Raw genomic sequence first — 57,671 nt, 5'->3', positions numbered from 1 at the left:
GCCGCGAGTAGCGCACCCGTGATCGGACGCATGCAGCGTTATTTCAATGATCTCGAGGACCGCCAGCGCATCGCCATCGCGCTGGCCAAGGGCGCGCGCATGCCGGCGCGCCGTATCGATTTGCGCCAGCCCGCCACGTGGGAGTTCTCGGCCTTCAGCCAGAACGGCGAGGACGGTGTGCTCGAGGTGCTGCGCGGCCAGTTGACGCACAGCAACCGCAGCTTCATCGAGATCGGCGCCAGCGATGGCATCGACAACAACTCGGCGTGGCTGGCGATCGCCGAGAAATACTGCGGGCTGATGATCGAGGGCGATGCGCGCAAATCGGCGCGCGCGCGGCGCTTGTTGCCGGGTTACAGCATCGCCGTCGAATGCCTGTCGATGTTCGTCACGCGCGCCAGCGTGCCCGCACTCAGGGAGCGCGCGCTGTACGCCGACCCGGACGTGTGCTCGCTGGACATCGACGGCAACGATTACCACATCGCCGGCGCGCTGCTGGATGCCGGACTGCGGCCGAAGATTTTCGTGGTCGAATACAACTCGGCGTTCGGTCCCGAGCGCCGCGTGACCATCGCCTACGACGACGCCTTCGACTTCAGCGTCGCGCATCCGAGCCAGCTTTACTACGGCGTATCCATCGCAGGCTGGCGCGCGTTTTTCGCGCGGCACGGTTATCGCTTCGTCAGCGTCGAGCGCAACGGTGTCAACGCCTTCTTCGCCGATCCGGCCTGCTTCGCAGCGGGGTTTCTGGACGCAGTGCAGGGTCTCGATTACGCCGAGAACCGCTTCCAGTCGCACAAGTTCCGCCAGCCGTGGACGCAGCAGTTCCAGCATATCGCCGACATGCCGCTGGTGGAGATCTGAATCGGCGGCGCACGCACGGCAGGATGTCGAGCAAAATGCTTTCCCGTACTTTCTCAGCGCTTGCGCACCTTCTTGCTGCGCGCCTTGAGCCACGCCGTCAGTGCGGCCTCATCGAAGCGGCCGGCGGCGAGATCCTGGATGACCGCGACGGCTTCGACCTCGGGGGCGTCAAGGATCTGCCCGTTGAGACGCAGAAACACATACATCGCCATCAGCGCGACGCGCTTGTTGCCGTCCGAAAAACTGTGGTTGCGCGCCAGCCCGTAGCCATACGCAGCGGCCAGATCGGCCAGCGCTGGCGACGCGTCAGCGTAGGCAAAACGCTGTTGTGGACGCGCCAGCGCGGATTCGAGAAGGGCCTCGTTGCAACGCGCATCGAGGCCACCGTGCTCGGCCAACAGCTCGGCATGCAACGCGCGCGCCAGATCAGCGCCAAGCCACAGCGGCGGCTTCACTTGGCGAGTTCACGCAGCGCGTTGCGAAACTTGCGGCGGCCTTCCTCGAATGCCCGCATGCCCGCGCCAAACACCGGGTCGTGCGCGTTCAATTGCACGCCGCCGGGAATGCGCGTGAGGTATACGGTCTCGCCCTCGCGCACTTGCAGGCGTTCGAGTTCCTCGCGCGGCAGAATCACGCCGCAGGAGTTGCCGATCTTGCGGATCTTGAGTTCGCTCATGCTGGTTTCCTCGTGCCATGGGCTGCAGCGATCAACGCCGACGGTGGGCTGCGCGCGTCGCGCGATGTTATAACTTTCGTGACAACTCTAGCGCCCGGCCGGCGCGCGCGCCAGTGCCCACACGTCCACCCGCGCCACGCCGGCGCGCTTGAGCACGCGCGCGCATTCGGCCAGCGTGGCGCCGGTGGTCATCACGTCATCGAGCACGGCGACATGCGCGGGCAAGTTTTGTCCCGGCGTCAGCGCGAAGGCACCGCGCACGTTGCGCCGACGCGCGCTGCGGTCGAGATCGGTTTGCGCGGCGGTGGCGCGCGTGCGCCGCAGCGCCTGCGCGTGCACGGGAATCCCAAGCGCACGACCCAGCGCGCGCGCCAGCTCCAGCGCCTGGTTGTAACCGCGCCGGCGCAGACGCGCGACATGCAGCGGCACCGGCAGCAACGCTTGCGGCAGCGGCGGCAGCGGCGACTGCGCAGCCCACTGGGTCGCCAGCGTGCGCCCGGCGGCCAGGTTTTGGCCAAACTTGAAACGCGCCTCCAGCACATCCAGTGGCCATGCGTAGCGAAACGGCGCCCATGCGGTGTCCCACGGCGGCGCGTGGCGCAAGCAGCGACCGCACAACGCGGCCGGCCGCGCCAGCGGCTCGGCACAGCGCGCGCAGCAGCAGGTGTTGTGCGGCCACTCGGCGCGGCACGCAGCGCACAGCCCGTCGTCCGCCGCGCCGGCGCCGCACAACAGGCAGCGCGGTGGCAGCAGCAGGCCTTCCAGCCGCCGCAGTCCGTCAACTGCGCGTGTCACGATCAGGTTGACAGTCACAGGCTCCCCTCGCAGACTCGCCGCCACTTTATCGCGGAGCCGGACCATGGCCGAGTTGTGCCACGACTGGACGCGCGCGCAAGTCCTCGCGCTGTTCGACCTGCCCTTCAACGACTTGCTGGCGCAGGCGCACGCGGCGCATCGCGCGCATCACGACGCCAACGCCGTGCAGGTGTCCACGCTGCTGTCGATCAAGACCGGCGGCTGCCCCGAGGATTGCGCGTACTGCCCGCAGGCGGCGCGCTACGACACCGGCGTGCAGGCGCACAAATTGATGTCGGTCGAGGCGGTACTGGAGCGCGCGCGCGCGGCCAAGGCCGCCGGCGCCAGTCGCTTCTGCATGGGCGCGGCGTGGCGCGCGCCCAAGGATCGCGAGGTGGCGCAGGTGGCCGAAATTGTCTCTGCGGTGAAGGCGCTGGGCCTGGAAACCTGCGCCACGCTGGGCATGCTCAGCGGCACGCAGGCCGACACGCTCAAGTCGGCTGGCCTCGACTATTACAACCACAATCTCGACAGCGCGCCGGAGTTCTACGCCGAGATCATCCACACGCGCCAGTATCAGGACCGCCTCGATACGTTGGAACAGGTGCGCGCGGCAGGCATGAAAACCTGCTGCGGCGGCATCGTCGGCATGGGCGAGACGCGCGCGCAGCGCGCCGGCCTGCTACAGGTTCTGGCGACCCTGCCCGAGCATCCGCACTCGGTGCCGATCAATCGCCTGGTGCAGGTCGCCGGCACGCCGCTGGCGGGCAGCGCCGAGCTCGACCCATTCGAGTTCGTGCGCACCATCGCCGTGGCGCGCGTGCTGATGCCGGCCTCGATGGTGCGCCTGTCCGCCGGACGCGCCGGGATGAGCGACGAGCTGCAGGCGCTGTGTTTCTTCGCCGGCGCCAACTCGATCTTCCATGGCGAAAAATTGCTGACCACCGGCAACCCCGACGTGGCGCACGATCAGGCCTTGTTCGCGCGTCTCGGGCTGCACGCGCTGCACGGCGATACGGCCAGCGACGCGCACGCGCACATCGAACTCGACGCCACGGCGGACTGCTGCGTGGGCGGCTGCGGCTGCGACGCGGCGGCCTGAAGCGGTGGCTTGAGACGGCTGACATGCGCGCGGATCTGATCGAGCGCGCGGCCGCGCGCCAACGCGAACGCGCCGAGGCCGTGTTGCTGCGGCGCCTGCGCACCGTGCAGGACAGCGCCGCGCCGTGGGTCGTGCTCGATGATCGCCGCCTGTTGTCCTTCGCCAGCAACGATTACCTGGGCCTGGCCGCGCACCCGCAGGTGCGCGAGGCATTGTGCGCGGCCGCCGCACGCTGGGGCGTGGGCGCCGGCGCCGCGCACCTGCTGGGCGGGCATCGCGCGCCGCACGCCGAGCTGGAACTGGCGCTGGCCGAGTGGACCGGACGCGAGCGCGCGCTGCTGTTTGCCACCGGCTACATGGCCAATCTCGGCGTGCTCGATGCGCTGCTCGCGCCGGGCGATGTGTGCGTGCAGGACAAACTCAACCACGCCAGCCTGCTCGATGGCGCGCGCCTGTGCGGCGCCGAGCTGCGCCGCTATCCGCACGCCGATGCCGGTGCTGCATCGCGCCAGTTGGCGTTGCGCCCGCGCGGCGCCGCGCTGCTGGCCAGCGACGCCGTGTTCAGCATGGATGGCGACCTCGCGCCGCTGGCGGATCTGGCCGCGCTGGCGCAGCAGCAACACGCCACGCTGATGATCGACGATGCGCACGGCCTGGGCGTGCGCGGCGCGCGCGGCGCCGGCAGCCTGACGCAGGCTGGACTGAGCGCGCGCGACGCGCCCATCCTGATGGCCACGCTGGGCAAGGCGCTGGGCACGCTGGGCGCGTTCGTGGCCGGCGACGCGGCGCTTATCGAAGCATTGACGCAGTTCGCGCGCGCGCACGTTTATTCCACCGCGCTGCCGCCCGCGCTGGCCGCGGCGACGCTGGCCGCGCTGCGGCTGGCGCAGCAGGGTGATGAGCTGCGCGCGCATCTGCGCGCGCTGATCGCGCAACTGCGTGCCGGCGCCACCGCGCGCGGGCTGCGCCTGCTGCCCTCGACCACGCCGATCCAGCCGCTGTGGCTGGGCAATGCAACAACCGCGCAGGCATGGGCCGCTGCGCTGGAAGCACTGGGTTTCTACGTGCCCGCGATCCGCCCGCCGACCGTGCCGCGGGGTCAGGCACGGCTGCGCATCGCACTATCGGCGGCGCACACATCGGGCGATGTCGAACGCCTGCTGGATGCACTCGCCACACTGCGACAACAGCACGTAACACCCATAAACTGACGCGCGCGCCTGACGCACACATCCCCACCATGACCGAACTGTTCATCGAAACCAGCGGCCACGGCCCGACACCGCTGGTGCTGCTCCACGGCTGGGCCATGCACGGCGGCATTTTCGCGCCGCTGGCCGCAGCGCTGATGCAGGACTTCACCCTGTATCGCGTCGATCTGCCCGGCCACGGCTATTCGCGCGACTGCGACTTGCCCTTGCAGCCCAACGCCCTGTGCGCCGCGCTGCGCGCGCGCGTGCCGCGCGACGCGCTGTGGTTGGGCTGGTCGATGGGCGGCCTGTTCGCGCTCGCCGCGGCACGCGATGCCGCGCTGGCGCCGCGCGCGCTGGCGCTGCTGTCGTCCACGCCGTGCTTCGTGCAGGCGCGGGACTGGCCCCACGCCATGCCGCCAACGCAGTTCGCCGCGTTCGCGCAAGCGTTGCAGGCTGACTATCGCGCCACGGTCGAGCGCTTTCTCGCGCTCGAAGTGCTGGGCGACGTGCAGGCGCGCGCCGACTTGCGCGCGCTGCGCCAAGAAGTATTCGCGCGCGGCGAACCCGACCCGGCGCGCCTGCGCGAAGGCCTCGCGCTGCTGCAGCGCAGCGATCTGCGCGCGGATCTGTCGACACTGGGCCTGCCCGCGCTGTGGCTGGCCGGGCGCCGCGATCGCCTGGTACCGCCCGCGGCGCAACGCGCGGCGGCGGCGCTGATGCCGCACGCGCGCCATGTCGAATTGGAGCATGCCGCGCACGCCGGCTTCATCGGCCACGCCGCGCAAGTCGCGGCGGCGCTGATCACGCTGCGCGAGGCGCCACCATGAGCGACGGCTTTCGTCTGGATCGCGCGCAAGTGCGCCGCGCCTTCGCGCGCGCCGCGCGCATCTACGAGCAGCACGACGCGCTGCAGCGCGAAGTCGGGCAGCGTCTGCGCGAGCAGCTCGCGCTATGCGAAAACCCACCGCAGCGCATTCTCGATCTCGGTGCCGGCACCGGTCGCGGCGCCGCCGCGCTGGCGCGGCGCTATCCCGACGCACACGTCATCGCGCTGGATCTGGCCCTGCCCATGCTGCACGCCGCGCGCCGCCACGCCGGATGGCGCGGACGACGCTACGCGCGCGTGGCCGGCGATGTGCTGCAATTGCCGTTCGCCGATGGCGTGTTCGATCTGCTGCACTCGAACCTGTGCATCCAGTGGATCGCCGATCCGCGGCCGCTGTTCGTGGAGTTGCTGCGCGTGCTGCGTCCGGGCGGTTTCCTGCTGTTGTCCAGCTTCGGCCCCGACACCTTGCGCGAGCTGCGCGCGGCCTGGGCCGCCGCCGATGGCACGCATCCACACGTGTCGCGTTTTCTGGACATGCACGATCTGGGCGATGCCGCGCTGGCCACCGGTCTGCGCGACCCGGTGCTGGGCTGCGAGCGCCTGACGCTGACTTATGCCGACGTCGGCGGCTTGTTGCTCGAGCTGAAAGGCCTGGGCGCCACCAACGCCGATGCGGCACGCGTGCGCGGTCTCACCGGCAAGACGCGTCTGGCGCGCATGCAGGCAGCGTATCCGCGCCTGGCCGAGGGCCGCATCGCCTCGACCTGGGAAATCGTGTACCTACATGGCCACGCTCCGCGCGAGGGAGAACCAAGACGCACGCCGCAAGGCCAGGAAGCCACGTTCTCGCTGGCCGCGCTGCGCGCGCGGCGCGGCGCGCAAGTCGGCGCGACGCGTGCATGAGGCACCTGCAGTTCGGTCGGATGCGTGGCAAAAGCCGCCGCATCGACGCCAGTTCGCGCAAACTTGGGGCCAAGCGTGATCAAGTTCGCGATGGCCGCCGCAACTTGCCGCGCCGCGCGGGTGCCGGCTAGTCTCGGCACACTGCGGCAGGGGCCGCACCGGGGAACGCAATGGACGATCGCAGCGCACTGGTTCGCGACCTCAGCCTGCCGCTGGCCAGCGGCAAGGGTTGGGTCAAGTTCGTGGGCATCATCAACATCATCACCGGCGTGCTCACCGCGCTGAGCATCGTCGGCATCCTGTGGGCATGGATTCCGATCTGGATGGGCGTGCTGTTGCTGCAGTCCGGTGGCGCCATCGAGCGCGCGCAAATGGCCGGCGACGAATCCGCGCTGCGCATGGCGCTGGACAAACTGCGCGTGTATTTCATCATCCAGGGCGTGCTATTCATCATCGGCCTGGTGGTGATGGCGCTGTTCTTCATGCTGTTCTTCGGCGCGCTGATGGCGGCGATAGCCAACCACAACATCTACAACATGTGACAGCGCCGCATGCGCAGACGCCCACGCGCATCAGCCGCGGGGCGTCTGCGCATGGCGAATCACACCATGCGCTTGAGCGTATCGTCACCGCGGAACGCGTGATGCCACAGCGCCGCGGCGATGTGCAAGCCGATCACCCAGTAGAAAATATCGCCGAGATCCACATGGATCTCCTTGATGCTGCGCGCGAGCGCCGGATGATCGGGCCGGATCAATAACGGAATCGCCAAGCCGAACGGCAGATTCACCGCGTGCCCGCCCAACTCGACAGCCGCGAGACCCAGCAGCGGCTGCACGATCAGGAAGGCATACAGCAGCGCGTGCGTGATCTGCCCCGGCAGATGCAGCAAACGCGGGACTGGCGGCGTCACCGGCGGCGCGCCATGGCGCAGGCGCAGCATCAGCCGCGGCGCGATCAGCAGCAGCACCGCGAGCCCGGCCGCGAAATGCGCTTCCAGCATCTGCGCGCGATCACCGCGCGGCAGCCAACCCATGATGTTGATGAACGCATAGGCCAGCAGCACGCAGGCGAAGATCAGCCAATGCAGCGTGCGCTGCCCATGCGAATAGCGTGGGCGCAGCGGGTCCATCGAGGCCATGCGGGGTTGCCCCAGGTCGAAAGCGCGCCAGCCTAGCAGGCCGCACACGGTGCCCATGCGGCCGCAAGGCTACCCGCGTCTTACCGTTCGGTAAGGCGCTGAACCCCGCTACTGCTGCGCGTAGCGCTGCCACGCCGGCAACCGCGCATCAGCATCGGTGCTGCGCAGCGGATTGATATCCAGCCCGCCGCGGCGGGTAAAGCGCGCATGCACGGTCAACGCCGTGCACGCACCGTGCCGCATCAGATCCAGCCAGATGCGCTCGACGCACTGCTCGTGAAAAGCCGCATGCTCGCGATAGCTGACCAGATACGCCAGCAGCGCGGCATGATCGAGCGCCGGTCCAGCGTAGTCGATCACCACCGTGGCCCAATCCGGCTGTCCGGTGACCGGGCAATTGCAGCGAAACAGCGTGCTGTACACGGTTTCGTGCGCGCGCCCCGCGGGCGCGTGGCGCAGCAGCTCTGCCTGCGGCGGACCATGGCAGGCGGGCGCGACCTCAAGCTCATCCAGCGCGTCACCCGGCGGGGCATGCAGGCGCAGCCGCGCCCACACCGCGGAATCCAGCAGCGCCACCTGTACCGCGCTACCGGCCGCGGCGGAGAGATCCTGCGCGATGCGCGCGCGCGCAGCATCCGCGTCGGCCATGCGCGCGCCGGCATAGCCGTTGAGGTACAGCTTCAGCGATTTCGATTCGATCAGTTGCGGCGAATCCGCCGGCACACGCAACTCAGCCAGCGTCCGCACCGGTTTGCCACGATCATCCAGCCATGACAGCTCGTAACAGCCCCACAAATCCTCGCCGTGAAACGGCAGCGGCGCATGCGGCGCCAGGCCGAGATCGGCACGCGCCGCGGCGCGCGGGATCGGCACCAGCACACTGGCATCGATATGCCGCGGATACACGGCTGGCTTGCCCAGCGCGGTATGTTCGTAGGGATTCATGGTCAACGACGGGTGCGGCGCCGGATGGCGCCCGCGTATTGTAGGTGGCGCCGCCGCGACGCGGTGCTCAGTCTTCAGCTTGCGCATCCGCGAACGGAATGGGACGCGCGAAGTGATAACCCTGCATCTGCTCGCAGCCGCGCGCGGCCAGCCAGTGGCGTTGCGCCTCGTTCTCCACGCCCTCGGCCACCACGCTCAGGCCGAGACTGTGCGCGAGCTGGATGATCGAGGCGCAAATCAGCGCATCGTCGCGATCGCCGAGCACATCGCTGACGAACGAGCGGTCGATCTTGAGCTTGTCCACCGACAGCCGGTGCAGATAACCGAGGCTGGAATAGCCGGTGCCGAAGTCGTCGATGGCGATACCCAGACCGAGCCGCTTGAGCTGCTGCAGGATGTCCTCGGCCTTGCCAGGATCGGCCATCAGCGCGCTTTCGGTGATCTCCAGTTCCAGCAGCGCGGGATCGGCGCCACTGGCCGCCAGCGCCTCGCGCACATCGCCCACGAAATCACCCAGCATCAGTTGTTGCGTGGAGACATTCAGCGCCACCTTGCAACCGGCCGCTGCAAGTCCCTGCAACTGCTGCTGGCGCCGACAGGCTTCGTGCAGCACCCAGCGTCCCACCGGCAGGATCAAGCCGGACTCTTCCAGCAGCGGCACCAGCGCGCCGGGGCTGCGCAGATCTTCCGGTCCGTGTGGCCAGCGCAGCAGCAGCTCGACGCCGACGATGGCGCCGCTGACGCCGTCATGGATGGTCTGGTAATGCAGCGCCAATTCGCGCCCGAGATCGCTGCCGCGCAAACGCGAGATCACCGCCAGACGCTGACGCGCGACCTCGTGCAGGTGCGTGCTGTAGGTCACGCTGCGGTTGCGGCCCAGGCGCTTGGCCTCATGCATGGCCGCGTCGGCCGAGCGCATCAGCGCATCGGCGCTGTCGCCATGCTCGGGCGCCAGCGCCACGCCGATGCTGCAGTTGAGTTGCTGCAGTGTTCCCTGCAATTCGATCGGTCGGCGCACGTTGTCGCTGATGAGCTCCAGCACGCGCTGCAGTTGCGCGGTGATCCGCGGCACCAGCGCCACGAACTCATCGCCGCCGAAACGCGCCAGCAGCACCGTCCCGGGCAAGACGGCGCGCAGGCGCATGCCGAGCTTGCGCAGCAGCTCGTCACCGCTGGCGTGGCCCAGTGCATCGTTGATCAGCTTGAATTGATCGAGACCCAGATGCACCAGCGCCAGCGGCTCGCGCGGCAGCTGCGCGTTGACGTCGGCCAGCAACGCGCGGCGATTGGGCAGCCCGGTGAGCTCATCGCTCAGCGCCAGTTGCTGCAGGTGGTCCTCGGCGCGGCGTTCCTCGCTGATGTCCTGCTGGATGCCGACCCAGTGGCTGAGTCCATGCGCATCGCGTACCGGCGCGATGCGCAGGCGATTCCAGAACAGACTGCCGTCCTGCCGGTAATTGCGCACCACGACGCTGGCCGAATTGCCATCGGCCATGGCCTGATCCAGCTCGCGCAATCCGGGCTGGTCGGCGTCGTCCCGATACAGGAAGCGCGCGTTGCGCCCGATGACGGCGTCTGCCCGATAGCCGGTGATGTGCGTGAACGCGGGATTGACGTAAACTAGCGGCAGATCAGGATCGCGCGCATCGCTGATGACCACGCCGTTCTCGACCGCTTCGACCGCGCGCTGCAGCAACCGCGCCTCGGCCTCGGCGCGCATCTGACGGCTGATATCGCGCGCGACCATGTACCAGGTGTCGCTGCGCGCGCGCACGAAACCCAGCTCCACCCAGGTCGCCTCGGCGCGTCCGCGCAGGCGACATTCGACGGTTTCACTGGCCTCGCCCAATTGCAGATTCAGGCAGGCATCGCGCATGCGCGCGCGATGCTCGCTCTCCAGCAGATCCATGAGCGTGCTGCCGACATTATCCGCGCCGAGCCCGAACTGGCTGCGCAAGGACGCATTGGCTTCGATGATGCGCGAATCGCCATCGAGGATGCCAAAGCCATCGGCGGAGAGGCGAAAGAACGCCACGCGCTCCTGCTCGACCGCGGCCAGTCGGCGCTCGGCGCCCACGTCGCGCAGCAGCACCTGCACGCCACCGACCTCGCTGCCACGAAAATCGGCGATCTGCAGTTGTCCCTCGAATGCGCTGCCATCCAGGCGGCGCACGGTGCTTTCCGATGTTTGTGTTGGGGCGGCGCCTGGCGATCGACACAAGGCCGCCGCGGCCGGCTCGAACAGATCTTCGACGACAAGTCCATGCAGACGCTCGGGCGCATCGCCTTTGAGCAGCATCACCGCCGCGGTGTTGGCCATGCGCACGTGCCCATCCCGCAGCACCAGCAACGGCGCCGGCATCTGCTCGACCAGCACGCGATAGTTTTGCACGCGCTGTTGCAAATCGCGCTGCGCGTTCACCTCGCGGCTGCGGTCGTGCATGCCGCCGACCATGCGCACGGCATGCCCGGCCGCATCGCGCAGGATATAGCCGCGGTCACGGACGTCGATGTATTGACCGTCCTTGTGCCGATAGCGGTAATCCTCCTGCCACTGCTCCCGGTCGCCACGCAGCGCCGCCGCGAAGCTGGCCTCGACGCGGGCGCGATCATCGGCATGGATGCGCGCGCTCCAATCCGCGAGATGCGGCGTGCCACACGCCGCGTCATGGCCAAACAGCGCGGTGTAGCCCTCGTTCCACCACAGCGTGTCGGCGGCAATATCGAAGTCCCAGATGGCATCGTGCGAGGCGCGCGCGGCCAGGCGCAGGCGCGCCTCGCTGAACTCCAGCGCCCCGCGTGCCAACTCGGCCGCGGTCACATCCAGCAGCATGACCATGCGTGCGCCGTGGCCGTCGAACAGGATGTCCTGACCGAACACGCGGCAACGCAGCGGCGCACCACTCTTACGCCGCATGGCGTAGATGCCGGCGTCGGCGTGCTCCGGGCTGCTGCTGGTGATGTGACGCGCGAAGCGCGCGCGCTCTTCCACGGCCAGCATTTCCGAGGCATGCAACGCCAACATCTCGGCGCGCGTGTGGCCGAGCATGTCGATCGCGGCGTCATTCACCGCCAGCACGGTCAGCGTGCCGCGCTCATACACCGCCATGGGCGCCGGGTTGCGCTCAAACAGGTAGCGGTATTGCGCCGCCTGCCGTTGCTCGCGCTGGCCGGCTGCGACCAGCGCGCTGACATCGCGCACGGTGCCCAGCAGCACGCGCCGACCATCGCCGCGCGTGTGCAGCTCGCCGTGCTCATCGAGGGTGCGCACGCCGCCATCGCCGCGCACGATGCGATAGCGCACGTCCAGCGTCTCGCCAGTTTGCAGGCTGTGCTCGCGCAGCGCGGCGAGGCGTGGCTGGTCTTCGGGATGCACGCGACGAATGAAATCGGCATAACTGCCGTCGAACGCGTCGCGCTCGATGCCGAACAGCGCCATGGTGGCATCCGACCAGGCCAGCCAGCCCTGCGCGATGTCGTATTCCCAGTAGCCGATGCCGGCCATTTTTTGCGCGTCGAGCAGGCGCTGCTGCTCGCGCATCCGGGCTCGCAGTTGTGCGCGAGTGCGCAGCCACAGCCGCAACAGCCATAGGGCCACGAAGACGGCAACCACAAGCGCGATCACGAGGACGACGATGACGAGCGTGGCCAGACTCATGCGCGTTGCCGCTGGATTTCACTACGCAGGCGCACGCACATCGCGGCGTGCAGGCCACGGGCTGATCGCAACAAACGCCCCGGCAGGCCATGATCGTGCATGCCATCCCCTGATCGCAGCGGCGGCGCATGCCGTCCTCCGTGAATTTATACTCAATTAGTAGAAAATTGAACCCCGGATCGCGAAGCACGTTAGTGCATTAACCCGCGCACAAGCCACGCGCACGACGTACGCGACCTGTGTCGCATGCAATTGCAAGGTCTGTGGGCGTGCATTGCATGCGACACGCTGATCAACGGGGTGGGTCGCAGCGCCCGGCCAGATCATCCATGACGTTCATGTAATTGATGCAGGCGGCATAGGGCGATTCGTAGGGACTGAAATACTTGTGCACATCGCCATCACTCCAGTGCTTGGTGGCCATGTAGTAGAAGTGATCGCTGGTTTGCAGGCGGCGCCAATCTTCCAGCAGCGCCACCGCATCCGCCGTGGCGGGCGTATTGCGCAAGCTCTTGGCCAACCCGTAGCAACGCGCCAGCGCGGTGCGCTGGATGGCATTGCCATCCCAGGCCGAGGTATCGCGCTCCTGGTCGGCCCACGAGATCGCCTGCGGCAAATCCAGTCGCGCGGCATCAACCGGCACGCTGCGCGCGGCTTGCGTCGGGGTGACGAAGCGGAAACAGCCGCGCCGCAGCAACTCGCCCGGCAACGCGCGCATGAACGCGAAGATGCCGCTGTCGGCCCACTGGTGCTCGCCGAAGGTTTCGTAATCCATGTACAGGCCGATGAAACCGCCCTGCGCGGCGCGCGCTTCAGCCTCGGCCTGCAGCCAGTCGGCGTAGCGCGTCGCGGTCAGCGGCCACGCGCTCCAGTGCCGATCCGAAAAGCGAAACGCGAGGTCATCGCTGAGGCGGTAATGGCGCGGCAGCGCCGCCAATCCGGGCGCCGCGGAAAATCGATACGCATGTGACGCACTGCGCCCCTGCAGCAGACGCTCGGCGCCCTCGATGCACACGCCACCGAAGCCCATCGCCGCGACCTGCGTGAGCACGCGATCACTGGTGATCAACTCGGTGTTGCGAAAACTCCCGGCGCACGCGCCCAGCAGTTGCGCGCAGCTTGCCTGATGCAACCGCACCTGCGCGGCGAATTCCTGCGCATCATGCAGTGCGGCCAGGCTGTGGTGCGAAGTCTCGGTGAGCAGCTCGACTGCGCCGGTGGCCAGCAGTTCGCGAAACGACAGCAAGACCTGTGGCGCCCAGGCTGCCATCTGCTGCAGGGCCGTGGTGGTGATGGAAAAACTCACGCGAAAATGCGGCGCGTGCGCGCGGATCGCGCCCAGCAGCAGCGCATTCATCGGCAGATAGCAGTGCTGCGCCACGCGCCGCAGGATGGCGGCATTGACCGCATCGTCGAAGTAATCGTGCGCGCGGCCGATGTCCTTGTAGGTGTAGTGGCGCAGACGCCACGGTTGATGCACCTGGAAATAGAAGCAGATATCCAGACTCATGACGGCGCGCCGCTGCTGGCGCCGAGGATCTCCACATATTCCGCGAGAATGTGCTGCGCCGAGGTATCCCATGACAGGCGCGCAAGCTGCGCGCGGCCATCCGCGACCATCTGCTGCGCAAGCTCGGGCCAGCGCAATACGGCGAGCATCTGATCGGCGAGCTTTTCGTGATCCCAGAAGTCGGCTTGCAGACTGGGACTGAGCACCTCGCGCACGCCTGACTGCCGCGACAGGATCACCGGCGTGCCGGCGGCGAGCGCTTCCAACGCGACCAGACCGAACGGCTCCGACACGCTGGGCATGACCAGCAGGCGCGCTTGCGCCAGCACGTGCGCGACATCGCGCGCACCCAGAAAGCCGCGAAACTCGACGCGCTGGCGCACGCCCAGTTCGATCGCCAACTGCTGAAGCTGCGCCAGCATCGCGCCGTTGCCGCACACCACGAAGCGCGTGTCCGGCTGATGCCGCGCTACCTCGGCGGCCGCGCGCAGAAAATGATCGGGGCCTTTCTGCAACGCCAGGCGCCCCAGAAACACCACCCAGGGCAGCCGCGCCGCCATCGCCACGAGCGGACGCGCGGGCAACACCGGGGCGTCGGGCGCGTTGTAGATCACCTCGATCTTGTCGGCGGCAATACCGTAGCGCTCGATCAGCACGCCACGGGTGTACTCGCTGACCGCGAACACGCGCGCGGCGCGCGCGCAGGCCGCGCGTTCGATGGCCTCGATGCGCGCATCCGCGCCCGCGCCGCTGCGATCGTATTCGGTCGAATGCACATGCACGCACAGCGGCCAGTGGCGTGCGTCGGCCAGCGCCAGCGCGGCGGGAAAACTCATCCAGTCGTGGGCGTGGATCACATCGGCGTCGACGCGCGCGCCCAGATCGCGCACCAGACGCGCGTAACGCGCTACCTCGTGCGCCAGGTCGACGCCATACAGCGCGTCTCCCTCGGCATCGCCCTCGGCCAGTTCTGTCGACACAACGCGCCGATGTCGCGGCGCCGGCAACGGCAGATAGGGCCGCAAGCGCGCATCCAGCACCAGGCGCTGCAAGCGCCCCGGCATCGCAGCACTTGCGTTGCTGGTCGCGCGCGGGCGCCGCAGCCACGCGGCGACGCCGGCCACGCGCAGTCCACGCGCCTGCAGCACGCGGTCGTAGCGCGGCAGCACAAACAACACCTCGACGCCGGCCTGCGCCAGCGCGCGCGCGATGCCCTGGCTGGCCTTGCCCAGGCCGCCGGCGATGCGCGGCGGGTATTCCCAGCCCAGCATCAGCACGCGCAGCGGTATAGCGTGAACCATCCTGTTCTCCATCGATGACCCACCGGCAAGCACTGGCGCGGCCATCGCAGCGTGCAACCTGCTTGCTTGATCGCGGGTGCGGACGATTGATCGCGCCCCGCAGTCGCCGCCGACTCCGCCTGCGCCCGCCAGATCGGCAGCGCTGGCTCAGGCGGGCGCTGTCAGTTCGAGTTGCCAGTCGCGGCCTTCCCAGTCGCGGCCATCAAGAAAGCGGCGCGTGAATTCGAGCGAACGCGCTGTGGTCAGCGCCGCGCCATCCAGATGCACGCCATGCATGCCCAGCCCGGTGGGCGCGCTGGGCACATCACGCACGCCCTGCCAACCGTCGTGGCCAAGGTGCAGCACGAACGGCGCATCGCCCTCGATCAACACGGGCCGCGCGGCATCGAGCTGCGCGCCGGGTGCCTGCGGCCGCCACAGTTGCACGGCGGCCACACGCGGCGTGACGTAGCGCGCAACGACCTCCGCCAGTTGTTCGATCGGCGACTTGCGCTGCATCACCGTGGCCAGCTTGATGAATTCGGCGTGCGCCCAGACCAGCGGCATGGCGCTGCCGGTGGGGCGTCCCGGGTACAGGCCACGCGCGGGAATCGGTTCGCTGTCCCAGATCTGCTCGGGCAGCATGCCGCCCTCGCTGGCCGAGGCCAGCATGGCATCGAGGTAGGGCCGCGCGTCCGCGCCGGCCTGCACCGCGAACTGGCCGCGCTCACCGGTCAGCAGCGGCCAGGCGCGGCCGACGCCGGTGCCGTCGAAGGCACGACCGTCACGGTGCTCGCCGTAGCCATCCTCGTTGTAGCGCCGGTAGAAGGCGCCTGAGGGCGTTTGCACGCGCAGCAGCGCATCGACCAGACGCGTGGTGTCGACGATGCGCGCGTCCGCGGCATCGCGCAAACCCAGACGCACCAGATACAGATACTCCAGCCCCAGCAGATCGCGCGCAGCGACCACCACGCGGCCGCGATTCTTCAGCGCGATCTCGCTGTGCTGCGCGTCCTGCCCAGGCGGGGCGATGCGCACGTAATGACCGTGCGTGCCGTGCGCGCGGTCCAGCTCGGTGTCCTGCACGTACACCCACGATTCGATGCGCGCGTTCCAGTCATCGGCCAGCAGCAGCGCGTAGCGCGCATCCGCCGCATCCAGAAAACCGTGCGCGGCGCCGGCCACCAGCGCGGCGATGGCCGCGGCCAGGGTGAAGGGATTGATGCCGGGGTTCTCCTCCCAGCGATCCTGCGGACTCAACGGTCCGGTGCGCGCCACGAAACGCAACGCGCGCCGCACCATCGCGGTGGCCGCGGCGCGCTGACCATCGAGCAGGCCAAGTTCGTCGAGCTTGGCCGCCAGCAGCACCGGCAGCGCGGCTTCATCGAGCTGCACGCCGGTCCAGTACGGGCGCCCGTCGGTGTAGAAATTCTGCGCCCAGTGGCCGTCGTCCTGCTGCGTGGCGATCAGATACGAAAGCAACGCGCGGCTCTCCTCGTGGTGCGCGCAGGCGAGCATGGCGAAACCGGCTTCCACCGCGTCGCGCGACCACACCAGGTGATAGCCGCCCGGATCATCGCGGGTATTGCCCCATGGAATGCTGAGGCTGGCGATCAGCGCGCCCGGATAGCGGCGATCGTCGTGCACCTTCAGCACCATCGCCGAGCGGCGCACGGCCTGCTTCAGCACGGGATCCTTGAGCTCGCACCGCAGCCCGCGCGACCAGTGCCGCCAGCCCTCGACAAAGCCCGCGCGCGCGGATTCATAACCCTGCGCCAGGGATGCGCGCGCCAGGGTCTGCGCGCCTTCCAGCGTATCGGCGAAACTCAGCGCCAGCACGCCGTGGAGCGCATTCAACTCGCCCAGCAAGGCCACGTTGCCGTTGCTGGCGCTGGCGTACGTCCAGGTCATCGCGTCGTGCTGCTGGAAGTCCTGCCAACCATCGGAGACGCCGACATAGCCGGCGCTGCCGCGCGCGAAACCCTGATCGGCCACCAGCATCAGCGCGTTGTCCTGTTTCAGCGCGGCCAGGCCGTGCGCATGCACCAGCGCGCTGTTGTCGTGTCCCGATCCGCCCAGGTGTGGCGCCAGCAGCGCGTACAGCCTGAGTCCATTGCCGTGCAGGCGATAGCGGATCAACACCACGTCGCGCAGCGGGTCGGCCAGCACCTCGAACTCCAACTTGTAGCGCTCATGCTCATGCACCACTTTGGGCAGCGGCACTTCCGCATCGGGCGTGCTCAGTTGATAGCGGTGCTCGCGCTTGACCTCGCACCAGAAATCCTCGCCGGCGACGATGAAGCCCAGATCGCGGATTTGCGGCAGGCTGCACGAGGGCCAGTACACCTCGTCCAGAATGCCGTAGCCCAGCGTGAACCAGACGCGGCCGGAACCCAGCGCGGTGCCGACGATATCCTTGGCGCTGCTGCTCCATGCCGGCGCCATGCCCGGGCATCCGGGTGCGTTCATGCGACATCCCCTGAACCCGCAGCGATCGAACGCCAGCGCAAGCCGGCGTCCAGCACGCGCGCCTGCGTGGCCGGCCCTTCGCCGCCAGCGGGATAAAAATCGGGGCTGCCGTGCTGCCACGCGCGCAACACCGGATCGACGATGCGCCACGCCCACTCCACCTCGTCGAAGCGCAGAAAATGCGCGCGCTCGCCGGCCAGCGCGTCGATCAGCAACTGTTCGTAGGCGGAAAACCCGCTGTCGCCGGCGCTCTCATAGGGCGCGGTCAGGGTCACGCTGTGGCCTTCAAGCTGCAGCCCGGGGCGCTTGGCGGTGAGCTGCAAGTCCATGCGCTGCTCGGGCTTGATGCGCAGCACCAGCCAGTTGGGCTCGTCGGCCCGCACCAGGCCCGGCAGCGGCCCCGGCACGCGCCGAAACTGCACGGCGATTTCCGAGGTTTCCGCCGCCAGACGCTTGCCGCTGCGCAGATAAAACGGCACGCCCTGCCAGCGCCAGTTGTCGATCTCCAGACGCAGCGCGGCGAAGGTTTCGGTGTTGGAGCCGCGCGCGACGCCGGGCTCGCGGCGATACGCCGGCAGCGTCTTGCGCCCTTGCCGACCGGCGCGATACTGGCCGCGCACCGCGTGCGCATCGAGATTGCGCGAGTCGATGGCCTTGACCGCGCGCAGCACCTCGACCTTGTGATCGCGCAACACCTCGCCATCCCACGTGGACAAAGGCTCCATCGCGGCCAGACTGAACAACTGCATGAGATGGTTTTGCAGCATGTCGCGCAGCGCGCCGGCCTTGTCGTAATAGGCTGCGCGGTGTTCCACGCCCAGGGTTTCGGCGTAGGTGATCTGCACCTGGGCGATGTGCTGCGCATTCCACACCGGCTCCAGCAGGCGGTTGGCGAAGCGCATCACCATCAGATTTTGCGTGGCCTCCTTGCCGAGGAAATGATCGATGCGCAGTACTTGTGCTTCATCCCAGTGCTGGTGCATTTGCGTGCGCAGTACCTCGGCGCTGTGCAGATCGGTGCCAAAGGGTTTTTCCACCACCAGGCGCCGCCAGCCGCCGCGCGGCGGCTGGGCGAATCCGGCCGCGCCCAGCGCCTGCGCCGCGGTGCCGAACAGCGGCGGCGGCAGGGCCAGATAAAACAGTGTGCCGGGACTGAGGCGCTCGGCGATGGCCGAGACGTCCTGCGGCGTGAGCTGGCCGCTGGCGTAATCGAGCTGCTTGACGAAGCCTGCCGCCGCGCGCGCATCGAAGTCGTCGGCGAAAGCGCGCAAGGCCTTGTCGATATGGCTTTGAAAGCGCGCGCGCGACCACGGCTCCATGGCGTAACCGAGGATGCGCAGATCGCGCGTCAGGCCTTGTCGATGCAGGCGATACAGCGCCGGCATCAGCAGGCGCTGGGTGAGGTCACCGGTAGCGCCGAGAATGACCAGCGTGCGCGCGGCGGCCACGGTCACTTCCCCCCGGCCGTTTTCTCGGCATGGCCACCAAAGGCGTGGCGCATGGCCGACATCACCTGATTGGCGTACAGCGCGTTGCCGCGCGAGGAGAAACGCGCGAACAGCGCCGCCGCGAGTTGCGTGGCAGGCACGCCCTCGTCGATGGCGGCCTGCAGCGTCCAGCGACCTTCGCCGGAATCGGATACGCGGCCCGCGTAGGACTTCAGCTCGTCGTCCTGCAACAGCTCTTCGGCGGTCAGGTCCAGCAGCCAGGAGCCGATCACCGTGCCGCGCCGCCACAGTTCGGCGATCTCGGCCAGGCGCAGCTCGTAGCGATAGCGCTCGGGATTCTCCAGCGGCGTGGTCTCGGCATCGGCCTGCTGGGCGCTGCTGCCGGCATTGGCGTGGCGCAGCACGTTGAAGCCCTCGGCGTAGGCGGCCATCACCGCGTACTCGATGCCGTTGTGCACCATCTTGACGAAGTGCCCGGCGCCGTTGGACCCGCAGTGCAGATAACCCTGTTCGGCCATGTCGGGCTTGCCCTTGCGCCCGGCGCTACGCGGCGCGGAGTCCACCCCCGGCGCCAGCACCGCGAAGGCGGGTTCGAGGCGGACGAATGCGCGCTTGGGGCCGCCAATCATCAGGCAGTAGCCGCGCTCACGGCCCCACACGCCGCCGCTGACGCCGACGTCCATGTGGTCGATGCCAGCCTTGCGCAGACGCTCGGCGCGGCGCAGATCCTCGACGTAGTGCGAGTTGCCGCCGTCGATCACGCAGTCGCCCCTGGACAGCAGCGGCAGCAGCTCGTCGAGCACGGCATCGACCGCGCCGGCTGGCACCATCAGCCACACCGCGCGCGGTGCCGGCAATGCCGCGACCAGCGCGCGCAGCGAAGCGGCCGCCTTCGCGCCAGCCTCGCGCACTGCGGCACGCGCCTTGGCGTTGGCGTCGTAACCGACGCAGGCAATACCGCCGTGGTGCAGGCGCGCGGCCATGTTCAGGCCCATGCGGCCGAGGCCGATGAAGCCCAGTTGCAGTCCATTCTTCTTTGCCGAGACCTTGCTCATGCCACATCCTCCCAGAGTCGGACACCGCCCTTGAATGCGTTGGCGTTGTCGCCACGACGCACGTCTTTGGGCAGATCATCCAGATGTTTGACGTTGCCACCGCCGAGCACCACGTAATCGGGTCGCAGGGCCTCGCGCAGCAGCGTGATGATTTCGAACACGTTGTCGTGCCACTTCTTCTTGTGCTGCTCGCGGTAAGCGTCGCTGACGTAGTACTCGTAGCTGCGCTTGCGAAATGGCAGGTGCGCCAACTCCGTGGCCTCGACGCGACCCTCGACGATCATCGCCGAGCCCAGGCCAGTGCCCAGCCCCAGAAACAGCATGCGTCCACCGGCATAACTGCCCAGCGCCTGCATGGCGGCATCGTTGATCACCCGCACCGGGCAGGCGAAGGCTTTTTCAAAATCGAAGCCCACCCAGCCCGTGCCCAGATTGGCCGGCTCGTGCACGATGCGCCCGTGCACCACCGGCGCCGGAAAACCCATGCTCACGCGGTCGAAGTGCGCGCCGCGCAGTGCCTTGCGCAGGGCTGGCAGCATGCGCTGTGGCGTCATGTCCGGGCCGGAGACGATCTTGATTTCCTCGCGTCGTCCCTGCAGCAACGCCTTGACGTGGTTGCCGCCGACATCCAGCACCAGCGTGCGCGGCGCGGCGCGCGCGGCGGGCGCGGCGCGGCGTGCATGCCGGTACCACTGGATCGCGGCATTGGTCGAGGCGTCGTGCTGCAGGCGCTTGCGCGGCGCCTCGATCTCGCCTGCCACGCGCAGCGCCAACTGTTTGCCCAGCTCCACGCCCCACTGGTCGAAGGGATTGATGTCCCACACGCAGGCCTGGGTGAACACGCTGTGCTCGTACAACGCCACCAAGCTACCCAGCGTCGCCGGCGTGAGCCGATCGGCCAGCAACAGGCTGGACGGGCGATTGCCATCGAATACCTTGTGCGGCACCAGCGCCGCCGGCGTGCCCTCGGCCCTGACCTGCGCCGCGGACTTGCCGAAGGCCAGCGCCTCGGCTTGCGCGATGACGTTGGCCAGCAGCAGATCCTGATGCCGGCCCAGCGGCTGCAGCGCCTGACCGAAGGCGATGAAATCGCAGGGAATCAGGCGCGTGCCCTGGTGGATCAATTGGTAAAACGAGTGCTGGCCATTGGTGCCCGGCTCGCCCCAGAACACCGCGCCGGTGGCGTAATCGACGCGCTTGCCATCGCGCCGCACCGACTTGCCGTTGGACTCCATGGTCAGTTGCTGCAGGTAGGCCGGGAAGCGCTTGAGGTATTGCGCATACGGCAATACCGCCACGGTCTCGCTGCCGAAAAAGTTGCCGTACCAGACGTTGAGCAGGCCCATGATCACCGGCAGGTTGTGCTGCAGCGGTGCCTGGCGGAAGTGCGTGTCCATGGCGTGGAAGCCGGCCAGCATTTCCATGAACGCCGGCGCGCCGATGGCGAGCATGGTCGAGAGCCCGATCGCCGAGTCCATCGAATAGCGACCGCCTACCCAGTCCCAGAACGCGAAGGCGTTCTCACGCGCGATGCCGAAGGCCTCGACCGCGTCGAGGTTGGTCGACAGCGCCACGAAGTGTTTGGCCACGGCGCGCTTGTCGCCGCCGCAAGAGGCCAGCAGCCAGTCGCGCGCGCTGTGCGCGTTGGTCATCGTCTCGAGCGTGGTGAAGGTCTTGGAGGCGACGATGAACAGGGTTTCATCGGGGCGCAGCCCGCGCACGGCCTCCTGGAAATCGGTGCCATCGACGTTGGATACGAAGCGCAGCGTCAGGCTGCGATCGCTGTAATGGCGCAGTGCCTCATGGGCCATCACCGGGCCGAGATCGGAACCGCCGATGCCGATGTTGATGATGTTGCGGATCGGTCGCCCGCTGTGGCCCTTCCACTGCCCAGAGCGCACCGCTTCGGTGAAGGCGCGCATCTGCGCCAGCACCGCTTGCACCTCGGGCACGACATTGACGCCATCGACCACAATCACCGCGCTGGCCGGCGCGCGCAGCGCGGTGTGCAGCGCCGCGCGGTGTTCGGTGAAGTTGACTTTCTCGCCGTTGAACATGGCTTCGCGGCGTGCCTCCAGACCCGATGCGCGGGCCAGATCCAACAGCGTGCGCAGGCTGGCGTCGTCGATGCGGTGCTTGGCGTAATCCAGGCGCCAGCCGGCGGCTTCTTGCGTGTAGCGCTGCGCGCGCTTGGCGTCCTGCGCGAACAGATCGCGCAAATGCAGTTTTTGCAGCCGCGCGTGGTGTTGCTGCAGCGCCTGCCAGGGTGTGGGGCGACGCGACGCGCTCATGACGCTTTCCCCATGCGCTGGGCGATGCTTTGCAGCAGCGAATTCCACGAGGCCACGAACGCCGCGGCGCCCTCTTGCTGCAAGGTCTGCCCCAACGGCTCGACCGCAAGGTCCAGCGCGGCAAAGCGCTGCAGCTCACGCTCGTGCGCGTCGCCCGTGGTCGCCATCGGCACATCGAACGTGCCGTGATCGAGCGCGGCCAGCAGGGTCTTTTCCGGCATGGTGTTGACGCTCAGCGGCGCGATCAAATGATCGACATACAGCGTGTCGCTGGCCTGCGGGTCTTTCGTGCCGGTGCTGGCCCAGAGCAGGCGCTGCGGGCGCGCGCCACGATTCATCAGACGCCGCATGCGCGCCGAACCCACCACATCCAGATAGGCGCGATAAATCTGCGCGGCCACGGCCAGCCCGAGCCGGTTGCGCAACTCGGCGGGCACCTTGTCGGCCACCTTGACGTCCCAGCGGCTGATGAATACCGAGGCCACCGAAGCCACATCCAGCGCCAGGCCATCGCGCTCGCGACGCTCCAGTCCACGCATCCAGGCCTCGGCCGCGGCGCGATACTGCTGCGTCGAAAACAGCAGGGTGACGTTGATCGGAACGCCGCGATGGATCAGCGTTTCGATGGCCTCGATGCCCGCATGCGTGCCTGGCACCTTGATGTACAGATTGGGCGTATCGGCGCGCGCATGCAGCACCGTGGCCTGTGCGATCGTGCCCGCGGCATCGTCAGCCAGCAGCGGCGAGACTTCCAGCGACACCCAGCCGTCCACGCCGCCGGTGCGCGCGTGCAGCGGCGCGAACAATTCGGCCGCGGCACGCAAATCCTCCAGCGCCAGATCGAAAAACACCGCCTCGGGATCCTTGTCGCCAGCGGCGCGAATCGCCGCGTCATAGTCGGAGCTGTTGCGGATGGCGTGCTCGAAAATCGTCGGGTTGGAAGTCAGGCCGCTGACGCCCGCTGTATCGCGGTAACGCGCCAGGCCGCCGTCGCGCAGCAGCGCGCGGGTGATGTTGTCGAGCCAGAAACTCTGTCCTGCCTGCACCAATGCGCTACCGATGTCTGCCATGTCGATCCTCCGGAATGTATGGCGCCACGCTCGCATCGGACGCGCGCCCTTGTTGCCCATGCAGCACGCTACTTGCCCAGCAAGGCCAGCGCGCGCGCGCAAATGTGCTCCACGGTAAAACCGTATTCCTGCAGCAGGCGTGGCGCCGGCGCCGAAGCACCAAAACGGTCCACGCTGATCACCGCGCCGGCATCACCCGCGTAGCGCGACCAGCCCTGGCTGACGCCCATCTCCACCGCCAGGCGCGCGCGCACGGTCGGCGGCAGTACGGCATCGCGCACAGCCGGAGGCTGCGCCTCGAACAACTCCCAACTGGGCATGGACACGCAGCGCACGGCGATCCCTTGCGCGTGCAGGCGTTCTGCGGCAGAGAGGATCAGATGCACCTCCGAGCCGCTGGCGATCAGGACAAGCTGCGGTGTTCCTTGCGCCACATCGCGAATCACGTAGGCGCCCTGGCGCAAGCCGTCTGCCGAGGCGTAGCGGCTGCGATCGAGCACCGGCAAATCCTGGCGCGAGAACATCAGTACCAGCGGCTGATCGCGCGCTTCCACGGCCACGCGCCACGCCGCCACGGTTTCGTTGGCATCGCAGGGGCGTATCACGATCAGGCCCGGCACCGCGCGCAGATTGGCCAGTTGCTCGACCGGCTGATGCGTGGGGCCATCCTCCCCCACAGCCAGACTGTCGTGGGTGAAGACGAAGATCACGTGCAGCCGCATCAACGCCGCCAGACGCATGGGCGGGCGCATGTAGTCGGAGAAGATCATGAACGTCGCGGTGAACGGCAGCACGCCGCCGTGCGCTGCCAGACCGTTGGCCACCGCGCCCATGGCGTGCTCGCGCACGCCGAAGTGCAGGTTGCGCCCGGCATGGCTCCATCCGGCAGCGTCCGAGCCCTGCATATCCGTGCTCGTGGTCGCGGCTGGATTGAAATCACCCATGCCCAGCAGTGCGGTCTTGGTCGAGGGGTCCAGATCCGCCGAACCGCCAAACAGCTCCGGCAACTGCGCGGCGATGGCGTTGAGCACCTTGCCCGACGACACGCGCGTGGCCTGACCGCGCGCATCCGCCGCGAACTCCGGCAACGCCTTGGCCCAGTCGGCGGGCAGCGCGCCGGACAAGCGCCGCTGCAATTCAGCGCCCGGCTCGGGATACGCGGCGACATAATCAGCCAGGACTTTCTGCCACGCGGCTTGCGCCTCGCGGCCGCGCGCCGCGGCTGCGCGCCACGCGTGCAGGGCAGTCTCCGGGATCTCGAACGTCGGCTGCTGCGGCCAGCCCAGCGCCTGCTTGGTGCGGCGCACGTCCTCGTCACTCAGCGGCGCGCCGTGCGCCTTGAAGCTATCCTGCTCGGGCGAGCCGTAGCCGATATGCGTGCGCACCGCGATCAGCGACGGGCGCGTGGTCTCCGCGTGCGCGGCCTGCAACGCGGCTTCGATGGCGGCCAGATCGTTGCCATCCGCGACCTGTACGGTATGCCAGCCATAGGCCGCGAAACGCGCGAGGCGATCCTCGGTGAAGCTGATGGCGGTGCCCGCGGCCAGCGTCACATGGTTGTCGTCGTACAGGCAAATGAGTTTCCCCAGGCGCAAATGCCCGGCCAGCGAAGCCGCCTCGGCGGCGACGCCTTCCATCAAATCGCCATCGCCGACGAGGGCGTAGGTGTGGTGATCGATCGGCGCGTGCGCGTCGCGGTTGTAGCGCGCGGCCAGATGCGCCTCGGCAATGGCCATGCCGACCGCATTGGCGATGCCCTGGCCCAGCGGCCCGGTGGTCACCTCCACGCCCGGGGTGTGGCCGCGCTCGGGATGCCCCGGCGTCTTGCTGCCCCATTGCCGGAACTGCTTGAGATCATCCAGGCTCAATGCGTAACCGCTGAGATGCAGCAGGCCGTAGAGCAGTGCCGAGCCATGTCCGGCGGAGAGCACGAAGCGGTCGCGATTGCACCAATCGGGATCGGCCGGGTTGTGCCGCAGCCAGCGCGTCCACAGCACATAGGCCATGGGTGCGGCGCCCAACGGCAGACCGGGATGGCCGCTGTTGGCTTTTTGCACCGCATCGAGTGCCAAAAAACGCAGCGTATTGATGCACAATTGATCGATGGCATCGGACATGGCGCACTCCTGCGTAAAGCCATCCACGGCTTGCAAAAGGTCCGCGCGAAGCGGACCTTCCCTCGACCTGCTGCGCGTTGAAGTTCAGCTTGTATTCCATTCTCTCCGGGAGACGACCAACGGAAGTCCCCAAGGGAAGGCGGCGCGAAGCGCCGGATGAGGGCGCGGGACGGAACGCGATGTTGGCGCATTCATGGCGCCGACTGCTCCGCCTCGACCCTCACCCCAACCCCTATCCCGACGGGAGAGGGGCTTTTGCAGCTGAACTTCAGCGCGAATCAGGTTCCTCCACGTGGCCGTGCCTGCGCAGCAACACTGCGCTCGCGCAAGCAGCAAGCGCACAACACTGTGTAGACCTGCAGCGCGCGCGTTAGTTGCATGCGCGTGCACAGATGACGCGCGCCGCTGAGCGGGGTTCGGCCACCAGGCTGACCTCAGCGCGCATCGGGCTGCGCCCAGTGGCCACCACGCGCGCAGTCGCCATCTGCCCGACGCGCACCGGCGCATGAAAATCCACTTGCTCGGAGCGCACCGTCACCACCGTGCGGCGCGCGTGGCGCGTGGCGGCGATGAACGCCGCCTGTCCAGCCACGCCAGTGCCTGCCCGCCGAACAGCGTGCCCGGATGATTGGCGTGATCCGGAAACACCATTTCGGTGCGGGTCACCTCAGAAGGCGGCATCGAAGGCCAGCTCGCCGCTGACGCCGACCTGATACGAGGACACGCGGCGCTCGAAGAAGTTGGTCAGCTCCTGCACGTCCTGCAGGTCCATGAAGGCGAATGGATTGCTGGTGCCATACTGCGGCGCGTAGCCCATCTGGCGCAGGCGCTGGTCGGCGACGTATTGCAGGTACTCGCGCATCTGCGCCGGCGACAAGCCAGCCACACCGCCGGACAGCACATCGGCGGCGAACTGCGTCTCGCAGGCAATAGCCTCGGCCAGCATCGCGCGCACCTCCGATTCCAGCGTGGCATCGAACAGCTCGGGCTGCTCGCGGCGCACCGTGGCGATCACCTCGAAGGCGAACGCCATGTGGCAGGACTCGTCACGGAACACCCAGTTGGTGCCGCCGGCCAGCCCGTGCAGCAGGCCGCGCGCGCGCAGGAAGTACACGTAGGCGAAGGCGGCGAAGAAAAACATGCCCTCGATGCAGGCCGCGAAACAAATCAGGTTGAGCAGGAACTGGCGCCGCTGCGCGTGCGTATCCAGGCGCCGCAAATCCTGCACCGAGTCCATCCACTTGAAGCAGAACGCGGCCTTGTGCGCGATCGATGGGATGTTCTCGACCGCGGCGAAGGCGTCCTGGCGCGCCTGCGCATCGGGCAGATAAGTATCCAGCAGGGTCAGATAAAACTGCACGTGCAGCGCCTCCTCGTAGAGCTGGCGCGAGAGGTACATGCGCGCCTCGGGAGCATTGATGTGCGTGTACAGATTCAGCACGAGGTTGTTGGACACGATCGAATCACCAGTGGCGAAAAACGCCACCAGACGCTCGATCAGATGCCGCTCGGCGGGGCTCATGCGCTGGCGCAGATCCACCACATCGCTGGAGAAATCGACTTCCTCGACGGTCCAGGTGTTGCGTATCGCGGCGCGGTACATGTCGTAGAACGCCGGGTAGCGCATCGGGCGCAAGGTGAGCGCGAAGCCGGGATCGAGCAGGCGCGCTAGCGTCGGTGCGGCCGCGGCGGCAGTCATCGCGGGGCTCGCGTCGAGGTCACTGGCAGGCATCGCAGTGCTCCGGGTTTTCCAGCGAGCAGGCCACCGCCTGTACCGGCGCGGCGCTGCTGACCGTGGTCTGCGCGATGCGCGTGGCCGGGCGCGAGCGCAGGTAATACGTGGTCTTGAGACCGCGCTTCCACGCGTACATGTACATCGAGGACATCTGCCCCAGATTGGGCGTGGCCATGAACAGATTGAGCGACTGGCTTTGATCGACATACGCGCCGCGCGCGGTGGCGAGCTCGATCAACGCCTTCTGCGGCAGTTCCCACACCGTGCGATAAATCTGCCGCAGCGGCACGGGAATTTCGCCGATGCCATGGATCGAACCCTCGGCGCGCTTGATCGCATCGCGCATCGCGGCGGTCCACAAGCCCAACTGCTTGAGCTCCTCGACCAGATAACGGTTGATCACCAGAAAATCGCCGGACAGCGTCTCGCGCTTGAACAGGTTGCTGATCTGCGGCTCGATGCACTCGTAGCAGCCGGCGATCGAGGCAATCGTAGCGGTGGGCGCGATGGCGATGAGCAAACTGTTGCGCAGCCCGTGCGCGCGGATGCGCGCGCGCAGCTCATCCCAGCGCGCGACGTCCTGCGGTTGCGCCTCCGGCCAGTAGTCGAACTGCAATTCGCCCTGCGCCGCGCGCGTGTCGGCAAAGGCCTCATGCGCGCCGCACTGCTCGGCCAGCACGCACGAGCTGCGCAGGGCATGGAAATAAATCTCTTCGCTGATGCGCGTCGACAGCGCCCGCGCCGCGTCCGAGTCGAATGCCAGACGCAGCCTGAAGAACACGTCCTGCAAACCCATCACGCCCAGACCCACCGGGCGCCAGCGCGCGTTGCTGCGCCGCGTGCCGGGGATCGGGTAATAGTTGAGGTCGATCACGCGATCGAGCTGGCGCACTGCCAGCGCCACGCTGCGCGCCAGCTTGTCGAAGTCGACGCCATCGTCATTCACATGCTGCGCGAGGTTGATCGAGGCCAGGTTGCATACCGCGGTCTCGGCCTCGGTGTTCACCTCCAGGATCTCGGTGCACAGATTTGACAGGTGCACCACGTTGCCGCTGGCGGCGGTCTGGTTGCAGGTGGCATTGCTGCGGTCCTTGAAGGTGAACCAGCCATTGCCGGTTTCGGCCAGGGTCTTGAGCATGCGCGCGTACAGCGTACGCGCCGGCAGGGTGCGCTTGGCCAGGCCGCGCGCCTCGGCCTCCTCATAGGCGCGGGTGAAAGCCTCGCCCCACAGGTCCACCAGTTGCGGCACCTGCTTCGGGTCGAACAGCGACCACACGGCGTCCTGTTCGACGCGCTGCATGAACAGGTCCGGGATCCAGTTGGCGAGATTGAGGTTGTGCGTGCGCCGCGCCTCGTCGCCGGTGTTGTCGCGCAGCTCGAGGAAATCCTCGATGTCGGCGTGCCACGGCTCCAGGTACACGCAGCACGCGCCCTTGCGGCGCCCGCCCTGATTGACCGCGGCCACCGAGGCATCAAGTGTTTTCAGCCACGGCACGATGCCGTTGGACTTGCCGTTGGTGCCGCGGATCAGCGCGCCCTGCGCGCGCACGCGGCTGTAGCTGAGGCCGATGCCGCCGGCGAACTTGCTCAGCCGCGCGACGTCGCTGTAGCGCGCGTAGATGCCTTCCAGCGAATCCTCGGGCGAGTCCAGCAGGTAGCACGAAGACATCTGCTCGTGCGTGGTGCCGGCGTTGAACAGCGTCGGCGAGCTGGGCAGGTAGTCGAGATCGGCCAATGCGCGATACAGCAGCATGGTCTCGGCCATGTTGCCACCGCCCAGCGCGCAGGCGATGCGCATGAAAAAGTACTGCGGCGTCTCCAGCACCTGACGCGTTTCTGGATGGCGCAGCAGATAGCGGTCGTACAGCGTGCGCAGGCCGAAATACTCGAAGTGCGCGGTGGCCGCGACATCGATGGCATCGTCCAGCTTGCGCGCGTGCGCGGCGCTGAATTCCGCGAGACGGGCGTTGATCAGGCCCTGCTGCGCGCCGCGCGCGATCGCCTGCGAATAGGCCTGGATATCCTGGCCACGCACTTCCTTCTCGATCACCTGCGTCAGCAGGCGCGCGGCGAGCTGGCCGTATTCGGGTTCCTCGGCGGTGAGCGCGGCGGCGGTGCGGATGGACAGTTCGTCCAGTTCGCGCGTGCTGGCGCCGTCGTACAGGCCGCCGATGGTTTTCAGCGCCACCTGCAGCGGCTCGACCGCGTGCAGGCCCTGCGCCGCGCGCGTCACCGCGCGCACGATCTTGCCGAGGTCTACGGCTTCGTGCGTGCCGTTGCGCTTGGTCACGCGCATGCCCGCCGGCGCGTGCGGCGGAGTGAGCGAAAAAGGCTGGGCGGCCGCCGCCTGTGCGGCGGCGGCGGTTTGGGTATCGAGCAGTTGCATGAGGTTCCCCGACGGCAAGGTGATGCATGACCTGCGCCCGCGCGCAGGGCCGTGGGTGGAAAGCGGAAGACAGTCGCAGCGGACGCTCGTGCGTCTCGGTTGCGACCGGCTTCCCCGCGGAAGCGGCCACCCGCACCGACACCCTGAGCATCACCGACCGCCGTCGCGTACCCTGCGACAACCGCCGGACCCGTGGCCCGGTGTGTCGGCAGGTGTTCGGGCTTGCGGACGCGGGCACGGGCTGTGGGCCTTGCCCTCCTAATCCCCGCCGCTTCCCGGGATGCGCGCATCCCAGTGCCTGGTGGCGAGTTTCGTTTCCGCTGACCGCTGCGGGGCAGCTCCGGAGTCGCACCGGATTCCCTTTTGAGCCGCACCCTGGATGAGGGTCGGACACCGACCATCGCAAGATAGTGTGCTTGTTCGCTCTGGTCAACCCAACATCTTGTGGTTCTGTCTCAGGACTGAGCGTTTGGGTGCCGCCACGCGCGGCGCGGCGGCCACTTCCACCACAGCAGCACCACATACAGGAACACCAGCACGTACACGGTGCTGAAAAACGCCATCGGCAGCGGCCAGTAAACGAGCCGGTCGACCCAGTGCTGGATCAGCGGCGTGCGCGCGGCCGCATGCTGCAAATCGTCCTGCCAGAGGGTGAGAAAGCACGCGCGCCCGAGCACCGCCTGCAGCGCCACCACCGCCAGCGCCAGCAGATGCGCGCTGCGCCACCACGGCTCGCGCACCCACGCCCAGCCACGCCACACGCCCAGCGGAATCAGCACCAGACCGGCGATGTTGAAAGCGATGATCAGCACATGTAGCGCCAGCACGCTGGCGGCGAGCACTGCATCAAGTTGCGGCCGGGAGACGACGGCGATCAACGCGGGCGCGATGAACAAGACCATGCGCGCAAGCCTACGCGCGTCGCAGCCACGCGGCGCAGGCGCACGGGCGTTGATTCAGGCGTGCGTTCCAAACCACCCCGCATCAAGCGTGATGTTCGCGCGTCAGATAGTCCTCGCTCTGCATCTCGATGAGGCGGCTTTCGCCGCGCGCGAATTCGGCGCGCAGGCGCTCGCCCTCGTACAGCTCGATGATCGGCACCGCGGCACTGCACACCAGCTTGACCTGACGATCGTAGAACTCGTCCACCATCTGCACGAAGCGCAGTGCCGGGTCTTCGCGATCGACATTGAACTGCGGCACCGCCGAGATCAGCACCGCATCGTGCGCACGGCCGATCTCGATGTAATCGGCCACCGCGCGCTGGTCACCGCACAGCGCGTCGAAATCGAACCAGATCACCTGCGCGGCGGCGCGCTTGCACGCAATACTGCGCCCGAGCACTTCGATGCGGCCATCGCATTCGGCCCGCACGCCGTGCGCGAGGCGTTGGAAGATCTGCTCCAGGCGGCGCTCGGTCTGCGCGCCCAGCGGTGTCAGCCAGGTCGGTGCCTGCTTGAGCGCGCGCAAGCGCCAGTCCTGCGCGCTGGCCAGCTCGATGACCTCGCAATGCTGCTGCAGCAGCTCGATCGCCGGCACGAAGCGCGCGCGCTGCAAGCCCTCGCGATACAGCCCGGTGGGCGGCGTGTTGGAGGTGGTCACCAGGGTCACGCCCGCATTGATGAGGCCGCGCAGCAATTCGGTCAGAATCATGGCATCGCCGATGTCGCTGACCTGAAACTCATCCAGACACAGCACGCGGATGCGTGCGCCGATGCGCGCGCCGATGTGCAGCAGCGGATCGGACGTGCCCTGCAGGCGCGCCAGTTCGTCGTGCACCATGCCCATGAAGCGATGAAAGTGCCAGCGCTCCGCCATGCCCGCGGGCAGGCCGTCGCAAAACAAATCCATCAGAAAGGTCTTGCCGCGCCCGACGCGCCCCCACAGGTACAGGCCGCGCAGCGGCGTCGGCGTTGACCCGGCGCGCAGGTGCTGACCCAAGCGCTGCAGCAAACCCGGCTGCGTCGCGAACTGCACACCGGACTCCGCATGCAGGCGATCAAAAGCCGGCAGCACCGCGCGCTGCGCAGGGTCATCCTGCCAGTGCTGTGCGGCGACGCCCGCGGCGTAACGCGCGCTGGGCAGCGCGAGACTCGGCGCTGCGCTCACGCCACCGCGCGCGGTGGCGGCAGCCAGCCGCGAATCGCGTGGCGCACCGCGCCGCGCAAGTCCATCAGACGGCGGTGGAAGAAGTGCCCGGTGTCCGGCATGCGGATCAGCACCGGCTTGCTTTCCAGCCGCTCGACAAAATCGAACACGGCCTGCGGATCGACCACCTCGTCATCCTCGCCCTGCACCACCAGCCACGGACAGCCCGGCAACGCCAGCGCATCGAATGGCCAGCGTCCGACCGGCGGCGCCACGCTGATCAGCGCCGCGGCATCGAGCTGGCGCGCGTGCGCGATGCTGACGTAGCTGCCGAACGAGAAACCCGCCAGCCACAGCGCATCGCCCGACTGCGCCTGGCGCACCCAGTCGGCCACGGCGACCAGATCGGCACCCTCGCCCTGACCTTCGTCGTAGCTGCCTTCCGATTCACCCACGCCGCGAAAGTTGAAGCGCACCGTGGCCAGGCCGGACTCCTGCAGCGTGCGTGCCAGCATGGTCACCACCTTGTTGCTCATGCTGCCGCCCTGCAATGGATGCGGGTGGCAGATGATTGCCGTGCCGCGCCGCGCCAGTTCGGGTTCTGGCCGATCCACGGCCACTTCGATTCTGCCAGCCGGGCCGACCAGCGCATGGCGACCGGCGACATCGGGAAAATGCGCCGGCAATGCTGCGAGAGGGGATGGACTCATGAGGTGTGTCTCGACTGCGGGACGACTCGGCGCGAGCCGGGCGCATCGGTCGTGCATGCGCGCCGTGCAACGCCGGCTGCGGCAGGGCTTATTTGACCTGCGACACCATCCACTTCACCGTGGCTTCGATCTGCGCATCGGTCAGCGCTGGATTGCCGCCCTTGGGCGGCATGAAATTGCCATCCGGGCCGTGATAGCCGTGAATCGCATGCTGCACCAGGACGTTGATGCCTTGCGCGATGCGCGGACCCCACATCGCCTTGTTGCCGATGATCGGCGCCCCGACGACGCCGGTCGCGTGGCAGGTGTGGCAGAGATGGTTGTAGATGTCGTGACCATTGAGCGTGCCGCCGTAAGCCACTTCGGACGCCGCGGCCTTGGCCGCCGCATCCTGTGCCGCTTTCATCGCCGCGGCACCGGCGGCGCCCGCATACACGCCGCCCACTGGCGCAATGCGCGCATCCACCTGCTGCTGTAACGCCGGATCAGTGGGCTGCGGCATGCGATCGTAGATATACGCAGCCAATGCGATCAGGCCGAGCGCTACCAGTAGAAGAATGGTGAGGACGGTCGAAAACTGCCGCAGAAAACGCTTGTCGGATGGGCTGATCGGTCCACTCACGAGTACACCTCTGCTCGATCCTGAAGGGGGCCTGCCCGCTGGGGCAGCCAATCGGTGAAGTATAGCCAAGCTCCGCAGCCGCTCAACTCAGCGGCTGTTTTCACGCGCTGGCGCAGCGCGCACGGCTGCTCGGCAACTGGTCCGACCTGCATGCGCGACACGCAACGGCGCGCCACGACTTGCGCGATCCGTGTCAAAATCAGTACCCTGCGCCCGTAGCTCAGCTGGATAGAGTACTGCCCTCCGAAGGCAGTGGTCGGGGGTTCGAATCCCTCCGGGCGCGCCACATGACATTGGTCAAGCGGACTTCGACCGGCCCTCCGATCTGCGTTGCGTTGTAAAGATGTCGGAGCCAAGGCCAGGCAAGCATCCCGAGCCCTGTCGCACTTCGACGGGGCTCTTTTGATTTGGATGTCCGAAAGGCGCAGTTGACCAGTGCTCCAGTGACGCAGATTTAGGTCAAAGCGCGACCTGGGACAGTTCTGGGACGTTTCTGGGACAGTTCTGGGACAGTCCATGGTGGCCCGGTGGAAATTCGAATAATGGTCACTGTGACACGGACCGTCGATGATCCGTGCCCTTTGATGCGCGTCAATTTTCCTGCGGCCACCGCCGACCAGACGTGGTTCCAGGACCGCGACGTTGCGCAGCCATAAGCAAGGTTTCGCCGCGATCACGCAACTCTGCCCTCTGCTTGGTGGATGACCATCGACTGGAGTGGTTCTCCGCACAAAGGCACCGACAAAAGTGCCGACATGCGCATGCATGGGTCTAGTTGGGGTGGGGCCTATCTAAAAGGTCGCGGCGCGATCTCGATCTTGCGAGCATCAATTGATCGGCCAGCGCGTTCCGGACCCGGACGGGTCATCGCGCGCGCCCAGCCTCCCGAGGCGACCCTCTACTCCATTCAGCCAATTACATCCGGTCCACGTAGCTGATCGTCGGGTAGATGTTCTACCAGCTCCTCGATCTGACAACCGAAGTAGGTGCACAGCTTGTCGAGCACGGCAGTCTGCACGTTGGCACCGTGCTGATTGGCGATTTTGGAAAGCGTCATCCGGTTCAAGCCGGTCGCAGCGGCAATGTCCTGCAGTTGTACCCGCCTCTTCTCGCGGAACTCCAAGTCAGCGATGCGCTCCTTGAGCTTGAATCTTAACATGTCATGAACGCCGATTGTTTTAAATAGCATAAGATATTGCTTTTGATCACCAGATGAATATAATAATCATCACGTGATAGCCTAATTCATCACGTGAAGACGAACTCTATCATCAGAGGATCAAAATGAGCGCCACCTATCTTACCACCGAACAGCTCGCCGACAGGATCAAGTACGAGCCCCGCACCATTCGCAGCAGCCTCAAGGACACGGTCCTGCTGGAGGGGGTCCACTATTTCCGCCCGTTTGGCGGCCGGAAGATCCTCTACATCTGGGAGCAAATCGAGCGGGACATGATCCAGGGTGCAGCTGAGCGCGACATCTCCATCCCCATGGCGTCGGGTTTGGCCCTCCATGGGTAAGGTGCGCGTGCGTCCGGAAACGGGGCGCCTCTATTTCGACTTCCATTTGCAGGGAGTCCGTTGCCGTGAGCACTCGGCTCTGCCCGACACCCACACCAACCGGCGTCGCATGGAAAAGGCCCTGGAGCGCATCGAGGCGGATATCGCCGCCGGCACATTCGACTATGGCACCACCTTCCCCGGCAGCAAGCGGGCGCAGGCATTCGACAAGGCGCGCGGTCCCGCCATCTCTGCCACGAACCGAATCCGTCGCAGTGATCTGCCCCGATTCGGCGACTTCAGTCGGCAGTGGGCCCTGGAGCGCAGCGTCGAATGGCGCCACTCCTACGCCATTGCAGTCGAGTCGATCCTGAAGATCCATCTGCTGCCCGCCTTCGAGGATCTGTCGCTGGATCAGATCGACCGGGCCCACGTGATGGACTTCCGTCGCAAGCTCGCCGAGCTGGTGCACAAGCCCGGTCGCCGTGGGGGCGTGCTCTCGCCGGCGACGATCAACCGGGTGATCGGGATCCTGCACATGGTGATGGCCGAAGCGGCCTTGCGCCACGGGGTCGAGAATCCCTGTCTCGAGATCCGTCGCCTCAAGCTGCAGCGCACGGACATCCGGCCCTTCACGCTGGAGGAGATCAACCGGATCCTGGGCGCGGTCCGCCCGGACTACCGCCCCTACCTCACCTTCCGCTTCTTCACCGGCGTGCGCTCGGCCGAGGCCAGCGGCCTGAAGTGGCGGTACGTCGACTTCGAGCGCAACCTGGTGATGATCCGCGAGACGTTCCAGGATGGCCGGACCGAATACACCAAGACCGACGGCTCCCAGCGTGACCTGCAGATCAGCGGGCCGGTCCTCGAAGCGCTCTGCGCCATGCGCCCCGACGGCTATGAAACCAATCCTGCCGCCTTCGCGGACACCTATGTCTTCCCTACGCGCGCCGGCCGGCCGGTGGACACGACCAACTTCGTCTACCGGGTATGGAAACCTCTGCTGGAACGACTCGCAATTCCCTACCGGCGTCCATATGAAATGCGCCACACCTGCGCCACGCTCTGGCTCGCAGCGGGCGAAGCCCCGGAATGGATCGCGCGCCAGCTTGGCCACACCACCACCGAAATGCTGTTCCGAACCTACAGCCGCTACGTCCCCAACCTGATCCGGCGCGATGGCACCGCGTTCGACCGCATGATTGCCGGCGCCCTACATGGCGGCGTGACCTCCCACGACCCCGCAAAGGGTGCGACATGAACCGCCTGCGAATCGTCCCGTCATGGCAGGCGGGCAATGAAGGCCCCGCGACGCCAGCCTATCTGCCGCTCGCACGACTGCGCGCACATGCCGGCCAGACCATCACGGGCCAGTATCGGCTGACCGCTGCGACCGACGTGTCCGCGGCGACGCCGCGCTTGCAGCTCACGCTGGCCGATGCCACGGGCTCCGTGCTGGGCTTCGTGTGGCCGGAGCACCGCGAGCATGTGCAGATTCCGCCTGTCGGTCGACCGGTGCAGGTCGAAGCTTCTGTTCGCTTTCATGAGGGGCGTCCGCAGCTGTGCATCACGCGTCTGAGCGGACTCGATGCCGATCAGGTGGCGGTGGCGAGCGACGTGATCTGCGCGCCGAGCCAGAAGCGAACTCACGACCTGCTACGGTCTCTCGAGCTGTCGCTGCCGCAGCCCCTGCGTGGCTTTCTGGTGCGGGTCCTCCTCGACCCTGCAATCGGCTCGCCCTTTCTGGCCTGTCGTGCAAGTGGCCAGCATCACCACCCGGAACAAGGCGGCCTGATGGTCCACAGCCTCGAGAACCTCGACCTGATCGGCGCCACCGTGCGGCGGACGCTGCCCGACGATCCGGTTTCCGTAGCCATCGCCCAGATCGGCTACCTCCTGCACGACGTGGGGAAGATCCGCACCGTCGGCGCGTCGGCCCGGCCCGCGCTTCATCATGTGGTGCGCCACGAAACCCACAGCCTGCTCCTGCTGGCGCCGCATCTGGAGTGGCTGCGTTCCCAATCGGCCGAGGTCCATGCCGCGCTCGCCTATGTCCTGGAATACCTGGCCACACCGGCGGCCTCGCGTTCCCGGGCACGCTATTTCCCGGCCGAGGTGGTGGTGCAGTTCGATCAGTGGAGCGCGGCCGCGTATGCCCGCAGGGACATCAAGGCACTCTGTCGGCCTGCGCGCTCGCGCCATGCGGAGGTGGGGTGATGCGTTTCCGTCATGCTGGAAATGCGGCTCGTAGTCAGCCCATGCCGGATGACGTGCAGACACCACGTCAGGGTCGAAGTGGCTTGATCGCTCGATACCTCGCTCCCGACGCGGCGCACGCGTCCAATCCAAGGGTCCACACATGAAATCGAACCTGATCGTCCTCATCGCCGTGATTGTCTTTCCGTTGGTTGCCCTGGGATCCGGCCTGCTCGCAGAGCGCCTGATGGGTCCTCGCGCCCGCAGGAAGCGCCGTAACCATGGCAAGTCCAGCAAGTAGACAGGTGCCGCTGAAGCCCGGCGCGCCCTGGCCTGTGAGTCCGGGCAAGGTCAGCCGTCGCCCCGGCGATGCCCATCCCATCCAGAAGCGGGCCGTCGGCCCGCAACGAGGAATGTCATGACCCGCAAAGCCAGCTCAAACAAGCGCCCGCGCAAGCTTGGCAAGGTCCAGGCCCACCCGCTGTTGAACGCGGAATGGAGCGAGGCGGAGACCATCGCAGGCCAGCAGGCGGTGGATGAGCGCACCTATGATTTCCGGACGGCGATCGCCGAACTGGCCGAGCTTGGCATCGCCGAGCTGGCGCGCATGGGCTTCCAGACCACCGAGCCGAGCCCGCGCCTCACCCGTGAGCGGACGCTGCTGGAACTGTTCGACCTGTGCCGCACGCGCAGCTTGCCCTACGACAAGGACGTGGTTTATTACGCCAGCACGCAGGTGCTGGCCCATTTCGACCGGTTGCCTCGAGTCGGCGACTATTACCTGAGCGTCGGCGAGCTGCGCGAGCAGCTGGCGGGACTGCCGGCGCACATGCCCGTGGCCTATCAGCGGATCGAGGATCACTACTTCCAGAGCGCGGGCTGGAAGACCTATCCCTTTGTCTTCGAACGCATTCCGATGGACGACCCGTTGCTCACGCCGGCAGAGCGCCGCAGCAAGATCAAGCAGCTGCGCGAAGGCAAGGTCCCCGGCGTTCGCGTGCGGGAACGCGGGGGCAGACTCTTTCAGGAAGCCCTCTCGGAGTACATCGTCGGGTGGTCCGGCGGCGTGCGCACGGATGACGAGGGCCGGCGCATGTTCCTCATCGATGCGCTCTACTGAACATCCGCCGCGGGCAAGTTTGCGCGTCGTTAGCCCTGTCCTGATACCCGTCCTGTTTCTCTTGCTGGGTTTCGTCTTGAAGTGCCCGAACCGATGGGCGAACCGCTCGACACCCTGATGGAGCTGGACGGCATCTTCTCCGGCACGCAGGCGTTGCTGGAGGATCCCGCGAAGCCTGCCAATGCCAAGGACCTGGAAGGACTCCGGAAACACATCACTAAGCTGACCGCCATCGCCGAGCAGGAAATCCACGCCGTCGTCCTGGGTGCGCACGTGCTGCGCGAGCAGGCTTGCGCTGGAGGAGAAAGAGGGATCGGCCGTGCACTGACGGGATGCCGTAGTCACAGCACTGGCATCAAGGCACCGCGAATGGCACAGTGCGACCCGAAGGAGACGGTCGAGATTGGGCGGCATCAAATTAAAATCTGATTGTCAGTCTGGAGACGTGCAATGAGCATCGTAGAAGAAATTGAAGGTCGACGCATCGCCAAGGACGTCGAGGCGCGCGCCAAGGCACTAGGAGTCCTTAACCGATCCAAGTCGAAGATGCCGCAGTGGCTGAACCTTGTCTTCATCATCGCATCGGGCGTTGGGCTCGGCGCGCTCGGCGCGCTCGGTGCGGCCGGTATTCTGGGGATCGGGATCGTCGCCGGTTTGGGCTATTTCTTTGGTCTCACGTCGTTCTTCGAAGTGATGCGGCTGCGTCGTCGACTCGATGCCATGACCACGCTACTTCGCCTGAGCCAGTGTCTGCCGACGGAGTAAAGGCACATCACGGTCATGCGACAGTCGGGTAGCGCCGACGTGTTAGCAGCGCATCCACCGCCTGCATCCAGGTTCCCACGGCGCCACCATCTGCAGCAGGGCGCCCCATACGAAGTGGAATAGGCTCGCCAGCGCCTACGACGCGTGCAGGTAGGACAGCAGCGCCACCTCGCTCTGCTTTGTTAGTATCAGTGGCATCGTGCAGCTTCGGATGGCATGCTTCGACCCGAAGGAGACGGTCGGGCCTGGGCGGCAGATCAAATTGAAATCTGATTGTCAGTCTGGAGACGTGCAATGAGCTTCGTTGAAGAAAATAGGTCAAGCTAGTCAAGTTACCGAAGGAGCGAGCGTATGACTGCGACGCCGATTCGAGTGCTGTTGCTGGAAGACAATCCGGTCGATGCGCGCCTTGTTCAAGCGACGCTCAATCGCGAGGCTGCTGGCAAGTTTGTCATCACCACCGCCGAGCGGCTCGCCGACGCGGTGGCGCGCTTCGTCACCGAGTCCTTTGACCTAGTGATTTGCGATCTCGGTCTGCCTGACAGCGATGGGTTGGCGACGGTCCGAGCAATCGTCCTTAATGCTCCCGCACTGCCGCTCGTTGTCTTAACCGGATCGGACAATGAAGACCTGGGGCGCGCGTCGATCGAGGTTGGCGCGCAGGATTATGTGGTCAAGGGGGAAACCAAACCGTCAATCGTGCGAACGCTGCGCTACGCGATCGAACGCAAGCGCCTCGAAAATGCGGTGCAGATGGCGAAAGAGACGCTGGAACAGCGCGTCGCCGAGCGCACAGCGGAACTCGACACCGCAAACCATGCGCTGCGCGAGAGCGAGGATCGCTACCGCGACCTGGTCGAAAACAACCAGGACATGATGTGCATCCACGATCTTGAAGGAAAGCTGCTGTGGGTGAATCAGGCAGCCGCGCGCTTGACCGGGTATTCGAGCGCAGCGCTGCTCGAGATGAACATGGTCGATCTGTTCACGCGGGGTACGCGCGACACTTTTCCAGCCTACCTCGCCGAGATCCAGGAGAATGGCGCGGCGCATGGCTTGATGCGCATTCGCACCGCCGCGGGTGAAACGCGCTGGTGGCAATACAACAACACGCTGCGCACCACAGGAGTGGACACGCCCGTGGTGCGCGGTATGGCGCAGGATGTCACCGAGCGCAAACGCGCGGAGAAAGCGCTGCGCGAAAGCGAAGATCGTTTTCGCGGCCTGGTGGAACAGCCCATCGCAGGCACCTACATTGTCCAGGACGGCAAATTGGTCTATGTGAATTCGCGCTACGCCGAAATCTTCGGCTACCCCTCGGCCGACGAATTGATCGGTCGCGATGTCCTGTCGATGGTTGCCGCAAAAGACCGCGATGCCAGTGCGGAAAGCATGCGCCTGCGGATCGAAGGTGAGTTCGACAAGACCAACTATGAATTCACCGGCCTGCGCAAGGACGGCTCGACCGTCGAAGTCGGCGTGCATGGCGCGAGAGCCACCCACGGCGGCCGGCCGGCGGTGATCGGGCTGGTACAGGACATCTCCGAGAAAAAACACGCCGAGGAGCAGATCCAGCTTTATGTCGAGCAACTCAAAATTGCGTTCATGAGCACCGTCGAGGTTGCAACGACGTTAAGCGAAATGCGCGATCCTTACACCGCCGGGCACGAGCGGCGCGTTGGCGAACTCGCAATGGCGATAGGTGCCAAGCTCGGCTTGGATGAGCGCAGGCAGGAGGGGCTGCGCGTCGCCGGCTATCTGCACGATATTGGCAAGATCAACATTCCCGTGGAGATCCTTTCCAAGCCCGGCAAGCTCAGTCCACTCGAATACGAGTTGATCAAAGGACATCCACAGTCCAGCTTCGACGTCCTGAAGGATGTGCCGTTTCCCTGGCCGATCGCGCAAGTTGCACTGCAGCATCACGAGCGCATGGACGGCAGCGGTTATCCGCAGGGCCTTAATGGCGAGGCGATGCTGCTTGAGGCGCGAATTATTGCCGTGGCCGACGTAGTGGAAGCAATGTCCTCGCATCGGCCGTACCGGCCCGCATTGGGGATCGAGAAAGCCCTCGCGGAAATCGAGCGTGGACGCGGAACGGCGTATGACTCGGTGGTCGTCGACGCGTGTTTGAAGATGTTCCGGGAGAATAGCTACGCGATTCCCTCTTAGTTCGGGCCGATAGTGGGGATGCGTGAGTGGCGGCTGCTGGCGCTGTCGCTCCTTACGCTACCAGTTGACATGCGGCCCGTATTGCGCGACCTGAGGGCAGTGAATAATCGAGCACAGAAGATATGTATTGACGAAGCAGCGTCAGGCCTCAGTTTGCTCGGCCATCTCCAGCGCGTCGTCGACCTCGATGCCCAGGTAGCGCACGGTGCTCTCGAGCTTGCTGTGCCCGAGCAGCAATTGCACCGCGCGCAGATTGTGCGTGCGGCGATAGATCAGCGACGCCTTGGTGCGGCGCAGGGTGTGCGTGCCATAGGCCGCCGGGTCAAGATCCAGCTGGCGCACCCAGCGGTCGACAATACGTGCGTACTGTCGGGTGGAAAGATGCGGTGAGTCGTGCAGCCGGCTGGGGAACAGGAAATCCTCGTAACCGAGCCCGGCCTTGGCGATCCATGCCGCGACCGCCTCGCGCGTGGACTCGGTGATCTCGAACTGCACCGGCCGGCGGGTCTTCTGCTGCATCACCGTGGCGCGGCTGGCCACGCGGTCGCTGTGGGCAACATCCGAGACGCGCAGCTTGACCAGATCGCACGCACGCAACTTGCTGTCGATGGCAAGATCAAACAGAGCGAGTTCTCGCGTGCGGTGCGTCAGCTGCAGCCGGATGCGAATACCCCAGATCTCGCGGAGCTTCAGGGGCGCTTTCTGACCGATGAGCTTGCCTTTGTTCCAGGGCGTGTGTTTGCTTGGCAGAGATTGATCTTGCATAGACATGGCTGACTCCAATCGTGGATGGGTAGCCAGTCTGCGGCGTCTTCGTTCTTGGCGTATGCTCCTGCCAGAAACAGGCAAGCTGCGACCCATTGCAGTCACTTGAGAGCTCCCGATTCGCGCTGAAATTCAGCCGGCGGGGGTGGCGGACATGGCGCGCAAACACCGCTCGGGCCAAGCTATGCAGCGCGCCGCGGCCACCAGAAAGCGGGGAACCAGAATCTTGAGGTCGAAACGGCGGTTAAAACGCCAGGCGGTCTCGGCGAGGTAACGATGCGCATAGCTTGCGAAGCGGAACGCGTGATAGGTGCTGTCCAGCGAGCGCTTGAGGTTGCGGAGCACGGTGTTGACCCAGCGCATGCCACAGGGTTGGAACTGGATGCGGTTCATCGCCATGCGTCTTGCCTCCTCGTTGCGGGAGGCTCAGCATCCGCAAGACCCGTCGCACAGGCTGCGACCTGGCTGAACTTCAGCGCGAATCAGGACGCTCTATGGCTGGCGGCTCTACTGGGCGATTTGTCTAATCCTCGCGGGTGCCGGATTTGTACTCGGGTGGCTCGGCGTAGTAACCGCGTTGGTGGTCGCTGCGGCAAACGCAAACGAGCTGGTCTTTACGCTCATGGGAATCGTCCAGCACCGTCACTGAGTGCGTCCTAACAATCCAAGCCGAAGCCGCCTCCCGACGCCGCTTGACTCAACTGTTAGCCATTATTACCAACGATCCAAAGGGGGATCACATGAAGCAGGTCTTGCTTGTTGCTCTTGCCGTTGCATTGCTATCTGGCTGCGCGTTCAATGCACAAACCGTCAATCTCCGTCCCACCGTTCCTAATGTTCATTCCACAATTGGACAAGGGGTGTCGGTAGCTGTTCGTGTATTCGACGAGCGGGCGTCTAAGTCGTTAGGACACCGTGGCGGCGCTGAAGGCGCAGCAGCCGAAATTACAACGAATTCGAATGTTGCAGCACTAGTGGCCGAGCAAGTAACTCGCGCCCTGCAAGACAAAGGCTTCACGGTACTTGGCCCAAACGCTAACGGAAACGCAAAACTCACTGTCGATATTCGATTGCTACAGTACTCAACTTCGGTGGGCTTTTGGACCGGCGGTATCGAGATACAGGCAACTTTGGAAGCAAAGGCAGAGAAGGCTGGGAAAAAGTATGAAAAGATGTACCGGGTCAAGAATGAACAGAGGGCTATCATCGTTCCAACCGCAGACAAGAACGCAGAGTGGATCAATCAAGCACTTGGCGATGTCATTACCAAACTTGTTAGCGACCAGAAATTACTGACGTTTCTTGCAAGCTAACTATTTGCTCAACTGGGCGCAAACTCGCTGCACGGGTTTGCGTCGGTTACCTCAGGCGTTGAGCGACCGATCCCGACCCATTTCAGCCGTTCGGCACGACTATCCATCCAACAGGCATGCGCCTGATCCAGCAACCGCAAATCGCGAGGAATTTCAATGCACACGACAATCGAAAAGCTAATGCACGGTGACGTATCTATCGTTTCATACTTTGTTGCCGCAAAGGAAAGGTGGACAAAGATCCTTAAAGACGCGCACGGAGCCACCGTACAAACTCTGGCCAAACGTCTCACTGACGAGCAGATGTGGTTCGAGCACCATTGCGGGGGTCGCTGGGACGGACAAGAAGTCATGGCATGGACTGCATTTGCATCGCTCTACACCACGCAGGCCGGCTTCGGAGATAACGCAGATGCGGCACGTAAGCTTGCACGGGCCTTCGACGCAAGCATGTGCAGCATAGAGGTCAAGGGTCTTGCCAAGCGGGCAGCCAAGTCGTATGGGGTTGATGCCTAACAACTCCGTAGGAGCGAACGCTGCTACGCGCGCCAATGATTTCAGGCGTTAACCGCCTGTAGCAGGTCTCACATTCATATTCTAAGAGTTCAACCACTCAAAGGAACGCGAATGAAACTTACAAACCCTGAGAAACTGATTTTGGTCATGCTGTCCGACATCCACGAAAAGCTCGGCATCGAGAATAGCGTTGATACGAAACTTCTCACGAGCGCCATTTACAGCAACAATACTTGGGCCTTGTCTTGGGAGTTGCAAGGCATCGTTGGGGACTCACCAGACCCGACGCCGCCTGAAGTAAGCGAGGTAGCGGATATTCTCGATATGTGGTCATTCATTGAGGAGGCATACGCAACCTTTGACGCATCGGCAAAAACAAAAATTGAAGCTGAAGCCGACCCATTTGGAACGCATGTTCAGTTCAGTGGTTTCGATGGCAACAACGAGACAACACACATGAGCATCGCTCGGTTCCTTGTTGAAGACATGGGACGCTTCTCCCGCTTCAAAGGTCGTGACTTAAATTCACATCTCCCATCAATCGGGACATATCGTCGGATGCTTGCAGTGTTCGAACCGATCCGAAAAACACTAGATGGCCACGGACTCACAGCAGGCAAAGTCATCAAGCTTCTCAATGCCAAGCGCCATTGAGCGGGCGGCTATCTCTATGCTCAAGCGGGACTGCGTAAAAGCGCGGCGCCCCTTAGCGTTACGTTGAGCGTCTGCAAAGGGCCGAATGCGGTCGCTGGGCGCGTAGCGATAAAACGCAGCAGCGACTGCCGTGTTGCAGCGCAGGAAAACCATAGTTTGTGCAGAAGCCAATGGACCTTTCCACCCATGCGCACATTGGCTTGACTCGTTGGCGCCGATCTTACACTGAGCCAATTTCGTCGCTCCTGCCGATCTTGCACTGACCCCTCATCACTGCACGGAACCCCATGTATGCTGAGGGCAATCCTCGAACGTGGTGGGTCAATCCGAGAATCGGTGCCCGGGTCAATGCCGAATCGGCGGCCATGGCCTAGGTGGCCTCGCGTCATCCACGAGGAGCTTTTCAACGGAATCGACCCGAAGCGGCTGCCGCAGCAATTGAACCTGGCTCTGTATGTGGATTTGGAATCGGCCTTACCTCGGCCGGCCGCCACCCTCCAAGCACTTGGGCGATGCTGGGTACTTCAAGCCATCCGATAGACTTGCGGGGTCACTGACCGAACACCCGTCCAAAGTGCGATAGCGATCCGAGAACGAGGTTTTCATGCAGGTCAGGGAAAGCACCATCGAGCAGGAGCTGATCGAGAAGCTCGGCGAGCTCAAGTACACGCTGCGCCCTGACATCCGCGACCGCGCCGCGATGGAGTGCAACTTTCGCGAGAAGTTCGAGGCGCTGAACCGGGTCAACCTGACCGATGCCGAGTTCCAGCGCCTGCTGGATGAGATCGTCACGCCGGACGTGTTCAAGGCCGCACACACGCTGCGCCACCGCAGCGCCTTCACCCGCGACGACGGCACGCCGCTCAACTACACGCTGGTGAACATCAACGACTGGTGCAAGAACGACTTCGAGGTCGCCAGCCAGTTCCGCATCAACACCGACTACAGCTACCACCGCTACGACGTGTTGCTGCTCATCAACGGCGTGCCGGCGGTGCAGATCGAGCTGAAGACGCTCGGCATCAATCCGCGCCGGGCGATCGAGCAGATCGTCGAGTACAAGAACGACCCCGGTAACAGCTACATGCGCACGCTGCTGTGCTTCATCCAGCTGTTCGTGGTCAGCAACCGCGATTTCACCTACTACTTCGCCAACAACAACGCGCGCCACTTCGCGTTCAACGCGGACGAGCGCTTCCTGCCGATCTACCAGTACGCCGCGCCGGACAACAGCAAGATCAACGGCATCGACGCCTTCGCCGAAGCGTTCCTGTCCAAGTGCACGCTGGGCCAGATGATCAGCCGCTACATGGTGCTGGTGGCCAGCGAGCAGAAGCTGTTGATGATGCGGCCGTACCAGATCTACGCGGTGAAGAACATCGTCGAATGCATCGACAAGAACCTCGGTAACGGCTACATCTGGCACACCACCGGCAGCGGCAAGACGCTCACCAGCTTCAAGGCCTCCACCCTGCTCAAGGCCAACCTAGCCATCGAGAAGTGCCTGTTCGTGGTGGACCGCAAGGACCTGGATCGCCAGACCCGCGACGAGTTCAATCGCTTCCAGCAAGGCTGCGTCGAGGAGAACACCAACACCGGCGCGCTGGTGCGCCGCATGCTCTCGGACGATGCGGCCGACAAGGTTATCGTCTGCACCATCCAGAAACTTGGCCTGGCGCTGGACGAAAACAGCACGCGCAACAAGAGCCGCGAAAAGCGCGGTCTGGCCAGCCATACCGAGCAGCTTGCGGCGCTGCGCGACAAGCGCATCGTCTTCATCTTCGACGAATGCCACCGCTCGCAGTTCGGCGACAACCACCAGGCCATCAAGGAGTTTTTTCCCAAGGCCCAGCTGTTCGGCTTCACCGGCACGCCGATCTTCGAGGCCAACGCCACCTACAAGCGCATCGAGGGCGAGGAGCAGACGCTCAAGACGACCGCAGACCTGTTCCAGCAGTCCCTGCACGAATACACCATCACCCACGCCATCGAGGACCAGAATGTCCTGCGTTTCCACGTGGACTATTACAAATCCGACGGCAAGAATCCTCCCAAGCCCGGCGAAACCCTGGCCAAGCGCGCCATCGTTGACGCCATCCTGGCCAAGCACGACGCCGCCACCGGCGGGCGCCGCTTCAACGCCATCCTCGCCACCGCGTCCATCAACGACGCCATCGAGTACGTCAAGCTGTTCAAGCAAGCGCAGGCCGAGAAACAGCAGGCCGACCCGCACTGGCAGCCGCTCAACATCGCCGCCGTGTTCTCGCCACCAGCCGACGTGAGCGCCGACGTCAAGCAGCTGCAGGAAGACCTGCCGCAGGAGCAAGAGGACAACAAGCACGATCCCGAGGCCAAGAAAAACGCGCTCAAGGCCATCATCGCCGACTACAACTCAGCGTTCGGCACCAATCACCGCATCGAGGAGTTCGACGCCTACTACCAGGACGTGCAGCAGCGCATCAAGGATCAGCAGTTCCCCAACGCCGACCTGCCGATGAAGGGCCGCGAAAAGCTCGACATCGTGATCGTGGTGGACATGCTGCTCACCGGCTTCGACAGCAAGTACCTCAACACCCTGTACGTGGACAAGAACCTCAAGCACCACGGCCTGATCCAGGCGTTCAGTCGCACCAACCGCGTGCTCAACGACACCAAGCCCTATGGCAACATCCTCGACTTCCGCGGCCAGCAGAAGGAGGTGGATGCCGCCATCGCGCTGTTCTCCGGCGCCAAGGCCGACAAGGCGCGCGAGATCTGGCTGGTGGACACCGCGCCCGTGGTCATCGACAAGCTGAAAACGGCGCGCGACAAGCTCGACAGCTTCATGCAGTCGCAAGGCCTCAGCGGCAAGCCGGATGACATCGCCAACCTCAAGGGCGACGCCGCCCGCGCCGCCTTTGTCGAACACTTCAAGCAGGTGCAGAAACTCAAGACCCAGCTCGACCAGTACACCGACCTCACGCCCGAGCAGGCGCAGCAGATCGACCAGGTGCTGCCGCGGGACGAACACAATGCGCTCCGCGGCGCCTACCTGGAAACCGCGCAGCGGCTGCGCGCGCAGCAAGCCAAGCCGTCCGGCCAGAAAGACGAAGCGGTGGACCAGCTCGACTTCGAATTCGTGCTGTTCGCTTCCAGCACCATCGACTACGACTACATTATGAAGCTGATCGCCGATTACTCGGCCAAGACCCCCGGCAGGGCCAGCATGAGCCGCGAGCAGCTGATCGGCCTGATCGCCAGCGACGCCAAGTTCATGGACGAGCGCGAGGACATCAGCGAGTACGTGCGCGGCCTGAAGGCCGGCGAAGGCCTGGACGAGGCCGCCATCCGCGCCGACTATCGGCAGTTCAAGGCCGACAAGGCGGCGAAGGAGATGGCCGCACTGTCCGGCAAGCACGGCGTGTCGGTAGCCGCGTTGCAGGCCTTAGTCGATGGCGTGCTGAGTCGGCGCATCTTCGACGGCGAACAGCTCACCGAACTGCTGGCCCCGCTCGATCTGGGCTGGAAGGCGCGCACGCAGAAGGAACTGGCGCTGATGGGCGATCTGCTGCCGCTGCTGAAGAAGCGGGCCGGTGGGCGGGAAATCGCCGGGCTCAAGGCGTACGAGGAATGATGATGGTGAAACAGGGTGCGTCGGTGGTGGTGCCTAGGCTGCGGTTTCCGGAGTTTCGGAATGCGCAGCCGTGGAAGTTAAAGCCGTTCTCGCAGATTTTGACGATTGGAAGTGGCAAGGATTACAAGCATCTTAGTAGTGGCCCGATCCCGGTGTACGGCTCTGGTGGCTACATGCTTTCGGTTAGTGATTACTTGTATGACGGCGAGAGTGCTTGTATCGGGCGGAAAGGGACCATCAACAATCCGATCTTCCTAAATGGAAAATTCTGGACCGTAGATACGCTCTTTTATACGCACTCATTCCAAGGTTGTCTGCCACGTTTCGTATTCTTACACTTTCTGCAAATCGATTGGCTCAAGCACAACGAGGCTGGGGGTATCCCGAGCCTATCGAAATCAAACATTGAAAAGATTGAGGTTGCTGTCCCTGAACTAACCGAGCAACAAAAGACCGCCGACTGCCTGACGTCAGTGGACGAGGTGATTGCCGCGCAGGGACGGAAAGTGGAGACGCTGAAGGCGCACAAACGCGGCCTGATGCAGCAGCTTTTCCCCCGCGAAGGCGAAACCCGCCCCCGCCTCCGCTTTCCTGAGTTCAGCAACGCGCCGGAGTGGGAGCAGAAAGCCGGTGGTGTGCTGTTCGAGAATCGAAAAGAGGGGGGTGAGGAGGGGCTACCGATCTATTCGGTAACCGTAAACGACGGCATGATTCCGCGCGCGTCATTTGATCGGGATTTCTACGATATCGAGGATCCTGCAAAAAACAAGAAGGCATGCAAGGGTGACATCGCATACAACATGATGCGGATGTGGCAAGGTGCTCAAGGCGTGGCAGTTGAGGATTGCATGGTCAGCCCCGCATACATCGTCCTGTCGCCTCTTGAAGGCGTTTGCCCGAGCTTCTTCGCCTACCTCTTCAAGCTCCCGCAATCGTTGGAGCTTTTGACCGCGTACTCGCGAGGACTCACCAAAGATCGTCTCCGCCTCTATTTCGACGATTTCGCGCGTATGCCGTTGCGCGTCCCGGGGCATGAAGAGCAGCAACGCATCGCCGACTGCCTCGCCTCCCTCGACGCCCAAATCACCGCCGAATCCCACCAGCTCGCCGCCCTCAAGGCCCACAAGCAGGGCCTGATGCAGCAGCTGTTCCCGCCGCCGGAAGCCATCGTCGCATGAGCGGCCTGATCCTCTACACCACCGAGGACGGCACCAGCCGCATCCAGCTGCGCGCCGACGGGCAGACCGTGTGGCTGACCCAACTGGAAATGGCTGAGCTGTTCCAGACCAGCAAGCAGAACATCGCCAAGCACCTCAAGGCGATTTTTGCCGATGGCGAGCTGCACGCGGATTCAGTGGTCAACCAATGGTTGACAACTGCCGCCGACGGTAAGAACTACCGGGTGGCGCACTACAACCTCGACGCCATCCTGGCCGTGGGCTACCGCGTGCGCACGCCGCGCGGCGTGCAGTTCCGCCAATGGGCCAGCACGGTGCTGACCGAGTACCTGCGCAAGGGCTTCGTGCTGGACGATGAGCGCCTGAAGAATCCGGACGGGCGCCCGGATCACTTCGACGAGATGCTGGCGCGCATCCGCGACATCCGCGCCTCGGAAAAACGTTTCTACCAGAAGGTGCGCGAGCTGTTTGCGCTGAGCGTGGACTACGACAAGAGCGACCGCGCCACGCAGACCTTTTTCGCCACCGTGCAGAACCTGCTGCTGTACGCGGTGACGCAGCAGACCGCCGCCGAACTCATCACCACCCGCGCCAACGACGACGACCCGCACTTCGGCCTGCGCGCATGGCGCGGTGGCCGGGTGCGCAAGCAGGACATCCTGATCGCCAAGAACTACCTGAGCGAGGACGAGATCGACACCCTCAACCGGCTGGTGGTGATCTTTCTGGAAACCGCCGAGCTGCGCGCCAAGCGCCGGCAGGAGACCCCCATGCGCTTCTGGATGGACAACGTGGGCCAGATCATCAGCTCCAACGGCTTTCCCCTGCTGAAGAGTGCCGGCGCCATCAGCCACGAGCAGATGGAAGCGCACACCAGCGAGCGCTATCTCGCCTTCGACGAGCAGCGCAAGCAGCAGGAAGCGCAAGCGGCCGATGCCGCTGACGAGGCCGAACTGGCCGCGCTGGAGAACAGGATCAAGCGGCGGCGGAAAGATGGGAGCGGGGCGTGAGAATGGCTTGCTTCTCAGATCGCCAGCCGCAGCGGCACGAAGCGTGCCGCATGTACGAAGTCCTTGTCGGTCGTGAGCAGGGCGAGATCATGCTCGATGCACAGTTGGGCGATGAGCGCGTCGATCGTGCCAAGCTGCACGCCCTTGCGCCGGCATGTGTTGCGCAGCGTGGCGGCCTGAATGTGGGTGTCGCGCGCGGGATTCAGGAACGGCAACACCTGCAGGCGCTCGATGATGCGGACATGGTCCTTGGGGCCATGGAAGCCCTGCAGGAGTTCCTGCAACACGATACCGGTGATGACAAGGGTGTCTCCATCCATCAGCGCCTTGCGGAGCACTGCAACGGCCGGATGGTCGGCTGGCGTGTCGCGGCGCAGCGCGAGCGACCAGACGCTGGTATCGACAAACAGGCTCACCGGCGGCTGCGCTCGGCCTTGGGATCAAAGCTTGCGTCCCATTCCAGCTGGCCGAGCAGGTCGGCAATGCGCGTCTGCTCACGGCGAGCAATGAATTCCTTCAGCGCCAGGGTGACGGCGGCCTTTTTCGACGGCTCACCACTGACGGCCACGGCACGCTCGATCAGGGCGGGGTCAAGCGCAAGATTGGTCGCCACGGCACATCTCCACACATTTCATTACACACACATGCTACGCCTGGGCACCGGGGCGCGCAACGACAGGGAATCGGCACAGTGACCGAAAACGACCAGAAACAACTCGGCAAGACCCTGTGGGCCGTCGCCGACCAGCTGCGCGGCACCATGGACGCGGACGACTTCCGCGACTACATGCTGTCGTTCCTGTTTCTGCGCTACCTCTCGGACAACTACGAGGCGGCGGCGCGGAAGGAGCTGGGGTCGGACTACCCGGACCCGAATGCCATCGGAAACGGTGGCAAGACGCCGTTGTCGATCTGGTATGCGGAAAATCCTGCGGACGTGACTGCGTTCGAGCAGCAGATGCGGCGCAAGGCGCACTATGTCATCCAGCCCAAGTATCTGTGGGGCCATATCGTCCACTTGGCCAGGACCCAGGACGACACGCTGCTGGACACGCTGCAGGGCGGCTTCAAGTACATCGAGGAAGAATCCTTCCAGAGCCACTTCCAGGGCCTGTTCTCGGAGATCAACCTCGCCTCGGAAAAGCTCGGCCGCACTTATCCCCACCGCAACGCCAAGCTGTGCGCCATCATCAGCGAGATCGCGCGCGGCATGGCGTTGTTCTCCACCGACAGCGACACGCTGGGCGATGCCTATGAATACCTGATCGGCCAGTTCGCGGCAGGCAGTGGCAAGAAGGCGGGCGAGTTCTACACCCCGCAGCAGATCTCCAACATCCTCTCGGCCATCGTCACCCTGGACAGCCAGGAGCCGAAGACTGGCCCGCGCCGCAAGCTCGACAGCGTGTTCGATTTCGCCTGCGGCTCGGGTTCCCTGCTGCTCAACGTGCGCCACCGCATGACCGAAGCCGGCGGCAGCATCGGCCGCATCGTCGGGCAGGAATCCAACATCACCACGTACAACCTCGCGCGCATGAACATGTTGCTGCACGGAGTGAAGGACACCGAGTTCGAAATCTGGCACGGCGACACGCTGAAGAACGACTGGGACTGGCTGCGCGAAACCAATCCGGCGAAGAAGCCGAAGTTCGACGCCGTGGTGGCCAACCCGCCCTTCAGCTACCGCTGGGAGCCGAAGGACGAGGCCAAGGACGATTCGCGCTTCAGGAACCACGGCGTGGCACCGAAAAGCGCCGCCGACTTCGCCTTCCTGCTGCACGGCCTGCACTACCTGAAGGACGACGGCGTGATGGCCATCATCCTGCCGCATGGTGTGCTGTTCCGCGGCGGCAAGGAGGCGGAGATCCGCACCAAGCTGCTCACCGACGGCCATATCGACACGGTGATCGGCCTGCCGGCCAACCTGTTCTATTCCACCGGCATCCCGGTGTGCATCCTGGTGCTGAAGAAGTGCAAGAAGCCGGACGACGTGCTGTTCATCAACGCGGCCGATCACTTCACGAAGGGTAAACGGCAGAACCAGCTGACGGAAGATCACATCCAGAAGATCGTCAGCACATACCAGAACCGGGACGAGCAGGAGCGCTATTCCCGGCGCGTGGCGATGAAGGAGATCGTCGACAACGACTACAACCTCAACATCTCCCGCTACATCAGTACCGCCGAAGCCGAGCAGGATATCGACCTCACGGCCGTGCACGCCGAGCTGGAAGCGATCGAGTCGGCGATCGGCGAGGCGAAGAAACGCCACAACGCCTTTCTCGCGGAGCTGGGGCTGGCGCCTTTGCCTTGAGTTCCGAAACCCGGGTATTTCTTCCAAGACGAAGTGTGATCCTGCCCCCCGAGTTCGACATGTCCCCTCGGAGATGTCGAACTCGGGCGACCCCGCCGAGGTGATCGCGCGCTACAAATCGCTGGCGACATCGAACGGGGCTTCCGGATGCTCCAATCCGAGATCGAGATCGCCCCGATGTTCCACCGCCTGCCCGACCGCATCCGCAACGCCCTGATCTGCTTCATGGCGCTGGTGTTGTACCGCGTGCTGCGCCTGCAGCTCGAAGCCACACATAGCCCCTATTCCCCGGAACGGGCGCTCGAAATCGCCTGCCACATCCAGCTTCACCAGATTCGTATCGCCGGCCAGGGCGCCGCCAGCGGCCTGACCGACCCGAGCCCCGAGCAGCTCGCCTTGTTCGACCAACTTCAACTCGACATCCCCACCAACCTTTCGACGTCGCCCTGTAGTGACAATTTCGATCGCCTGAACATAGGCGAATCAATGGATTGCGCAAAAATATGTCGAACTCGGGTGCCCCCGAACTTCGGATACCGGTCTAAGTGACACGGGAAAGCTCAAACGCATCCGGGCTGAGATAGCCCAAGGTCGAGTGGAGCCGCTGCATCAGCCGGACCACAAATCCGTCATCGTGCGTCTTCATCATCCCTATGCAAGCGGTCGGACTCATGCTGTACGGTCGGCCTGATCTTCCGCCAGTCCCTTCGCAAGTATCTGCAGCACCCAGCTGATGCTTGACTGCAAGCGCGAGCGACGCTGCTCAGTCTTGTGCTCGCGCGTGTCGGGCCTTGAGATCGTATCGGCGAGCCTGACCCAATAGCGCCCGATCGCGCTTCGATAGGACGCGACGTGCCCCGGGCAAGGGACCTTGACCTTGATCTTGCGACCCGTGTGCTTTTCCCGATAGACATGCACTGCCTCGGGCCGCAGATTCGAACTGAGCTGACGCACCTCGGCAACCCACGCCCTCGCCTCATCAGCCGTCATAGCGGCCCAATCGTAGTTGAGCATTTTCGCCTGGACCCAGCGCGTGATGACGGACTTCAGTAGCGGCTGCCTTGCTGGATCCATCGGCAGCAGATGCTGGAGCAATCCAGCCACGGCATCGAGTTCTGCCTGCTGTCGCGGATATCCCTCGAGATTCTCTGCGCCCGGAAGCTCACACAGCCGCTTCAGTGAGAAACGCGTCGGCATTGCCGGTGCCGCCGCACCGGGCACAGGACCCGGGGGCGAGGTTGCCCTCGACTCGAGCAGGACGACCGACATCGGATAGCGCAGCCCGATGCGCCGCACGAGGGCTGCCGGATCCTTCATTTCGATGCGCGTGGCCGTGCTGTAACCAAGCAGGACCAGCAGCTGCGTTGCTTCGTGCCGCGGCGTCCCGAGGCGTCCCTTGTAATGACGTGGACCCTGATCGTAGCGGCCGTGCCAGCAGTGAAGAAAGAGCAGCAGGTCCAGGCAGTGAACGTAGTGCTCGTACGTCGTCAGTTCCGAGCCATGTCCCATCAGCGTCGCGATCGCCGAGCCGCGTCCACTCCGCCGGTGCAATGCGCCCGAGATCGCCGATTCGATCGGGGCCGAATGTTTCATGGCTGCCTTCATCCAGGGCATCAGGTACGGATGCTCCCCAAGCTGCAGATCGGGACTGAGCGCGCCGAACAAGGTCAAGGTCGCCGCACTGTGCCTGAGGTTGTGGGGATGAAGGCGACGATCGCCGGTCACGCGCTCGAGCAGATCGTTGATCTTGCCGATGACTGGATGGGATTCCAGCATCTTGTCCGTCGGCGGATCGCTGCCGAAGAACACGAACTCCTTCAGTTCCCGCCCTGCGACCAGGCGCTGCACGATGGCCTGCTCGCGTGCGTTGAGCGCAAACAGAGGAAGGGTACGGGCGGCATTCGCCGTCTTCAGGCCACGCACCGCGTTGCGGCGAATGCGCAGCAAGTGCACGTCGATGTCCCGGACCTCGAGGCCGAGAATCTCCTTGCGTCGAAGCCCGAGCCGGAACGCCAGCACCCAGAACGCGCGGGTGTGGTCGGCCAGGCGCTCCTCGGGAAAAGCTATCGTGCCATCGCCGATCCTGGCGATGCCACGCGCGAATTCCTCCTCGATGAGGATCCTGCTGCTGATGGCATACGCACCGCCCTCAAGACCCGGCAGGACGACCCGAGGCAGGTCGGGCAGGTGTGCGCCACGCACGTAGCCGTCGAACGAGGCCAGCGCATTCATGATGCGCCCGGTCTGCTGGACTGACCGGCGACTCATCACCACCTCGAGGTAAGCATCCAGCAACTCGTCCTCATCGATTCCTTGCAGGCTGGAGGGCAGGTTTTCCAGCAAGCGGTTCGCCAGCAACCCACGATAATTCCGAACCGAGCCCGCGCTCAGCATCTTGTTTTTGTTCTTGCGCCCGCAGGCGAGATGACGCAACCAGCTGACGACGAGGCGTGCGGTGTCCTGGGCCTCGCCTTGGGCCGTCAGCTTGTCGATCAGGCCATTGAGTTCCTGTTCCCAGGCCGCGCGTGGCGCCGACAGGGCGGCGCGCAGGTCGGCGATCACTCCGTCCTGTTGGTGGTCGCCTTCGAGGAACTGTTCGGCAGCACTGGACTCTTCCTTCTGGTCAATGCCATGCAGGGATGCCTCGTCAGCCGGCAGGGGATCATCGCTTCCGGCATCTTCCGGCTGGAGTAACTGCGCCGGTGCCGCGCCTTCGGGCGCGTGATGGCCGACCAGGCGCAGCCAGGTGCCGATCTCCAGTGATGAGCTCGAGAACTCGCCCTCGGCATACGTTGCGAGAAGCGGCATGCTGTTCACCCGCAATCGCTGGATCTGCGCCTTGCACAGGGCATCGAGGCTATCGAGCCTGACCCGCGATCCGCGCGCCTCGATCACCTTCACCAGCTGCTTGAAGCTTTGCTGCGCAAGCTTCCTGTAGAAGCCCAGTCGCTGGCCCGGCTTGGTGCCCTCGCGCGGTTTCGGAAGCAGATGGGCGATCTCGCGGGCGTGGATCCAGGCGACGAGCGTGGTCGGATCCATGAACAGGCGGCGGCGCTGCAGCACGCCTCTTCCGGATTCCGAAAGCCGGAGATCGACCCAGGCCCAGGCACCAGCCACCCACGGCTTTTCATCGAGCGCCTGCACGGCATGCGCCAGCAGCGCCAATGAACCCTGACCAAGGCGCGTGACCAGCAACGCGATCAGCAGGCCCAGGTGCGTCAACGCCTGCCCGGCTTCGTCGACCGGCTTCCCCGCTTCGGTCGATGGCGCCCTGCCCGGTTCCTCATGGCCTGCTTTCTGAGGCCGCTCGCCCGCCGGCGTCCAGAACGCCTGCATGGAAGGATCCAGCAGACCGTGCTCGAGCGCGCGCTCAAATTGCTGGAGCGCTTCGATCTCGTTGCCTACGGTCGCCGAAACCGCGGACTGCTGGTTCGCCGGGATGCTGAACCTGCGTCGGGGCGTCGACGGGTCCACCTGGGCCATGCGCGCCTGCAGCATCTCGAGCGCCGCCACCCGCCACTCCGCGGGTAGCTTCGGATTCAGGGTCGAACCCATGGCGGCTTCCATTACGCGCGCACCGCTTGCGCTCGATGGGTCGAACAGCACCTCCGGCAGCTGGGCGCGGTTGTCCCTGAGCGCCTGCAGCATCACCTTGTGGGCCTGCTTCTGGAGCTCGGGCGCATCGCGGGGCAATGCGGCCCAGAGCGGATGGATCGCACTCATGGGACGAGCTTGCACGACACGAAGGCCACCGATGCAAGCATCGCTTCGACGGCACCATCCGCAAGTTCGCGCAACCGGCGCATGGGATAGGTCGACAGCCGGTCATGCGGACTGATCTGATGCAGCCAATGCCCCATGAACGCATCGACATCCTCCCCGGGTACGTCGTGGACCTCGCGCAGGTTCGTGCGCGCGAATCGGCGCATCGCGTAGAGCTCGAGCGGGAAGAACGCTTCGACCAGTCCCTTGAAGTGGCTTGGCTGGAAGCGCGCAGGTGCACCGGTCTGTGGATCGATGTACATGAAGAAGATCGGTGCGCGCGCGCGCAGCAGGGGCTTTCGACGCAATGCCTCGAGGTAATCGGCATAACGCAGCAAATGCCGCTCCAGGGTGGGCGGTACCGCGTTGATGCGCCGGTGGTAGTCGGTGCGCGCCTTGTCGAGATAGGTGATCAGGAGCCCTTGTTCCTCGATATCGGCGATATTCCTGATGACCGGCTCGACGACCGGTCGGACGCCCAGGCCAAGCACCATGCCGACCAGTGTGTAGGCGGTGTAGGCGTTGTGTCGCTGCGCGCACGATCCCGAGGCCATGAGTCTCTGCAGTCCCTGCAGCAGTTGCCTCACCGCCTCGACCTTCGGCACGCGCTTCGCACCAAAGCCTGCGGCCATTCCACCCTCATCGGGATTCACACGCAGGGGACGGCGGGATGTCCATGTCGGGTCCCATGCATCCGCGTAGGCCTTCCAGATCCGCGAAGCGGAATAGTGCGCGTAGTGGTGCACCGAAGCGCTGTGCGAGTGGTCCCTGCCGGTGATCTGCCGGGCGATCCCGAGGTCGCCATTGCCCGTGGCCAGGAGCCGGTGGAACAGGAACCCCGCGCACTGCGCCGGCGTGGCATCGGCACGCGGCAGCAGTTCCGAGATGATCGTTCTGGCCGACTTCATGCGGACCTTCGTCAACACCTTGAGGATCTCGCCCTCGTGGCCCAGATCGAAGTGCGCGAGCAGCTTGTGGAATCCGGTCTTGTCATACAGGAAGAGTTGCTGCCACTGGACGCGCTCGACTGACGTCTTCTGCATGTCAGCCCACGCCGGGGGCGGGCTCGGCAGGATCCATTGCTGCGATTCCAGCATGTAGTGGATGCGCTCATGCGGCAAACCGGGACGCGCCGGACCTGCGTGGATCTGCAGCCGGGCCACATCCTCCAGCGACCGGCCAAGCGCCAGGCTTGCGGCAACGCCGACCCATACCTCGCGCATCTCGGACTCGCGCGGCTGCCTGAGCAAGCCCGCGAGCAAGGCCCTCGCCTCCAGCACCGTCAAGCGACCTCTGGACAGTCCGTGCGCCATGTGATGGCGGCGCACGTGTTCGGACACATGCCGGTTCGAGGTGATGGACGCGATCGCAGCTTCGTCGTCCTCAGCACCCTCATCGATCCGGATGGCGACCAGCTCTCCCTCCCCGGATCCTTCCTGCACAGGGATCCACTCCCGCCCGTCCAACTGGATGCGGGCCTCCTCGCGCGCACGCTCCCGCCGGCTTTTCCTTGCACCGTCTCCGCCTTCGGGGGGACTGCCCGCAGCCGTGATGGTCCCGTCACCTGCATCGAGCTCGTCCTCATCGCTCTCTCCATCGGTCGGCATTTCGTCGACGAGCTCAAGCTCGAGGCTCTCCTCGGTGGGTGGCATCGGGGCGATGCACTCGATGCGCAGCCCGTTGTCCATCGAGTCGATCATCAGAACGGCTGGCTGGTATGCGATCCGCAGGTAGCCATCCGGGAACTTGTTGTGCACGACGCTGCGGGAGGCGGTCGAGGTCGTCTTGAAGCTGCCCCGTCATACCGGAGCCCAAGAAGCGATACTTTTCCCGCTACTTGGAGCTCACCATGCAATCGATTCCGCGTCGTATCTATACCGATGATTTCAAGGCCCAGGCGGTGTCCTTGTCC

General features: G+C 65.2%; 47 protein-coding genes, 1 tRNA gene, 3 pseudogenes and 1 riboswitch. Of the genes and pseudogenes, 23 read left to right on the top strand and 28 right to left on the bottom strand.

The annotated features are described in order from the left end of the window. Positions 1-30 precede the first annotated feature (30 nt). Entirely contained in the window at positions 31-864 is an 834-nt protein-coding gene (locus tag ACYDAT_RS02425; RefSeq protein ID WP_461441397.1) for a hypothetical protein, read from the top strand. A gap of 53 nt (positions 865-917) precedes the next feature. Here the strand turns inward: ACYDAT_RS02425 and ACYDAT_RS02420 are convergent, their stop codons facing one another. The 3 genes from ACYDAT_RS02420 to ACYDAT_RS02410 all read right to left on the bottom strand — a co-directional run bounded on the left by ACYDAT_RS02420 (position 918) and on the right by ACYDAT_RS02410 (position 2,353). Continuing rightward, positions 918-1,319, bottom strand: coding sequence for a type II toxin-antitoxin system death-on-curing family toxin (locus ACYDAT_RS02420; RefSeq protein WP_461439179.1), 402 nt, complete (start codon positions 1,317-1,319; stop codon positions 918-920). After that, a complete protein-coding gene (locus ACYDAT_RS02415) occupies positions 1,316-1,540 on the bottom strand; it encodes an AbrB/MazE/SpoVT family DNA-binding domain-containing protein (RefSeq protein WP_461439178.1) in 225 nt (74 codons plus the stop codon). Before ACYDAT_RS02415 ends, ACYDAT_RS02420 begins: the two co-directional genes overlap by 4 nt. A gap of 87 nt (positions 1,541-1,627) precedes the next feature. Further along, entirely contained in the window at positions 1,628-2,353 is a 726-nt protein-coding gene (locus tag ACYDAT_RS02410; RefSeq protein ID WP_461448378.1) for a ComF family protein, read from the bottom strand. A gap of 46 nt (positions 2,354-2,399) precedes the next feature. On the opposite strand from ACYDAT_RS02410, the gene bioB reads away from it, so the two are divergent. The 5 genes from bioB to ACYDAT_RS02385 all read left to right on the top strand — a co-directional run bounded on the left by bioB (position 2,400) and on the right by ACYDAT_RS02385 (position 6,901). Next, a complete protein-coding gene (bioB, locus tag ACYDAT_RS02405) occupies positions 2,400-3,437 on the top strand; it encodes a biotin synthase BioB (protein WP_461448377.1) in 1,038 nt (345 codons plus the stop codon). A gap of 23 nt (positions 3,438-3,460) precedes the next feature. Beyond that, positions 3,461-4,648, top strand: a complete 1,188-nt coding sequence (gene bioF, locus ACYDAT_RS02400) for an 8-amino-7-oxononanoate synthase (RefSeq protein ID WP_461448376.1) — start codon at positions 3,461-3,463, stop codon at positions 4,646-4,648. A 38-nt stretch (positions 4,649-4,686) separates the two neighbouring features. Continuing rightward, positions 4,687-5,457 (top strand): pimeloyl-ACP methyl ester esterase BioH, encoded by a 771-nt coding sequence (gene bioH / locus ACYDAT_RS02395; protein ID WP_461439181.1) that lies wholly within the window; start codon positions 4,687-4,689, stop codon positions 5,455-5,457. Then, entirely contained in the window at positions 5,454-6,359 is a 906-nt protein-coding gene (gene bioC, locus ACYDAT_RS02390; protein ID WP_461448375.1) for a malonyl-ACP O-methyltransferase BioC, read from the top strand. Before bioH ends, bioC begins: the two co-directional genes overlap by 4 nt. 170 nt (positions 6,360-6,529) lie before the next feature. Next, positions 6,530-6,901: a DUF5362 domain-containing protein gene (locus tag ACYDAT_RS02385; RefSeq protein ID WP_461441394.1), complete on the top strand. Its 372-nt coding sequence runs from the start codon at positions 6,530-6,532 to the stop codon at positions 6,899-6,901. A gap of 59 nt (positions 6,902-6,960) precedes the next feature. Here the strand turns inward: ACYDAT_RS02385 and ACYDAT_RS02380 are convergent, their stop codons facing one another. From ACYDAT_RS02380 to ACYDAT_RS02295, 18 genes and pseudogenes are all read right to left on the bottom strand, one after another. Next, positions 6,961-7,557: a cytochrome b gene (locus ACYDAT_RS02380; RefSeq protein ID WP_461439172.1), complete on the bottom strand. Its 597-nt coding sequence runs from the start codon at positions 7,555-7,557 to the stop codon at positions 6,961-6,963. A 51-nt stretch (positions 7,558-7,608) separates the two neighbouring features. After that, positions 7,609-8,445 (bottom strand): NADPH-dependent 7-cyano-7-deazaguanine reductase QueF, encoded by an 837-nt coding sequence (gene queF, locus ACYDAT_RS02375; protein ID WP_461448374.1) that lies wholly within the window; start codon positions 8,443-8,445, stop codon positions 7,609-7,611. A gap of 67 nt (positions 8,446-8,512) precedes the next feature. Continuing rightward, positions 8,513-12,103 carry a sensor domain-containing protein gene (locus ACYDAT_RS02370; RefSeq protein ID WP_461448373.1) on the bottom strand — a complete coding sequence of 1,197 codons (3,591 nt, stop codon included), beginning with the start codon at positions 12,101-12,103 and terminating at the stop codon, positions 8,513-8,515. A gap of 292 nt (positions 12,104-12,395) precedes the next feature. Next, positions 12,396-13,613 carry a glycoside hydrolase family 57 protein gene (locus ACYDAT_RS02365; protein ID WP_461439169.1) on the bottom strand — a complete coding sequence of 406 codons (1,218 nt, stop codon included), beginning with the start codon at positions 13,611-13,613 and terminating at the stop codon, positions 12,396-12,398. Next, complete coding sequence (locus tag ACYDAT_RS02360) at positions 13,610-14,914, bottom strand: glycosyltransferase family 4 protein (protein WP_461448372.1); 1,305 nt, start codon at positions 14,912-14,914, stop codon at positions 13,610-13,612. The genes ACYDAT_RS02365 and ACYDAT_RS02360 overlap by 4 nt, the downstream gene beginning before the upstream one ends. Before the next feature lie 147 nt (positions 14,915-15,061). Beyond that, positions 15,062-17,362 carry a glycoside hydrolase family 15 protein gene (locus ACYDAT_RS02355; protein WP_461448371.1) on the bottom strand — a complete coding sequence of 767 codons (2,301 nt, stop codon included), beginning with the start codon at positions 17,360-17,362 and terminating at the stop codon, positions 15,062-15,064. Beyond that, the gene (gene zwf, locus ACYDAT_RS02350) at positions 17,359-18,810 is read right to left on the bottom strand and encodes a glucose-6-phosphate dehydrogenase (protein WP_461448370.1); all 1,452 of its coding nucleotides are present in this window, start codon (positions 18,808-18,810) and stop codon (positions 17,359-17,361) included. Before zwf ends, ACYDAT_RS02355 begins: the two co-directional genes overlap by 4 nt. Positions 18,811-18,812: 2 nt before the next feature. Next, positions 18,813-19,865: a phosphogluconate dehydrogenase (NAD(+)-dependent, decarboxylating) gene (gene gnd / locus ACYDAT_RS02345; protein ID WP_461439165.1), complete on the bottom strand. Its 1,053-nt coding sequence runs from the start codon at positions 19,863-19,865 to the stop codon at positions 18,813-18,815. Next, positions 19,862-22,156 (bottom strand): glucose-6-phosphate isomerase, encoded by a 2,295-nt coding sequence (gene pgi / locus ACYDAT_RS02340; protein ID WP_461448369.1) that lies wholly within the window; start codon positions 22,154-22,156, stop codon positions 19,862-19,864. Before pgi ends, gnd begins: the two co-directional genes overlap by 4 nt. After that, positions 22,153-23,226, bottom strand: coding sequence for a transaldolase (gene tal / locus ACYDAT_RS02335; protein WP_461448368.1), 1,074 nt, complete (start codon positions 23,224-23,226; stop codon positions 22,153-22,155). Before tal ends, pgi begins: the two co-directional genes overlap by 4 nt. Before the next feature lie 68 nt (positions 23,227-23,294). Beyond that, positions 23,295-25,343: a transketolase gene (tkt, locus tag ACYDAT_RS02330; protein ID WP_461448367.1), complete on the bottom strand. Its 2,049-nt coding sequence runs from the start codon at positions 25,341-25,343 to the stop codon at positions 23,295-23,297. A gap of 374 nt (positions 25,344-25,717) precedes the next feature. Beyond that, positions 25,718-26,024: pseudogene (locus tag ACYDAT_RS02325) on the bottom strand (acyl-CoA thioesterase); the annotation flags it as partial. Next, positions 26,011-27,042, bottom strand: coding sequence for a ribonucleotide-diphosphate reductase subunit beta (locus ACYDAT_RS02320; RefSeq protein WP_461448409.1), 1,032 nt, complete (start codon positions 27,040-27,042; stop codon positions 26,011-26,013). The gene ACYDAT_RS02320 and the pseudogene ACYDAT_RS02325, both read right to left, overlap by 14 nt. Before the next feature lie 19 nt (positions 27,043-27,061). Next, the gene (locus ACYDAT_RS02315; protein ID WP_461448366.1) at positions 27,062-29,464 is read right to left on the bottom strand and encodes a ribonucleoside-diphosphate reductase subunit alpha; all 2,403 of its coding nucleotides are present in this window, start codon (positions 29,462-29,464) and stop codon (positions 27,062-27,064) included. A gap of 190 nt (positions 29,465-29,654) precedes the next feature. After that, a riboswitch (cobalamin riboswitch) is annotated at positions 29,655-29,877 on the bottom strand. 42 nt (positions 29,878-29,919) lie between these two features. Next, complete coding sequence (locus ACYDAT_RS02310; protein ID WP_461440275.1) at positions 29,920-30,366, bottom strand: DUF2784 domain-containing protein; 447 nt, start codon at positions 30,364-30,366, stop codon at positions 29,920-29,922. An 82-nt stretch (positions 30,367-30,448) separates the two neighbouring features. Beyond that, positions 30,449-31,573, bottom strand: a complete 1,125-nt coding sequence (zapE, locus tag ACYDAT_RS02305) for a cell division protein ZapE (protein WP_461440276.1) — start codon at positions 31,571-31,573, stop codon at positions 30,449-30,451. Then, positions 31,570-32,262 carry an alpha/beta hydrolase gene (locus ACYDAT_RS02300; protein ID WP_461440277.1) on the bottom strand — a complete coding sequence of 231 codons (693 nt, stop codon included), beginning with the start codon at positions 32,260-32,262 and terminating at the stop codon, positions 31,570-31,572. The genes zapE and ACYDAT_RS02300 overlap by 4 nt, the downstream gene beginning before the upstream one ends. 88 nt (positions 32,263-32,350) lie before the next feature. Further along, positions 32,351-32,872 (bottom strand): c-type cytochrome, encoded by a 522-nt coding sequence (locus tag ACYDAT_RS02295; protein ID WP_461440279.1) that lies wholly within the window; start codon positions 32,870-32,872, stop codon positions 32,351-32,353. Between the two features lie 221 nt (positions 32,873-33,093). On the opposite strand from ACYDAT_RS02295, the gene ACYDAT_RS02290 reads away from it, so the two are divergent. Next, positions 33,094-33,170, top strand: a tRNA-Arg gene (locus ACYDAT_RS02290). Between the two features lie 621 nt (positions 33,171-33,791). On the opposite strand, the gene ACYDAT_RS02285 is transcribed toward ACYDAT_RS02290, so the two are convergent. Beyond that, complete coding sequence (locus ACYDAT_RS02285; RefSeq protein ID WP_461448365.1) at positions 33,792-34,043, bottom strand: helix-turn-helix domain-containing protein; 252 nt, start codon at positions 34,041-34,043, stop codon at positions 33,792-33,794. A 125-nt stretch (positions 34,044-34,168) separates the two neighbouring features. On the opposite strand from ACYDAT_RS02285, the gene ACYDAT_RS02280 reads away from it, so the two are divergent. From ACYDAT_RS02280 to ACYDAT_RS02245, 8 genes are all read left to right on the top strand, one after another. Beyond that, positions 34,169-34,405: a hypothetical protein gene (locus ACYDAT_RS02280; RefSeq protein WP_461448364.1), complete on the top strand. Its 237-nt coding sequence runs from the start codon at positions 34,169-34,171 to the stop codon at positions 34,403-34,405. Beyond that, positions 34,398-35,645, top strand: coding sequence for an Arm DNA-binding domain-containing protein (locus ACYDAT_RS02275; RefSeq protein WP_461448363.1), 1,248 nt, complete (start codon positions 34,398-34,400; stop codon positions 35,643-35,645). The genes ACYDAT_RS02280 and ACYDAT_RS02275 overlap by 8 nt, the downstream gene beginning before the upstream one ends. Beyond that, positions 35,642-36,601, top strand: a complete 960-nt coding sequence (locus ACYDAT_RS02270) for a hypothetical protein (protein WP_461448362.1) — start codon at positions 35,642-35,644, stop codon at positions 36,599-36,601. The genes ACYDAT_RS02275 and ACYDAT_RS02270 overlap by 4 nt, the downstream gene beginning before the upstream one ends. Positions 36,602-36,743: 142 nt before the next feature. Then, complete coding sequence (locus tag ACYDAT_RS02265) at positions 36,744-36,881, top strand: hypothetical protein (RefSeq protein WP_461448361.1); 138 nt, start codon at positions 36,744-36,746, stop codon at positions 36,879-36,881. Between the two features lie 117 nt (positions 36,882-36,998). Then, complete coding sequence (locus tag ACYDAT_RS02260; RefSeq protein ID WP_461448360.1) at positions 36,999-37,700, top strand: hypothetical protein; 702 nt, start codon at positions 36,999-37,001, stop codon at positions 37,698-37,700. A gap of 93 nt (positions 37,701-37,793) precedes the next feature. Then, positions 37,794-38,129 carry a hypothetical protein gene (locus ACYDAT_RS02255; RefSeq protein ID WP_461448359.1) on the top strand — a complete coding sequence of 112 codons (336 nt, stop codon included), beginning with the start codon at positions 37,794-37,796 and terminating at the stop codon, positions 38,127-38,129. A gap of 21 nt (positions 38,130-38,150) precedes the next feature. After that, positions 38,151-38,465, top strand: a complete 315-nt coding sequence (locus ACYDAT_RS02250) for a hypothetical protein (protein WP_461448358.1) — start codon at positions 38,151-38,153, stop codon at positions 38,463-38,465. Between the two features lie 351 nt (positions 38,466-38,816). Next, positions 38,817-40,637: a response regulator gene (locus ACYDAT_RS02245; RefSeq protein ID WP_461448357.1), complete on the top strand. Its 1,821-nt coding sequence runs from the start codon at positions 38,817-38,819 to the stop codon at positions 40,635-40,637. Between the two features lie 141 nt (positions 40,638-40,778). Here the strand turns inward: ACYDAT_RS02245 and ACYDAT_RS02240 are convergent, their stop codons facing one another. Both ACYDAT_RS02240 and ACYDAT_RS02235 read right to left on the bottom strand, forming a co-directional pair. Beyond that, positions 40,779-41,420 (bottom strand): tyrosine-type recombinase/integrase, encoded by a 642-nt coding sequence (locus ACYDAT_RS02240; protein WP_461448356.1) that lies wholly within the window; start codon positions 41,418-41,420, stop codon positions 40,779-40,781. A gap of 114 nt (positions 41,421-41,534) precedes the next feature. Beyond that, positions 41,535-41,759, bottom strand: a pseudogene (locus ACYDAT_RS02235) (transposase); the annotation flags it as partial. Between the two features lie 383 nt (positions 41,760-42,142). On the opposite strand from ACYDAT_RS02235, the gene ACYDAT_RS02230 reads away from it, so the two are divergent. The 6 genes from ACYDAT_RS02230 (at position 42,143) to ACYDAT_RS02205 (ending at position 49,686) form a co-directional block, all read left to right on the top strand. Beyond that, positions 42,143-42,715 (top strand): YajG family lipoprotein, encoded by a 573-nt coding sequence (locus ACYDAT_RS02230; RefSeq protein WP_461441108.1) that lies wholly within the window; start codon positions 42,143-42,145, stop codon positions 42,713-42,715. A gap of 156 nt (positions 42,716-42,871) precedes the next feature. Next, positions 42,872-43,231, top strand: coding sequence for a hypothetical protein (locus ACYDAT_RS02225; RefSeq protein WP_461448355.1), 360 nt, complete (start codon positions 42,872-42,874; stop codon positions 43,229-43,231). Between the two features lie 111 nt (positions 43,232-43,342). Next, positions 43,343-43,885: a YfbU family protein gene (locus ACYDAT_RS02220; protein ID WP_461448354.1), complete on the top strand. Its 543-nt coding sequence runs from the start codon at positions 43,343-43,345 to the stop codon at positions 43,883-43,885. 604 nt (positions 43,886-44,489) lie between these two features. Next, positions 44,490-47,498 (top strand): type I restriction endonuclease subunit R, encoded by a 3,009-nt coding sequence (locus ACYDAT_RS02215; RefSeq protein ID WP_461448353.1) that lies wholly within the window; start codon positions 44,490-44,492, stop codon positions 47,496-47,498. Next, positions 47,495-48,676, top strand: a complete 1,182-nt coding sequence (locus tag ACYDAT_RS02210; RefSeq protein WP_461448352.1) for a restriction endonuclease subunit S — start codon at positions 47,495-47,497, stop codon at positions 48,674-48,676. Before ACYDAT_RS02215 ends, ACYDAT_RS02210 begins: the two co-directional genes overlap by 4 nt. Beyond that, positions 48,673-49,686, top strand: coding sequence for a virulence RhuM family protein (locus ACYDAT_RS02205; protein ID WP_461448351.1), 1,014 nt, complete (start codon positions 48,673-48,675; stop codon positions 49,684-49,686). The genes ACYDAT_RS02210 and ACYDAT_RS02205 overlap by 4 nt, the downstream gene beginning before the upstream one ends. A 14-nt stretch (positions 49,687-49,700) precedes the next feature. Here ACYDAT_RS02205 and vapC read toward each other — a convergent pair whose 3' ends face one another. Both vapC and ACYDAT_RS02195 read right to left on the bottom strand, forming a co-directional pair. Continuing rightward, positions 49,701-50,102 (bottom strand): type II toxin-antitoxin system VapC family toxin, encoded by a 402-nt coding sequence (gene vapC / locus ACYDAT_RS02200; protein WP_461448350.1) that lies wholly within the window; start codon positions 50,100-50,102, stop codon positions 49,701-49,703. Beyond that, positions 50,099-50,299, bottom strand: coding sequence for a type II toxin-antitoxin system VapB family antitoxin (locus ACYDAT_RS02195; protein ID WP_461448349.1), 201 nt, complete (start codon positions 50,297-50,299; stop codon positions 50,099-50,101). Before ACYDAT_RS02195 ends, vapC begins: the two co-directional genes overlap by 4 nt. Before the next feature lie 78 nt (positions 50,300-50,377). On the opposite strand from ACYDAT_RS02195, the gene ACYDAT_RS02190 reads away from it, so the two are divergent. Together ACYDAT_RS02190 and ACYDAT_RS02185 are read left to right on the top strand one after the other, a co-directional pair. Beyond that, entirely contained in the window at positions 50,378-51,997 is a 1,620-nt protein-coding gene (locus tag ACYDAT_RS02190) for a type I restriction-modification system subunit M (RefSeq protein WP_461448348.1), read from the top strand. Positions 51,998-52,094: 97 nt separating this feature from the next. Beyond that, a pseudogene (locus ACYDAT_RS02185) lies at positions 52,095-52,399 on the top strand (IS1634-like element ISCARN23 family transposase); the annotation flags it as partial. 267 nt (positions 52,400-52,666) lie between these two features. Here the strand turns inward: ACYDAT_RS02185 and ACYDAT_RS02180 are convergent. Then, on the bottom strand, positions 52,667-55,720 hold the full coding sequence (locus tag ACYDAT_RS02180) for a tyrosine-type recombinase/integrase (protein WP_461448347.1): 3,054 nt from the start codon (positions 55,718-55,720) through the stop codon (positions 52,667-52,669). After that, positions 55,717-57,516: a hypothetical protein gene (locus ACYDAT_RS02175; protein ID WP_461448346.1), complete on the bottom strand. Its 1,800-nt coding sequence runs from the start codon at positions 57,514-57,516 to the stop codon at positions 55,717-55,719. The genes ACYDAT_RS02180 and ACYDAT_RS02175 overlap by 4 nt, the downstream gene beginning before the upstream one ends. Between the last annotated feature and the right edge of the window lie 155 nt (positions 57,517-57,671).

The sequence above is a fragment of the Metallibacterium sp. genome (assembly GCF_054637675.1).
This window is presented reverse-complemented; position numbering and strand designations above follow the sequence as displayed.

Excerpts from the sequence above, each read along its gene's own strand:
- ACYDAT_RS02370 (WP_461448373.1), bottom strand. The coding sequence starts at position 12,103 with ATGAGTCTGGCCACGCTCGTCATCGTCGTCCTCGTGATCGCGCTTGTG.
- ACYDAT_RS02265 (WP_461448361.1), top strand. The coding sequence starts at position 36,744 with ATGAAATCGAACCTGATCGTCCTCATCGCCGTGATTGTCTTTCCGTTG.
- ACYDAT_RS02360 (WP_461448372.1), bottom strand. The coding sequence starts at position 14,914 with ATGGTTCACGCTATACCGCTGCGCGTGCTGATGCTGGGCTGGGAATAC.
- ACYDAT_RS02180 (WP_461448347.1), bottom strand. The coding sequence starts at position 55,720 with ATGAGTGCGATCCATCCGCTCTGGGCCGCATTGCCCCGCGATGCGCCC.
- bioC (WP_461448375.1), top strand. The coding sequence starts at position 5,454 with ATGAGCGACGGCTTTCGTCTGGATCGCGCGCAAGTGCGCCGCGCCTTC.
- ACYDAT_RS02255 (WP_461448359.1), top strand. The coding sequence starts at position 37,794 with ATGGGCGAACCGCTCGACACCCTGATGGAGCTGGACGGCATCTTCTCC.
- queF (WP_461448374.1), bottom strand. The coding sequence starts at position 8,445 with ATGAATCCCTACGAACATACCGCGCTGGGCAAGCCAGCCGTGTATCCG.
- ACYDAT_RS02225 (WP_461448355.1), top strand. The coding sequence starts at position 42,872 with ATGCACACGACAATCGAAAAGCTAATGCACGGTGACGTATCTATCGTT.
- ACYDAT_RS02210 (WP_461448352.1), top strand. The coding sequence starts at position 47,495 with ATGATGATGGTGAAACAGGGTGCGTCGGTGGTGGTGCCTAGGCTGCGG.
- bioB (WP_461448377.1), top strand. The coding sequence starts at position 2,400 with ATGGCCGAGTTGTGCCACGACTGGACGCGCGCGCAAGTCCTCGCGCTG.
- ACYDAT_RS02285 (WP_461448365.1), bottom strand. The coding sequence starts at position 34,043 with ATGTTAAGATTCAAGCTCAAGGAGCGCATCGCTGACTTGGAGTTCCGC.
- ACYDAT_RS02315 (WP_461448366.1), bottom strand. The coding sequence starts at position 29,464 with ATGCAACTGCTCGATACCCAAACCGCCGCCGCCGCACAGGCGGCGGCC.
- ACYDAT_RS02230 (WP_461441108.1), top strand. The coding sequence starts at position 42,143 with ATGAAGCAGGTCTTGCTTGTTGCTCTTGCCGTTGCATTGCTATCTGGC.
- ACYDAT_RS02205 (WP_461448351.1), top strand. The coding sequence starts at position 48,673 with ATGAGCGGCCTGATCCTCTACACCACCGAGGACGGCACCAGCCGCATC.
- ACYDAT_RS02220 (WP_461448354.1), top strand. The coding sequence starts at position 43,343 with ATGAAACTTACAAACCCTGAGAAACTGATTTTGGTCATGCTGTCCGAC.
- ACYDAT_RS02365 (WP_461439169.1), bottom strand. The coding sequence starts at position 13,613 with ATGAGTCTGGATATCTGCTTCTATTTCCAGGTGCATCAACCGTGGCGT.
- ACYDAT_RS02320 (WP_461448409.1), bottom strand. The coding sequence starts at position 27,042 with ATGACTGCCGCCGCGGCCGCACCGACGCTAGCGCGCCTGCTCGATCCC.
- ACYDAT_RS02355 (WP_461448371.1), bottom strand. The coding sequence starts at position 17,362 with ATGAACGCACCCGGATGCCCGGGCATGGCGCCGGCATGGAGCAGCAGC.
- ACYDAT_RS02300 (WP_461440277.1), bottom strand. The coding sequence starts at position 32,262 with ATGAGTCCATCCCCTCTCGCAGCATTGCCGGCGCATTTTCCCGATGTC.
- pgi (WP_461448369.1), bottom strand. The coding sequence starts at position 22,156 with ATGAGCGCGTCGCGTCGCCCCACACCCTGGCAGGCGCTGCAGCAACAC.
- ACYDAT_RS02380 (WP_461439172.1), bottom strand. The coding sequence starts at position 7,557 with ATGGGCACCGTGTGCGGCCTGCTAGGCTGGCGCGCTTTCGACCTGGGG.
- ACYDAT_RS02275 (WP_461448363.1), top strand. The coding sequence starts at position 34,398 with ATGGGTAAGGTGCGCGTGCGTCCGGAAACGGGGCGCCTCTATTTCGAC.
- ACYDAT_RS02250 (WP_461448358.1), top strand. The coding sequence starts at position 38,151 with ATGAGCATCGTAGAAGAAATTGAAGGTCGACGCATCGCCAAGGACGTC.
- ACYDAT_RS02415 (WP_461439178.1), bottom strand. The coding sequence starts at position 1,540 with ATGAGCGAACTCAAGATCCGCAAGATCGGCAACTCCTGCGGCGTGATT.
- ACYDAT_RS02280 (WP_461448364.1), top strand. The coding sequence starts at position 34,169 with ATGAGCGCCACCTATCTTACCACCGAACAGCTCGCCGACAGGATCAAG.
- gnd (WP_461439165.1), bottom strand. The coding sequence starts at position 19,865 with ATGAGCAAGGTCTCGGCAAAGAAGAATGGACTGCAACTGGGCTTCATC.
- tkt (WP_461448367.1), bottom strand. The coding sequence starts at position 25,343 with ATGTCCGATGCCATCGATCAATTGTGCATCAATACGCTGCGTTTTTTG.
- ACYDAT_RS02270 (WP_461448362.1), top strand. The coding sequence starts at position 35,642 with ATGAACCGCCTGCGAATCGTCCCGTCATGGCAGGCGGGCAATGAAGGC.
- ACYDAT_RS02385 (WP_461441394.1), top strand. The coding sequence starts at position 6,530 with ATGGACGATCGCAGCGCACTGGTTCGCGACCTCAGCCTGCCGCTGGCC.
- ACYDAT_RS02310 (WP_461440275.1), bottom strand. The coding sequence starts at position 30,366 with ATGGTCTTGTTCATCGCGCCCGCGTTGATCGCCGTCGTCTCCCGGCCG.
- ACYDAT_RS02425 (WP_461441397.1), top strand. The coding sequence starts at position 31 with ATGCAGCGTTATTTCAATGATCTCGAGGACCGCCAGCGCATCGCCATC.
- bioF (WP_461448376.1), top strand. The coding sequence starts at position 3,461 with ATGCGCGCGGATCTGATCGAGCGCGCGGCCGCGCGCCAACGCGAACGC.
- ACYDAT_RS02260 (WP_461448360.1), top strand. The coding sequence starts at position 36,999 with ATGACCCGCAAAGCCAGCTCAAACAAGCGCCCGCGCAAGCTTGGCAAG.
- ACYDAT_RS02245 (WP_461448357.1), top strand. The coding sequence starts at position 38,817 with ATGACTGCGACGCCGATTCGAGTGCTGTTGCTGGAAGACAATCCGGTC.
- tal (WP_461448368.1), bottom strand. The coding sequence starts at position 23,226 with ATGGCAGACATCGGTAGCGCATTGGTGCAGGCAGGACAGAGTTTCTGG.
- ACYDAT_RS02215 (WP_461448353.1), top strand. The coding sequence starts at position 44,490 with ATGCAGGTCAGGGAAAGCACCATCGAGCAGGAGCTGATCGAGAAGCTC.